Raw genomic sequence first — 56,986 nt, forward strand, 5'->3', positions numbered from 1 at the left:
CAGCGTCTCCAGGTCGCTCTGATAGACCGCATGCGTGAGGGCAATAACCAGATCCGCCCCGTCCTTACGCAAGGTCGCCGCGATTTCCTTCGCCGTCTCGGCAATCGGCGCGAAGCCGACATCCGGCCCGGAACTCGACAGGCTGGGCGTGTCGGTCGTGGTCAGGCCGAGCAAACCGATCTTGTACCCGCCAGAGGTGACCATGCGCGAACGCTGGGCGCCCGGGAAACCGGGCTTGCCCTTGTAGGAGACATTGCTGCCGAGAACGGGATATTTGGCTTCTTTCAGCCGCTGCATCAGGATTTCGGGGCCGAAATCAAACTCGTGATTGCCGAGCACGGCCGCATCAAAGCCGATCGCATTGGCCAGATCGACCATATGCGCGCCCTTGTCAAAACCGGAGAGCAGTGACGGTGACAGCATGTCGCCGCCAAAAGTCAGAAGCATCAGGCCGCCATCCGCTTCGGCCCGGTCCCGCTCATAGCGCACGATACTTGCGATCTTTGCGGCCCCGCCGGCCCCGTCCTTGTCATCGAGCCGGTCCCAGTCGTTCACATGGACAAGCGACAGACGTAGCGGTTCCGCACCGGCGGGAACCCCAAGGACCACAAGAATCGTGCACAAGAATACCGCGTGGAGCGTGGCGCGCATGGCTTCTCTCCGTAATCGAATCAGCCGAATACTAGCCTATTTCGAAAGGAAATTCACCCATACCGCGGGGTGCGCGTATCTATTCCGCTAGGCGGTACGGCGCATCTCGGCGCGACGGTTCCGCGGTGTATCCTCGTCAAAGAGGTTGGTCAGCTGGTCCATCATGGTGCCGCCGAGTTGCTCGGCGTCCACAATCGTTACCGCACGGCGGTAATAGCGCGTCACGTCATGCCCGATACCGATGGCGACAAGCTCGACCGGGGACTTTGTCTCGATATACTGGATCACTTCGCGCAGATGGCGCTCGAGATAATTCCCCGGATTGATGGAGAGCGTCGAATCGTCGACCGGCGCACCGTCGGAGATCACCATCAGAATGCGCCGCTCTTCCGGCCGGCTCAGCAACCGCTGATGGGCCCAGAGCAGGGCTTCGCCGTCGATATTTTCCTTCAGGATGCCTTCGCGCAGCATCAGGCCGAGGGATTTGCGCGCATGGCGCCACGGCGCATCCGCGGATTTGTAGACGATGTGACGAAGATCGTTGAGACGGCCCGGGTTGACCGGCTTGCCGCCCTGGATCCAGTTCTCCCGCGACATGCCGCCCTTCCATGCCTTGGTCGTGAAGCCGAGAACCTCCACCTTCACGCCGCAGCGCTCGAGCGTGCGGGCGAGAATGTCCGCGCTCATCGCCGCGATCGAGATCGGCCGGCCGCGCATGGAGCCGGAATTGTCGATCAGCAGGGTGACGACCGTGTCGCGGAAATCCGTATCCTTCTCCATCTTGTAGGAGAGCGAACTGTCCGGCTGCACCACCACGCGGGACAGCCGCGCGGCATCGAGAATGCCTTCGTCCAGATCGAACTGCCAGGACCGGTTCTGCTTTGCCATCAGCTTGCGCTGCATCCGGTTCGCCAGCCGTCCGATCATGCCCTGGAGATGGTTGAGCTGCTGGTCCAGCAGCGCCCGCAGGCGCGCCAGCTCTTCCGCGTCGCACAGCTCGTCAGCCCGGACGACCTCGTCATATTCGGTCGTGTAGGCGTGATAGCTCTTCCGCAACCGGTTGCCGTCATCCGCATTATGCATCTGCGGCGGCGTGCCGGGATTGGCCGGCTGCTCGTCACCCTCGCCGGGTTCGAACTCGCCGTCTTCGCTGTCTTCACCCTCGCCGGCCTCGTCGCCGGAATCCATGTCCGACGGGACCATTTCGGAGGAGGTGCTGTCTTCGGCGGTACCGCGGGTTCCGCTATCGTTCAGCTCCTCGCCCTCGCCGCCATCGTCTTCCGCCTCGGAGTCGGAATTCGACTCATCGGTCATCCCGTCGTCGCCGATTTCCAGATCCAGGTCGGTGATCAGCTGGCGGGACAGTTCCGCATAGGCTTCCTGGTCCTCGAGATGGCGGGAAAGCTCGGAGAGAGTGTCGCCGATCTTGGAGTTGACCCACGGACGCCAGAGATCAACTGCGCCCTGCGCGCATTCCGGCGGCGGCGCGCCGGTGATGGCTTCGCGGGCCATCAGCCGGACGACTTCGGAAAGGGCCACTTCGTCCTTGTCGGTGACGCCTTCCAGACCCTGCTTCTGGTAACGCTGCTCCATGGCCGCTTCGAGGTTCTGGGCAACGCCGGCCATGCGGATGGCTCCCAGCGCCTCGACCCGGGCCTGCTCGGCCGCATCGAAGATTTCCAGTGCCGCCTGCCCGGACGGCTGGCGGCGGGCATGGGTTGCGGCATCGTGAAAGCGGAGTTTCAGGGCAAGGCTGTCGGCTTCCCCACGGACCCGGGCGACATCTTCCGGCGGCAGGTTGCGCGGCGGGGACGGCAGCCGCACCCGGTCGCCCGAGACACTGGCCTGATCCGCGCCATAGGTGACCTCAAGCTCTCCCTCGTGCGCCATTGCCCGCACGCAGGATGCTGTCGCGCGCTTGAATTCCTCAAGCCGGTCGTCGTCCGCCATGGATGTCATCAGGTCCTGTCCGCGCCGCTTTCTCTATTCCGCCGCGCGGATGCTGGTCTCCGGCAGGTCCGCTCCGAAACAGCGCTGGTAGAATTCGGAAACCGTTCCCCGCTCTGCCTCGTCGCACTTGTTCAGGAAGGTCAGGCGGAACGCCATCGCGACATCCTGGAAGATATTGGCGTTCTCGGCCCAGGTGATCACGGTCCGGGGCGACATCACGGTGGAAATGTCCCCGGCGATGAAACCGGCCCGGGTAAGATCGGCCAGCGAGACCATGTTGGAGATCATCTCGCGGCCTTCCGGCGTATCGTAGCCCGGCAGTTTCGCCAGAACGATCTCCGCTTCGCGATCATGCGGCAGATAGTTCAGCGTGGTGACCACGTTCCAGCGGTCCATCTGACCCTGGTTGATCTGCTGCGTGCCGTGATAAAGGCCCGTGGTATCGCCGAGGCCGACCGTATTGGCGGTCGAGAACAGGCGGAAATACTTGTTCGGATGGATCACCTTGTTGGTGTCCAGCAGGGTCATCTTGCCGTCCGCTTCCAGCACACGCTGGATCACGAACATTACGTCCGCCCGGCCGGCATCGTATTCGTCGAACACCAGTGCCACCGAGTTCTGCAGCGCCCAGGGCAGGATACCTTCACGGAATTCCGTGACCTGCTTGCCGTCGCGCAACACGATGGCGTCCTTGCCGATCAGATCGATACGGCTGATGTGGCTGTCGAGATTCACCCGGACGCACGGCCAGTTGAGGCGTGCCGCAACCTGCTCGATATGGGTCGACTTACCCGTGCCGTGATAGCCCTGGATCATGACCCGGCGGTTATGGGCGAAGCCGGCCAGAATGGCGAGGGTGGTCTGCTTGTCGAACAGATAGGTCGGGTCCAGCGTCGGAACGTAATCGCTCGGCTCGCTGAAGGCCGGCACTTTCATATCGACGTCGATGCCAAAGGTCTCGCGAACCGAGACCTCGGTGTCCGGTGCTTCGATATGATGCGCAGGCTTGCGCTCGTAAACATGTGCTGCCGCCATGGCCTTTATTCCCAAATGATGTGGGTGACTATCCGGTTCGGGATCGTCCTTTTCAGGGTTCCCGTACCTTCAAGTTAGAAACTTTTTCAAAGTCGTATAGGCCTCGTTGATGATTTTCAACCGTTCTTCGGCCTCTTTGTCCCCGCCATTCGCGTCGGGATGATGTTTTTTCACAAGCTGCTTGTAACGCGCTTTCAGCTCCAGTTCGGTCATCGGCGGCGCCAACCCCATGATAGCGAAAGCTTTTCCCTCCGCCGTCTCGCTCCCGGGACGGGGCGGAGCGGTTCCGGAAGCGGCGTCCATATCGTCGTCACCATTGAGCGCACCGAACGGGTCTCTGTAATCACCGGCAACAAACTTGCGAAATGCCGCCGCCGCGCCGAGTGGCCAGGTCGGCCGGTCCCAGGTCGTGGACCGGCGAATCTCCTGTTCAAGGTCCTCGGCAGACGCACCCTCGTAATAGTTCCACCGCTTGTTGTATTCTCGGACATGGTCCAGACAGAACCAGTAATAGTCGGAGAGACGGCTGCGCGCCTTCGGAGCGCGGTGCTCGCCCACGAACGAACAGCCCGGCGCGTCGCAGCGCCGGAAACCGGGCTCGGTGCCGTACGTGTCGATCTTCAGAGATTCGCTCTGCGCCTTCCGCATACCGTGGGTTCCAAATTGTCTCTGGTCTAGTGCATGCCAGTCAGTCGAAAATAGGATGCTTGAGCCATTGTATAAACCGGATGTCCCTGCAGGGGGGACAGGGAGATTAAGGTAATGTCCGTGACGGAGACGATCAAAGCCAAATTAATGTCCGCATTCGCGCCGGAGCATTTGGCTGTCATCGACGATTCTCAAGCGCATCGCGGCCATGGGGGCTGGCGTGAGGGCGGCGAAACACATTTCAATGTAGAGATCATATCGGACGCCTTCGCCGGAAAGTCGCGTGTCGATCGCCAGCGCATGGTCCATGCAGTCCTCGCCGATGAGCTGGCAGACCGCGTCCATGCTTTGTCTATCAAGGCGAAAGCGACGGCGGATTAGTCGAAAGGGTGGGCAAACAATGCAATCAAAAGGAGACCCGAAAATAGTCCATCGTTTTTTAGTTGCATTAAATTTGCATGCACTGATACACCGGGCGTTGGTCTGCCAGAACCCGACGATAACAGAACGTTTGCGGAATCCATGGTGTCAACTCTCATAAGCAAGAATGTGCTGATCGACGGCCATCGCACCAGCATGCGGCTGGAGCCGGCCATGTGGGATGCGCTCGGCCAGATCGCTTCACGGGAAAAGCTCACTGTTCACCAGATTTGCAGTACCGTGAACCGGCATCGCGTCAGCACGTCGCTGACCTCGGCAACCCGGGTGTTTATCCTAGGTTATTTTCGAATCCTCGCCGACAGCCTGGAACAGGATGCCGGGCCGGAATCGAAACGGTCCATCATGAACCGGGTCTTTCGCCATACCGACGAATTCCGGAACACGCCCCAGAACGGCCGCTACGCCGGTTCCTTGTAGAATTCAGGCCAGATCCTCTTGACCACGGGGCTGCTTTCGCCGAAAGCGTGGCAGGAATTGAGCAGTGGCGGCGGGCCGTCCCGCTTCGGCTCTTCGGCGCCGCTTTCGCGCCTCTTGCGGGAGGATTCTCCGTAGAGGGTCTGGTATGCCGTGGTCGCCATCGGCCAGAGCAACTCGACCAGATGCGTGCAGCCTTCAGCGCCTCCGAGCGCCGACAGCACTTTCCGCCGCCAGCCGGGCCCGATTCTGATCCCCTTGAGACGCTGGAAATTCACGGTGATGTTCGGGCAGATCGAAAACGGCCCCGCATCCGTCACAGCCTCGACATTCAGGATCGTGAGCGCATCATCGACCGTCAGCCGGATCCACATGTCGTGGATCGGCTCTCCGGCCGGGATACCCCCCCTGAACTCGTTCGGGACGTCGTAGGTCTTTACGTCCGTGATGCGCCCTTCGATATCGAGATTGCCGTCATCACGGCGAAAGCCCTCGCAAGTGACGCGACGCGTATGAACCTTCCGGCGCGGCGCCGGGCTGGACAGGGGCATTGATCTCTCCGGAATCGTATTGCTTTGCAGCATAAATCATTCCGGAGCGCGCCGAAGTCAATTCCCGACCGTATCGGGCGTCAGGGAAGACCGGCCAATCCCGAGCCCGAAATGAAGGCCTCCCGCTCCAGAACCGCCTCTTCCAGATCCTCGCGGACTGCGGCGTAGATATCCCTGATCGACACCATACCGATGACCTTGCCATCCACTTCGACGGGCAGGTGACGGAAACCACCCTCCTGCATGCGCTGAAGCGCATCCATCACGGAGGCCTTGGGGCCGATCGTCTCGGGCTTCGGGGTCATGATCTCCCCGATCAGCGTGCCGTCCGGGGATTTTCCTTCCGCCACCAGACGGCCGGCAATATCCCTCTCCGAGAGAATGCCGACAAGCTCCTCTTCCTCCATGATGAGGAGCGCACCGATCTTGCGGCTTGTCATCAGCTTGGCTGCCTTGAGAACGGTATCCTTCGGCGTCAGAGACGACAGGTCCTGCTTGTTGACCACATCCGGCACGATATGTCTGGGCATGGCATTCTCCCTGATAGGTTTTTTATTTATCCCGGTGGATCATACCAAATCATGACACATCTGGGAGCCGCGACGTTTCAACTGTTTCATTTTCGGTCATTGTAGACGCTGCCCGGGAGACCCGCAGCAGGGTGATCTGGTTGCGGTGGCGGCGTAAAATCTTGAAACGGAACCCGTAAAAAACAAATTCCTGCGCCACGTTCGGGATGGTTCTGGCCTCGTGCAGAATAAGCCCGGCGATGGTCGAAGCCTCCCCGTCCGGAAGGCTCCAGTCGAACTCCCGGTTCAGGTCACGGATCGTCACTGTGCCGTCAATGACATAGGATCCGTCCGCCTGCGGCCGCACACCGGCAACCGCGACATCGTGCTCGTCGCTGATCTCCCCGACGATCTCTTCAATGATGTCTTCAAGAGTCACAATCCCCTGGAAGGCTCCGTATTCATCCACCACGAGGGCGAAATGTTCACGTCGGGCGCGGAAGGCCTGAAGCTGGTCGAGCAGGGTGGTGGTTGTCGGAATGAACCAGGGCTCCGAGGCGATTTCCCGCATATCGAGCTGTTCCAAAGGCTCACCGCTCAGCCCTTTGACGGCGCGCAGCACGGCCTTGGCATGAAGGACGCCGACGATCTCATCATGATCGCCCTTGAACAGCGGAAGCCGCGTGTACGGGCTCTTCATGATCTGGGAGATGATGGTTTCGACAGTGTCGTCCGCATCCAGCATTTCCACCCGGCGCCGATGCGTCATGATTTCCTCGACCCAGACCTCGCTCAAGTCGAGGATCGAGCGCAGCATGGCCCGCTCCTCGCGGACCTCCTCCTCATCGACTTCGACTTTATGGCCATGCAGTTCGATCAGGCCGCGCAATTCCTCTTCCTGCTCCGAATGGCCGAATTCTTCCGATATCCGGATCCCGAACGTCGACAGCATCAGCCGAACGATCCAGCGCACCGTATTTGCGATCGGGCTCAGGATAATGACAATGGCGTTGATCAGCGGCGCGACCGTAAGCGCCACCCGGTCGGAATTGTTCAGGGCATAGGTTTTTGGCAGCACTTCGGCAAAGATCACGACCACGATCGTCATCACCAGCGTCGCGTAAACCACGCCATGCTCGCCGAACAACCTCAGGAACACGGTCGTCGCCAGCACCGAGCCCAGGATGTTGGTGATGTTGTTGCCGATCAGGATCGCACCGATCATGGTCTCGCTGTGTTCGCGCAGCGCGAGCACTCGGGACGCCCGCTGGTCACCCTTGCGGTCCAGCTGATGCATCCGGGCAATAGAAGAGCCCGTGAGGCCCGTTTCCGATCCGGAGAAAAACGCCGAGAACACGATCAGCAGCAGAATGCCCCCGATCGTCAGCCAGAGCTCGGCGTCCATCAGATTCACGAATTCCTCATCCATCAGACGCTCGCCGCGGTCGAAAGGTCTTCTTGCAGCATCCCGCGCACGGTATCCGGTGCGACATCGTCGCTGGAAAAGGCATCGCCGATACCGCGCGCCAGAACGAACCGGATGCTCCCGTCCCGCGCTTTCTTGTCCCGGCGCATGGAGGCGAGCAGCGCCTCCGCTTTCCAGCGCGCGGAACCGGGAATATCCGCCACACGGACTTTCAGCCCCATGGCGGCAAGATGGCTCCGCGCCCGCTCCGTATCCTGGCCTGCGCAGTGGCCGAGGCGGCGCGAGAGCTCCAGCGCCTGGATCATGCCGACCGACACCGCCTCGCCGTGCAGCAGCGTGCCATCGAATCCTGCCGCCGCTTCAAGGGCATGGGCGAATGTGTGGCCGAAATTCAGCAATTCGCGCAGTCCGGCTTCCCGTTCGTCCGCGGTCACCACGGCAGCCTTTGCCTTGCAGCTGTCGACAACCGCGGAAATCCGCACGGCCTCGTCTCCGGCGATCAGGTCCGCGCCATTCTGCTCCAGCCATTCGAAGAATGCAGCGTCCCGGATCAGACCGTACTTGACGATTTCCGCATAGCCGGCCAGCACTTCGCGCTTCGGCAGTGTGGCGAGAGTCCCGGTGTCGGCCAGCACCAGCTTCGGCTGGTAGAAGGCACCGACCAGATTCTTGCCCTGCGGCGTGTTGATCCCGGTCTTGCCGCCGACCGAACTGTCGACCTGCGCCAGCAGTGTCGTCGGGATCTGGATGAAATCGAGGCCGCGCATCACGGATGCCGCGCAGTAGCCGGCAAGATCGCCGACCACTCCGCCGCCGAGCGCGATCACCGCGGAGCGGCGATCGGCGCCGTCTTCCAGCATACGGCAGCAGACATGCTCGAAATCGGCGAAGCTCTTGGAGGATTCGCCCGGCGGGACAACGATGGTCGTGACCGCGATCCCCGCCGCATCCAGCGACCGCGTCAGCGGGTCCAGCCAGTATCCGGAAACCGTGGAATCGGTGACGACGAAGGCTTTGCGCCCGCGGATCAGGGGCCTGATCTCATTCCCAGCCCCCGCGATCAGCCCGGGCCCGACACGAATATCGTAGCTGCGGTCTTCGAGGCCCACGCGAACCGTCTGGGTCGTCGTCATAATACTTCCTGTTTCAAAATACCGGCTCCGGGATGCTGCTCATTCGGCCGGAACGGCTTTGCGTGCATCCCCGAAATAATCCATCAGCACGTCATAGGCCCGATCGACCGTTGCCTCGAGCGGGCCCCGGCGCGATTCGATCCAGAGATCGGCTTTCTCATAGACGGGATAGCGCTCTTCCATCAGTTTCTGGAGCACTGCCTTCGGGTCCTTCTGCGCCAGCAGCGGCCGCCCCTGGCGACGGCTGACACGCTCGAAAAGCACGTCGATATCGGCCTTGAGCCAGAGCGATACCGCGTTTTCCGCGATGGCTGTTCGGGTCTCTTCCGCCATGAAGGCGCCGCCGCCGGTCGCCAGCACAACGGGCGGGCCGCTCAGGATGCGCTGAATCACCCTTTGCTCGCCGCGCCGGAACTCGTCCTCGCCGAAACGTTCGAAAAACTCAGTGATCGTGCAGCCGGCCGCGTCCTCGATTTCCCGGTCCGCGTCGACAAAATGCATGTCGAGCCGCTGCGCCAGACGGCGTCCGACACTGCTCTTGCCTGCCCCCATGAGGCCGACGAGAACGATGCTTTTCGGGAGGGACAGCGGTATGTCCTGCGGATCAGACTGGTTCACCATGGGAAGCAGGTTCTGGTTCCGGACGAGACGCGGCAAGCGTTTCCAGTCAAATCCGGTACCTCTCTTTCCTCTCCCTCGTTGAACTCACTGAATGCGGCCGGTATGCTTGCCGCAAACGTGTCATAATCCGTCGGTAGCATATCTTCCCCAGCATGGCGTTGTAAACGCATTGGGGACGTTGCGTGCATGTCGGCCGGACCGGTGTCGCGTGAAACCGTAATTCATGGGTCCGCAGCATGAAATTGACGCTCTGGGTCGTTGTCGTCTTAGCATTGTTGTTTGGCGGCGGCTTCGCATTCCTGTCCACATGGGACATTCCGGCGCCGACCAGCCAGATCGAACAGGTCCTGCCCAATGATCAATTCCCCCGCTAGCGTTCGGGCGTGGTCTCGGCGCGCCGGTTTATGTCTGCTGTTTCTGGCTCTGTCACTGGCTTTCGGAACGCGGGACGGGCTGGCGCAGGGTGCGCCGAAGCCCTTGCTCCCGTCGCTCGGCGCCCCGAAGCCGCTGCTCCCGCCGCCGTCCGGCGCCGACAGCACCTCCGGCGCGATTGAGCGCGCGCCCGAGCTGACCTCAACGGATAGCGACGCGACACCGGCCAAGGATGGTATCTCCGTCAATTCCCTCGACGCCGTCTCGGGCGAGACTGTCGGCACCATCGGCAGCGGCGATTCTGCCCTGCCGGCGACTATGTGGGACGGAACGCCGCGCAGCGCGATTCAGCGCATGCTGGCACTGGTCGGCGACACGCCGGCGACAGCCTCCCTGCGGCGCCTTCTGCTGCGCATTCTGTTGAGCCCGGCCACGGTTCCGCAAGCGACCGATGCAGCGGACCGGACCAGCCTGGTCAAGGCGCGCATTGACGCCCTGGAACGCCTGGGAGCCTGGCCCGACTATCTCCGGCTTCTCGACCTGGCGCCTGCCGGCGTCGATGACGAAACCGCACTGTCACCTGCGCTCCGCGCCCGCTTGAAGAGCGATGCCGGTTTTCTGATCGGCGATACCGGGACAAGCTGCGCCATTGCCCGCGACGCGATGCTTTCAAATCCCCAGGACATTTACTGGCAAAAGGCCGGAACATTTTGCCAGGCGCTCGCGGAGGAATGGGAAAGCGTCGAATTCAATCTGCGCCTGATGCTCGAACTCGGCGACCAGGATACCCGCTATATCGAGCTCATGCGCGCGGTCAGCGGCACCCTGTCCGAGCTGCCGCAGATGCCGCAGGCCGCGCAGCTCCGGCCACTGGACATCGCCATGATGCGGGTTGCCGGAATTGCTCCTGCCATGCCGGCCCCGGACGCCGTGCCTGCATCCCTGATCCCAATTCTGACATCCTTCAAGACATTGCGTTTCGAAGACCGTCTGCGTCTTGCCGAACGCGGCGAACGGCTCGGGCTTGTCGACAGGAGCGACCTGATCGCGCTTTACGAGCTGGTCGATATCGACCCGTCGCAGATGAAAAACGCGCTGTCCGCAGCGGCGGCCGACCCGAGCGCCAACGGTCGTGCCCTGCTCTACCGGGCCATCGCCAGCCAGACCCTGCCCCTGGCCCGGGCCCAGGCGATCCAGCAGGCTCTCAGCCTCGGCCGTCGTGATGGTCGCTACGGCGCCACGGCCCGTCTTTATGCCCCGCTGATCCAGGAAATCCCGACGACGTCTCCCTATGCCTGGTTCGCCGCCGACGCTGCATCGGCCTTCATCGCCTCCGGCATGAGCGACGCCGCCGCACCCTGGCTGGAAATGGCCTCCCGAGAAGCGCGTCTCGGCCCAGAACAGGCAACGGCCTGGCGCGATGCGGTCATCCTGTCCCGGCTCGCCGCCGGCGAGGATGTGCCGCTCGAGAGGAATTTCCTCCGGGAGTGGTGGCGCGGCGTCCGCAATGTCGCGCCGGAAGGGGCTCCCGAACGGGCCACATTGCTGTTCGGACTGCTGGAAGCCACCGGGGCCGAGACGCCCGGTACGGTCTGGCGCGGCCTGATCAGTCAGGCCACACCGAAAGAAACGATATCGCCACCCGCGGCCCTGCAGCGGGCCCGGCGGGATGCCGCCAGGAACGGCAGGCTCGGCGAAGGTGCCCTGCTGACCGTGCTCTCGCTGTCCGGCGCCGGGCTGCTGGACTATGACACCGTCGCCCTGACCGAAAGCGTCCGGGCGCTTTCCGAGCTCGGCTTGCGGAAGGACGCCTACCGGCTTGCGCTCGACATCTATCTGGCGGCCGGCAACACGCCGGTTTCGGCTCCCCCGGGCGAATGAACGGATGAGCCCGGACAGCGGGGCCATCGAGCGTTTTCTGGAGATGCTGCTTGCCGAACGGGGTGCGGCCGGCAACACGATCGATGCCTACCGGCGTGATCTGCGGGACTTCGCTGCCAGCCTTGCGAAGCGGCAGCAGACACTCGGCACCGCGTCGAGCGACGACATCCGGGCCTATCTGGAACAGCTCGAGGCCGCCGGCATGGCCCCGCGCACCGCAGCCCGCCGGCTCTCCGCGGTCCGGCAGTTCTACCGATTCCTTTACAGCGAGGGTGACCGGAGCGACGATCCGTCGACCGCCATTGACAGTCCGCGGCAGGGCCGGCCGCTGCCGAAGATCCTGAGCGAGAAGGACGTTGACCTGCTGCTGACTGCGGCCCGCAACAAGGATGGCGCGGAGGGGCTGCGCCTGACCTGCCTGCTGGAAATACTCTATGCCAGCGGTCTGCGTGTCTCGGAACTGGTGGCCCTGCCCATTGCCGCCGTCGCCCGGGACCCGCGCGTGCTGATCGTCCGCGGCAAGGGCGGCAAGGAACGCATGGTGCCCCTGACCGACGCGGCCCGCGAGGCAATCACGGCCTACAAGGAGGTCAGAAGCAGCTTTCTTCCCGAAGGCGCAACATCGCCCTTTCTCTTCCCCTCACGCGGCAGCGACGGCTATCTGTCGCGCCGCCGCATGGGGCAGCTTCTGAAAGAACTGGCCATCGCAAGCGGCCTGCGTCCGGCGGCGGTCTCGCCGCATGTCCTGAGGCACGCCTTCGCGACCCACCTTCTGGACCACGGGGCCGACCTGCGCAGCGTTCAGCAGATGCTGGGGCACGCGGATATTTCGACAACCCAGATCTATACCCACGTGCTCGCCGAACGCCTGAAAGCATTGGTGAGCGAGCATCACCCCCTGGCAAAGCCGGGCAGAAAGACCTGATCAAAACGGCAATCCAGACATTGTAACCCGAGGCCCGGACGAGTATGGTTCCGCGCTCCCCAACATAGTGATTCGACGGATATGCGCGTCTTTCTGGATTTTGAAAAGCCGATCGCCGATCTTGAAGGCAAGATCGAGGAACTGCGCCACCTTACCTCCGAGGGCGATATCAATATCGCCGACGAGGTCGGCAAGCTGCAGGCCAAGGTCGACCGCCAGCTGAGGCAGTCCTATCAGAAGCTGACACCCTGGCAGAAGGTCCAGGTCGCCCGGCATCCGGACCGCCCGCATTTCAAGCAGGTGCTGGCCCATCTGGTGGAAGATTTCACCCCGATGGCGGGAGACCGCGCCTTCGGCGAGGACAAGGCCATCATCGGCGGCATCGGCCGGTTCAGGGGCTTCTCCGCCGTTATCATCGGCAACGAGAAGGGCGGCACGACGGAAGAGCGGATCGCGCATAATTTCGGCATGGCGAAGCCCGAAGGCTATCGCAAGGCGCGCCGGCTGATGGAAATGGCCGACCGGTTCAAGCTGCCGGTGCTGACATTTGTCGACACGGCCGGTGCCTATCCCGGCGTCGGCGCCGAGGAACGCGGCCAGGCCGAGGCCATTGCCCGCTCGATCGACGCCTGCCTGTCCCTGCAGGTTCCGATCATCGCCTCCATCGTCGGCGAAGGCGGCTCCGGCGGCGCCGTTGCCCTGGCGGCGGCCAACCGGGTGCTGATGCTGCAACATGCGGTCTATTCCGTCATCTCTCCGGAAGGCTGCGCCTCGATCCTGTGGCGCGACGGCGACCATGCGCGGGATGCGGCCGAAGCCCTCAAACTGACGGCGGACGATCTGCTGAAACTCGGCGTGATCGACGAGATCGTCCCGGAACCGCTCGGCGCGGCGCACCGGGACCAGGCAACCGCCCTCAACAGTCTTGGCGATGCGGTGGAAGCAAATCTGCGCACACTCGTCGGCACGGAGGGCGGCAAGCTGAAGGCCGACCGCCGCCGCAAGTTCCTCGATATAGGCAAGAAGGGTCTCGCCTGACCGATTGGTTTCCGGTCCATCAGATGCCTTGAATTGATCTGGAACAAATCCCCTTTTTGCGCCGGATGCTATGTCCCCTACATTGACGCCGGGTGCCATCGGCAGCGATTGAGGGAACGGCGGGATGCTCGGTCACCGCACCATTCTGATAGGGCTGTTGCTCGCCGCAATCGCGGCTGGGTTGTACTGGTTCAGCGGACGCGAAGGCGACCTGCCGGAAGGCTTTGCCCGCGCCAACGGACGGCTTGAGGCCGAGCGGGTCGATATCGCCAGCAAATTCTCCGGCCGCATCAGCGATGTCCTGGTGACCGAAGGCGAAATGGTCACTGCAGGACAGCCCCTCGCCCATCTCGACTCGTCCGAAATCGAAGCCCAGCTCCGGGAAGCGGATGCTGCCGTGCTGCAGTCCCGGGAGGCGCTGAACGAAGCACGCGCCGTGCTGGCCCAGCGCCAGAGCGAGCTGGTGCTGGCGGATCAGGAAATGCACCGGTCCGAGACCCTTGGCGAGCGGGGCTTCGCCAGCGGCGAGACCGTGGACCGCCGGCGCAGCCAGCGCGCGACGGCCGCTGCGGCAGTCGCCTCCGCCGAAGCGGGCATCGCCCGGGCGAAAGCGACCATCGCGGCCCGCGAGGCGACGGTGGAACGCATTCGCGCCGATCTCAGGGAGTATGAAATTACCGTACCGGTCGCCGGTCGCATCCAGTACCGGCTGGCGGAACCTGGCGAGGTGATCGGGGCGGGCGGCAAGATCGCCACCATGCTCGACCTGAAGCGGGTCTATATGACGGTCTATCTGCCGACACGCGATGCCGGACGGCTCGCCTACGGGGCGGAAGCCCGGCTGATTTTCGATGCGGCGCCGGACTATGTCGTTCCGGCAACGGTCACCTTCGTCGCCTCTGAAGCGCAGTTCACCCCGCGCTACGTGGAAACCGAGAGCGAGCGGGACAAGCTGATGTTCCGGGTCAAGGTCACGATCCCGGCGGATATCCTCGAAGGGTACGAGCGTCTGGTGAAGACCGGCATTCCGGGTGTCGCCATCATCCGGACGGACCCCGACCTGCCCTGGCCGGAGGAATTTGCCGTCAGGCTGCCGCCGCGCAATGGCTGATACGGTCGTTCCCATAGGTGTTTCCGGGCTCTCCCACCGGTATGGACGAACCGCTGCCTTGCGGACCGTGGATCTGGAAATCACACCCGGATTGGCCGTCGGCGTGATCGGCCCGGACGGCGTCGGCAAATCCACGTTGCTTGCCTTGCTCTCGGGCACCAAGAAAATCCAGAATGGTACTGTGGAGCTGCTCGGTGGCGATCTCCGGCGCAGCGATCACAGGCGTCGGGTCTGCGGCCGGATCGCCTATATGCCGCAGGGCCTTGGCAAGAACCTCTACCCGACATTGTCGATCGCCGAAAATCTCGACTTCTTCGCCCGGCTTTACGATCAGCCCGAGACCGAGCGGCGGCAGCGGGCGGACGAGCTGCTGCGGGCCACCGGACTTTCCCCGTTCCGCGACCGGCCGGCGGAGAAGCTTTCCGGCGGCATGAAACAGAAACTGGCGCTCTGCTGCGCGCTGATACACGACCCGGACCTGCTGATCCTCGACGAGCCGACCACCGGCGTCGATCCCCTGTCCCGCCGTCAGTTCTGGGATCTGATCGCCCGGCTTCAGGCACGCCGTCCCTGGATGACGATTGTCACCGCCACCGCCTACATGTCGGAAGCCGAGCGCTTCGACCATCTGATCGCCATGCATGACGGCACCATCCTGGCCGAGGGGACCGCGGAAGAGCTGAAGAAACAGGCCGGCGCCGACAGTCTGGAAGACGCGTTCCTGGCCCTGCTTCCGCACCGGGGCGGCGCTATCGGTTTCGTCCCCCGCCCAAAACCGGAGCGCGCGACGCAGAGCGGTGAGCCGCCCGCCATCGAGGCATCCGGACTGGTCATGAAGTTTGGCGATTTCAGCGCCGTCGACCATGTCGATTTCCGCATTGAGCGTGGCGAGATCTTCGGCTTCCTCGGCTCGAACGGCTGCGGCAAGACGACGACCATGAAGATGCTGACGGGCCTGCTGACGCCGACCGAGGGCGAGGCCCGGATCTTCGGCAAGCTGATCGACGGCGGCGGCATGGAGATGCGCCGAAGAGTCGGCTACATGTCCCAGTCCTTCTCGCTCTATGGCGAATTGACCGTGCACCAGAACCTCGACCTGCATGCCGGCCTGTTCCGGATCGAGGGAAGCAGGAAGACGGAGCGGATTGCGGAGCTGGCCGACCGGTTTGACCTGGAGGCGGTCATGAACAAGCGGCCGAATGCCCTGCCGCTCGGTATCCGCCAGCGCCTGCAACTTGCCGTCGCCGTGTTGCACAAACCGGAAATGCTGATCCTGGACGAGCCGACAAGTGGCGTCGATCCGGTGGCCCGGGACGGGTTCTGGAACCTGCTCACCGAACTCTCCCGGGACGATGGCGTGACGATCTTCATCTCCACCCATTTCATGAACGAGGCCGAACGCTGCGACCGCATTTCGCTGATGCATGCGGGCCGGGTGCTGGCAATGGGACCGCCGGACGAACTGGTGGCGGAGTCCGGCCGGGCCACGCTGGAAGAAACCTTCATCGAGCATCTCGAACTGGCGGCGGAGGATGACGGGTCACCATTGCCGGAACCGGCCGTCGAGCTGGACTACAGCACCGCAGGAGACATGGCGCCACCGCTGTTCTCCCCGGCGCGGCTCTTGGCCATCGCCCGGCGCGAGACATTCGAGCTGGTCCGCGATCCGATCCGGCTTGCCTTCGCCATTCTTGGCCCGCTGATCCTGATGCTGGCGATGGGCTACGGAATATCCTTCGATGTCGAGGACATGCGCTATGCCGTCCTGGATCAGGACCGCAGCCGCGAGAGCCGCATGGTCCTGCGCCAGTTCGAAGGCTCGCGCTATTTCAGCGCGGCACCGGAGCTGAAGGATACACGGGACCTGGACCGGCGCATGCAGAGGGGAGAGATCAGCCTCGCCCTCGTCCTGCCTCCCGGTTTCGGGCGCGACCTTGTCGCCGGGCGCCAGCCGGAAGTCTCTGCCTGGCTGGACGGCGCCAATACCAGCCGCGCCGAGACCTCCCGCGGTCATGTGGAAGGCGCTTTCGGCTCCTTCCTGTCGGAGCTCGCGGCCCTGAACGGGACGGGTACGAGAACGCAACAGGCCGCCGATATCGCGGTCAGGTTCCGCTACAATCAGGGCTTCACCTCGCAGCAGGCAATTCCGCCGGGCGTGCTGATGATGCTCATGATGATGATCCCCTCCATGCTGACGGCGCTCGGCATCGTCCGGGAGAAGGAGCTTGGCTCCATCACAAACCTCTATGCCTCTCCGGCAAGCCGTTTCGAATTTCTGGTCGGCAAGCAGATCCCCTACATCGGCATCGCCCTGATCAGCTTCTGCACGATGATGCTGATGATGTTCCTGCTTTTCGACCTGGCGCCGAAATCGAGCGTGCTTGTCCTGCTCGGCGGCGCGGTGCTCTACGCCACCGCCGCCACCGGGTTCGGCCTGCTGGCCTCGACCGTGGCCACCTCGCAGGTCGCCGCCGTCTTCGGAACAGCGATCATCGTTCTGGTTCCGACCATCAACTTCTCCGGCATGCTGCACCCGGTCGCGACCCTGGACACTGCCGGCCGGATCATCGGCGAGGCCTTCCCGGCATCCTATTTCCAGAAAATCAGTTCCGGTGTCTTCAACAAGGGCCTGCCGGCCGCCGATCTGGCACCTAACCTCGCCATGCTCGCCATCTTCTGCCTGGCCTACTGGGCGATCTCCTCGGTCGCCCTGCCGAAACAGGATCGCTGATGCCATGCGCGCCCTGCTGATCATCCTCCGTCTCGGCATCAAGGAGATCTACAGCCTGGCCCGTGACCCGGTGCTGATGGGACTGATCATCTATACCTTCAGCGTCAGCGTCTACACGGTCGCGGACGGCGTGGAGACCGAGCTCCGGGATGCGGCAATCGCCATCGTCGACGAGGATGACAGTGTGCTTTCGCACCGGCTCAGGGGGGCTTTCCTGCCGCCCTATTTCAAGCCTCCGGCCATCATCGGCATCGCAGACGTGGACAAGGTGCTGGACAGCGGCAGCTACACGTTCGTGCTCGATATCCCGGCGAACTTCGAGATGGATGTTCAGCGGGGGCGCCTTCCGGCAGTCCAGCTCAATGTCGATGCGACCGCCATGACAATCGCGGGGAACGGCGCCGGTTACATCTCGTCGATTGTCAACCAGGAGGTCGCCCGCTTCATGAGCCGGGCGGAACCGGATGCAGGGGCGGCAGCGGCACTGCAGATCCGGGTCAAGTACAACCCGAACCTTGAAGCCGTCTGGTTCAATGCCGTGATGGAGGTGGTGAACAACATCATCGTCATGGCCGTCATCCTGTCCGGCGCCGCCGTGATCCGCGAACGGGAGCATGGCACGATCGAGCACCTGCTGGTCATGCCTGTGACGGCGGTCGAGATCATGATCTCGAAAATCTGGGCGAACGGTCTCGTCATAGTGACCGCCGCGCTGCTCTCGCTGGAGCTCGTCGTGCATCGGGGTCTTGGCGTGCCGCTGACGGGCTCAATCCCCCTGTTCGCTCTCGGCGCCTCGGTATTCCTGTTCTCGGTCACGGCACTGGGCGTCATGTTGTCGACCTTTACCCGGTCAATGCCCCAGTTTGCCTTGCTTTCAATCCCGGTGATTGTCGTGCTGCACCTGCTGTCGGGAAGCCAGACTCCGCTGGAGAGTATGCCGAAGACCCTGCAATGGATCATGCAGCTGTCCCCCGCGACGCATTTCGTGCGGTTCTCGCAGGCCGTGATCTACCGGGACGCGCCAATCACCGTGATCTGGCCGGAACTGGCCATCATGTTCGTGATCGGCTGTCTCTTTTTCATGATGGCCCTGTCGCGCTTCCGCATCGCGATGGGCACGCGCTAGGGCGGCTGCTTACTCTCCGGCCTGGCGCAGCGCCGCGTCATAGAGGTTCGGCCCCGCGAACTCGCGATCGTGGGTCAGGGACGGCACCTTGCCGCGCGCCTCGTCGACCTTGGCGAGATCGATCTCCGCCGTAATGATTCCCGGCGCCTCGCCGCCATCGGCCAGCACCTCGCCCCAGGGCGCGACGATGATCGAGTGGCCGTAGGTCTGGCGCCCCTTCGAGTGGGTGCCGCACTGGGCGGCGGAAATCACGAAGCACCCGTTCTCAATCGCCCGGGCCCGCTGCAGCACGTGCCAGTGCGCCTCGCCTGTCACCTTGGTGAAGGCGGCCGGGGCGAACAGCACCTTGGCGCCCGCCTGGGCGAGGGAGCGATAGAGATAGGGGAAGCGGATATCGTAGCAGATGGTCAGCCCGAACGTGCCCCAGGGCGTTTCGGCGAGCACGCCTTCCTCGCCCGGCTTGTAGGAGGCCGACTCCCGATAGGTCTGGCCGTCGCCGACCTGGACGTCGAACATGTGAATCTTGGTATAGCGCGCGGCAATGCTGCCATCCGGCGCGATCAGGAAGCTGCGGTTCGCCAGACGCTCGTCATCCGTCAGCTTGACCGAGAGCGAGCCCGCATGCAGCCAGACACCAAGTTCGGCGGCGAGCCCGCGGAAGGCGATGAGCACTTCATGCTCTTCCTCGACCTTCGCCTTGGCCCGCGCCGCCGGCTTGTCCGGCTCGAACATGCCGACGATTTCCGGCGTGGTGATGAAATCCGCCCCGGCGGCCTTCGCCTCCCGGATCATCGGCGAGACCTCGGCGATATTCACCGCCGGATCCGGCTTCGAGTTGGTCTGCACGCACGCTACGGTGAATTTCGACATGAGAGGTCCCCTGCACGGACGGTTAGGAGGCTTTCGCCTGCAACATTTCGTCGAGCTTACCACTCGCTTCCAGCGCCGCCAATTCGTCCGAGCCGCCGATCCCGATACCGTCGATGAAAATCTGCGGCACGGTATAGCGCCCGTCCGCCTTTTTGCTCATCTCGGCGCGTTTGGAACTGCTGGTGCTGACATCGATCTCCGTGAATGGCACGTCCTTCGATTCCAGCAATTTCTTGGCGCGGACGCAGAACGGGCAAAACATGGTCGTATAGATTTCGACCTCGGCCATCGGGCGGTCTCCTTCTGAAAGCTCACAGCATCGAGATAGCCGCGCTGCGCTTCTCAATCCAGCATTTCGCGCGAGCAGGCGCAAGCGGCAGCATGCAGTGCAACCTCACTTCGATTACAGCACACGTGCCAAGGTCAGGAAGCTGACGCGGGCCGCATCGGCCCTGTGCAAGGATCTGATACAGGCCTCCGCTGTGGCGCCGGACGTCCATACATCATCCACCAGAAGAACGCGTTGTCCCGCAATCCGCGCGCGCCGGTCGGGGCGGACCGCGAAGGCCCCGCGCACATTCAGCGCCCGCGCCGTCCTGCCGAGCCCGCCCTGGCTCTGCGTCCGCTTGACCCTGACGAGAGACAACGGATCGACCGGCAGTCCGGTCAGTCGCGCGATCTCCCCGGCGAGCAAGGCCGACTGGTTGAACCGCCGCCTGATCCTGCGCCAGGGATGCAGCGGAACGGGCATGAGCACGGCCGGCCCGGTGAAAAGATCTGCCCCGGCGAGCACCATCCAGCGGGCAAACAGGCGGGACAGGGTCTCGTCCCCGCCATGCTTGAACCGCAGGATCATCTCCCGGCTGGCATCGTCATAGGCCAGCGCCGCCCGGGCGGCGTCGAATAAAGGCGGCTCCGCCAGACATGCGCCGCACAGGACGTCCTCGCCGACATCGTAATCGAAGGGCCGCCCGCAACAGGCACACCAGGGCGGGCCGAGAAAGGTCAGGCCCGACCAGCAGTCCGCGCAGAGCCCGTCATCCTCGACCACCAGCGCGCCGCATTTCTTGCAGCGCGGCGGCAGCACCAGATCGAACAGCCTCTGCCCCAGTTGCAAGGCCGGCCTTCCGAGTTGTCCGATCATGCCACCGCCGCGCGCCTCCGCCTGTCCGGCCAGACTTTCGGGTCATGGGAGGGTCAGAAGCATTTCCCCGGCGCCCGCGATGGACTATATCGGCACCATGACCGATCAGATGCTCGTCTTCGACCGCCGGCAGGTCCGCCGCAACCGGAACCGCGCCGCCGCGGGCTTCGCCGCCCATGATTTCCTGAAGCGGGAGATTTCGGAGCGGGTGGCGGATCGCATGGGCGACATCCAGCGCCGGTTCCCGCGCCTGCTCGATCTCGGCTGCCACAGCGGTGTGCTGCGCGACAGCCTGGACCCGCGCCTCGGTGTCGAGTGGATCGTCGGGATGGATCCGTCGGAACGGTTCGCATCACAAGCGGCGGCGTACGGTCCCGCCCTCGCCGCCGAAGAAGAAGTCCTGCCCTTCGCGCCGGCCAGTTTCGATGCCGTTGTCAGCGCCCTGTCATTGCATTGGGTGAATGATCTGCCGGGCGCGCTGGTGCAGGCCCGGCTCTGCCTGAAGCCGGACGGGCTGTTTCTCGGCGCCATGCTCGGTGGCGAAACCCTGCATGAATTGCGCGCGGTATTGACGGAGGCCGAGAGCGAGGTGCTCGGCGGTGCCGGTCCCCGGGTCTCGCCCTTTGCCGAACTGCAGGATGCGGCGGGCCTGATGCAACGGGCGGGATTCGCGCTGCCCGTGGTCGACAGCGACCTGCTGACCGTGACCTACGAGAACGCTTTCCTGCTGATGCGGGAGTTGCGCGGCATGGGCGAGGGAAATGCGGTGGCGGGGCGGCGGAAGAGCGCCACCCCGAAGAGCGTTTTCCTGCGTGCCGCCGAGATCTACCAGCAGCGGCACGGCACGCCCGACGGCCGGATTGTCGCCAGTTTCCAGATCATCTACCTGACCGGCTGGGCGCCGCATGCCTCCCAGCAGAAGCCCCTCAGGCCCGGCAGCGCCGCGCACCGGCTGTCCGATGCGCTAGGGGCGACGGAGCTGCCAACCGGAGAAATCGCAGCTCCCGGACGCAAGACACCCTAGGCGTCGCGATCCGTTCCGCTCTGCGCCACCTTTCGGGAAATCAGCCCTTCGGGGCCGCTGACGGTACATTTCAGATCCCGGATCCGGCCATCGCCGAGACCGTAGGCCCAGCCGTGCAGATGCAACGGCGTGCCGGCTTCCCAGGTCGCCCCGACGATCGGCGTGCGCGCGAGTGTCTGCACTTGTGCCCTGACATTCAGCTCGCACAGCCTGTTGTGCCGGGCATCGTCTCCGGAGCAGCTGTGAAGCTCATCCTCGTAGCGCTCGGCAACGTCGCGGATCGGCTGCAGCCAGTGATCGACGATGCCATGCGCATTGCCGTCCACCGCCGCATGGACGCCGCCGCAGCCGTAATGGCCGCAGACGATGACATGCTTGACGTGCAGCACGCCAATGGCGAATTCCAGCACGGACAGGAGGTTCAGATCACCGGGATGCACCAGGTTCGCGACATTGCGGTGCACGAACACTTCGCCGGGAGCAAGCCCGGTGATGACATTCGCCGGCACCCGGCTGTCGGAACACCCGATCCAGAGATAGTCCGGCGTCTGCAAACCGGAAAGGCGCTCGAAATAATGCGGATCCTCGCGCAGTCTTTCTTCGGCCCACTCTACATTGTGCTGCAGCAGACTGGACAAATCCGGCATCGACATCCCCCCATCCCCTCGAAAGATACCTGCGATGGATATAGCCGCTGATGCCGGATTGCCAAAGGAAAAGCGCGCCGCTTAGCGCGCCAGGCCCGCCTTCACCAGATAATCCGCCGCCTCGAGGATGCGCGTGGTATCGCGCAGCTCAATGATCAGGCGCGGCTTCGAGGTCAGCGCCCCGAGCGCCCGGAAAACAGAGGCCCAGCGGATCGTTCCCTCGCCCATCACCCAGTGCCGGTCGGCATAACCGTCCGCATCCTGCAGATGCACATGCTCCAGCATGTTGCCGGCGGCAACGACGAAATAGTCAACGGGCGGCGCACCGGTCGAGCCGTGGGCATAATGCGCGTGCCCCGTATCGATGGAAACGCGGACCCGTTCACTGTCGAAGGATTCGGCCAGCCGCACACGCCAGCGCGGGTCGATATCCTCGATATTCTCGATCACCAGCGTCACCCCGATCGCCTCGGCCCGCTTCACCACTTCGTCAAGCGTGGCATGCACCCGCCCGATCGCGTCTTCCAGGCTGCCCGGCTTGTTATCGACATTATTGTGGCTCCAGGTGGTGAAAGGGCTGTGCACCACCATTTGCGTCGCGCCGATCTCCTCGCAGGCGTCGAGACCCTGCATCATCCGCTTTTTCACGACCTCCCGGATCTCCGGGTCCATCGAGTCGATGACAAAGCCCCAGAAAGGGCCGTGAATGCCGAGCCTGCCTTCATGGCCCGACAGCTGTTTCCTGATCTCCGCAGCCAGCGGCTTCCAGTCGCCGTTCAGGACCTCGGCAGTGTGAAAATCCTGAATCTCGAGGTCGCGCTGGCCGTCGATCAGCCAGTCACGGTAGCGCTCCAGCATACGGGCAGGCATGGCCGCGCCAAGGGTCGGCAGTGGTGCTGTGACAACATCGTTCATGGGCCGGAATTCCTGTATCGGTGATGACGTTCTGGCAGAGAGCGGAGTGTGCTGTCGGCGCGGCCTGCATGAAAAAGAAGTTTTCGCGACACCGGGGCACGGTGGATCCGGCTGACGGCTCTAGCCCGCCGCCGGCCGTCTCAAAAGGCGCTCGCGGACCGCGACGATTTCTTCGAGATGCGCCTTGAACAGATCGATCCCCTGTGGATCGAAGTGATGCCCCCGCTGTTCTTCCATGAAGACCAGGATCTGATCCAGCGACCATGCCTTCTTGTAGCAACGGTCACTGCCAAGGGCGTCGAAGACATCCGCGACGGCCGTCAGCCGGCCGTAGATATGAATATCATCGCCCTTCTTGCCATGCGGATAACCGGTTCCGTCCCATTTCTCGTGATGCTCCAGCGCGATGATGGACGCGGCCTTGAGAATCTTGCGATTGGAGCCGGCAAGCATGCGATGCCCCAGTTCGGTGTGGGATTTCATGATTTCCCACTCTTCCGGATCAAGCGTGCCCGGCTTGTTCAGAATCGCGTCCGGAATGCCGATCTTGCCGATATCGTGCAACGGCGAGGCAAGCCTGATCAATTCGACCTCGTCATCATCGAGCCCGTATGCGCCAGCAAGAATACGGCTGATTTCGGCAACCCGCTTCACATGGTTTCCGGTTTCCTCCGAGCGGGTTTCCACCGCGTCGCCGAGCATATAGACAATCTCGCGCTGGGTACTGGCGACATCCTCGTGCAGCTGTGCATTCTCGAAAGCGATGGACACGTTCTGTATGAACAATTCCAGCAAGCGCATATCGACCGGGTTGATCGCGCCGACACCGGTCATATAGGTCAGGTTTACCCCACCGGCCCTGTCCTCGAAAAAGCCGACAAAATCGTCATTCTCACAACTGCTTTGCCGCTGCTTCACGGCAGCGTCCAGCCGCCGGGCGATATCCGGCGGCAAGACTGTCTGCGCATCACGGCCAGTATAGCTGCTGAAGTCACCAGTGCCGGTGAGAATTGTCATCTTGTTGCCGGTATAGGTCGCAGCAAGACCGCCTTTGACGGCGCCATCCTTCTGCATGTAGACAGCGCTCGGATCGAGATGGAGCAGCGCGGTCAGCTGTTCGAGGGCGCCCTCGGCAAACCTGTTCATCGACTTCAGCTCGAACACGTTGGCCGATGCCGAGATCACCTGCTCCAGACCGTGCCTGTTCCGCTCGATGGTGACGATGTCCCGATAGGACCGGAGCGAACTGCACAGCAGGGTGAACAGCTTCGTCGCGGTCAGATCCGTTTTTTCCTTGTAGTCGTTGATGTCGTAATTCGCGATGACCTGCCGTTCCGGCGCCTGCCCGGGCTGGCCGGTCCGCAGGACGATGCGTGAGCGCCAGTTGTCGAGATCCTCACGGATATATCGCACGATCCGAAGCCCGGCATCCTCGGTCTCCATGACCACATCCAGCAGGATCAATGCCGCATCCTGATGATCCGCCAGAACGTCCCTGGCCTCGGCCCCGGAATAGCAACTGATGAAGCTCAGTCCGCGTCCGGCGAACTCGAAATCCGCCAAGGTCAGTTTGGTGACATCGTGCATGCCGGGATCGTCATCGATAATGATCACCTTCCATTTCGGCTGGAAGGCGAGATCCCGGGACGAACCGGGCGCTTCCGTCTCCTCGTCGGCAAAAACAAGTGCATCTTCGTCAGTCATCGACTGTCTCCGACGTAATCGGGAGCGTTATATCGAAGCGCGTTCCCTCACCGGGATTGCTGAAGCATCGGATGGTGCCGGAAAGTTTCGTCGTCACCAGATTATACACGATATGCAGGCCGAGTCCGCTGCCTCCGGCGCCGCGGCGGGTGGTGAAAAAGGGCTCGAAAATCCGCCCGCGGACAGCTTCCGTCATGCCCAGCCCATTATCCGCGAAACTGATTCTGACTTGATCGCCGAAGGTCAGCGTTCTGATCTCGATCTTGCCTTCGCCTTCTTGCCCGAACGCATGGGTGAGCGCATTCAGCAGCAAGTTCGAGAGAATTTGGGAGAAAGCACCCGGAAAGCTGTCAATAACAACATCGGCATCCGCATCGAGGACCAGTTCGATTTTCGGATAGGACCTGAGCTGCGGCGTCAGGCTTTCAATTGTCTCACGCAGATACGAGTCGACATTGAACGGTCTCCGCTGTTCGCTGGACTGATCGACTGCGACCTGTTTGAAACTGCGGATCAGGTGAGCTGCCCGGGTCAGGTTGACCTCGATGATCTTGCTGCCTTCATCCGCAGTCAAAAGGAAGTTCTCGAACTGCGAGCGCTTGATTTCGTTTTTCTTGAGCGCAGCAGTGACCTTCAGCGTTTCTTCACGGACATGAGTCGCCGCGGTCAGGGCCGTTCCCATCGGGGTATTGATCTCGTGCGCGACGCCGGCCACCAGGCTGCCGAGGGACGCCATTTTCTCGGAATGAACCAACTCGTCCTGGGCCAGTTCAAGATCCCACAGAGCCTGACGCAGACGCTCCTCCGCCTCCTTCAGTTCGGACACATCCATTGCAATTGTCACGGCGCCGCCGGCGCCGACAGGATGGCGCCGGACATTGAAGACCTTGCCGTCGAGTGAGGTATATTCCAAGGACCGCTCGGCCGGCGTTTTCAGTGCATCAAGAATCTCATCTACTGTACGGTCAGGATTGCGACCGTAATCTCCACGGTTTGCCAGAAACCGGATAACGTCGGCATAATTTCTCCCCGCAGCCATCATCTCTTCCGGCACCTTGATGATGTCCCGCAGCACGTCATTGGCGACGACGATATTCATCTCCTTGTCGGTCAGCAGGATCCCCGCCGGGGCGTTATTTATGGTCGAACGCAGCTGTTCTTCCGTGCGCGACAACTCGGCCTCGAAGTTCTTCCGGTTCGTGATGTCAAGATGCCAGACGATAGCCGCCGGCTGCCCGGCAAAAACAATCGGCCGCGAATTGTGCAGGCACCACCAGGTCGAACCGTCCGGGCGCTTTCTCCTGAGCTCGAGATTCGACAGCCCGCCATCCCGAAACACCTGCCTGAACATTAGCTCCGCGCCGGACGGATCGGCAAACGTCCATCTCGCCCCCCATTCATCCAGCGGGGTTTCCCGAGATATTCCGAACATTTCCGCCATGGCGGCATTTGCATAGAGCCGATCGTGCGTTTCTTCCGAAACGATGGTGATTCCGACAGGGCTCATGTCCAATAGTTGATTAAGATTTTTTTCGCTCTCGCGCAACCTGTCCGCGTTCTGCCGGGCCTCGTCTTCGGCATGCTTGCGCTCGGCGATTTCGTCCTGCAGTTCAGCTGTTCGAGTTTCAACCAGCCGTTCCTGATCGGCATTCAGCGCCTCGATTTCCCTAAGCCGTTCGACCCGGTCCGTTACATCCATCAAGGTGCCGAAAACCGCTGTCTTGATGCCGTCCTCGAACAGCGGCCCCAAACGCGCCTCGCCCCATATCACCGCTCCATCCGCTTTGAGGATCCGGCATTCGCAAGTCGTCTCCGTGTCATTTTTCCACGCCGTACGAAACCAGTCTTGAACAGCGTCGCGATCTTCGTGATGCACAAATTTCAGGAATTCAAACCATCCCGGAATGACTTCCCCGTTCTTTAGCCCAAGTATCCTGAATGCTTCGTCCGACCAGACAACCTCATCCGTCGCCAGGATCCAGTACCAGGACCCGATCCGTCCGATACGCTCCGCATGACGACGCGCGACCAGATCCGGTAATCTGAAACCGGAGCCGGCTTCGGCCAAAGCGGTCTTCTGGCCTGGTTTGTCCACCCAACGGCAGAAACCGGCCACCCCCGCGAGGACAGTCATAAGCGTCGCGCCCGCAGCCAGCCCGAAGCCCCAGTCTGCCGCGCCCGCTTCCCGGGCCCAAATCACCCAGAGAATGCCGGCCAGTACCAGCGAGAGAACGGCCACGGCACCGATCAGGTACGCCGATACAGTCCGGCCACGTCCAAAGCCTCTCGGCAAATTCATTTGTCTGCCAGTTCCTGGAAGAATTAGATCTACAGGGTATCGAGACTGCGGTTAACATCCAGTAAAAGTTAATTATCCCGCTTGGCGTAACAGGCCTTGGGACGCCTGACGGGCGGATGGCAGCACAGCGGGTATCCGATGTCCGCCCATGGCTCGGCTCGCGGCGCCGCACCGGTCTCCTTCCGGAGTGGACATTGTGCTTTTTGCCCGCGCCCATCAGAGTACTTCCCGAAGCGCTGTTTAACAAAGCCAGGCAGGGGGATGGGATGGGAGCTTTCGATCTGAGCGGCAAGGTCGCCGCGGTAACAGGCGGTAACGGCGGCATCGGTCTGGCGATGGCCGAAGGGCTTGCCAGGGCCGGTGCGTCAATCATGATCATCGGACGCAACCCCGAGAAAAACAACGTCGCCGAAGGGAAACTGACAAAGCTGGGCGTCAAGGCCAGTGCCTTTGCCGCCGACGTGACCAGCGAAGCGGACTGCGCCGCTGCCATGGCGGCGGCGAAAGAGCGGTTCGGTCGCCTCGACATCCTGATCAACAATGCCGGCACCAACATCCGCAACGTGCCGCACAAACTCTCTCTGCAGGACTGGCGGACGGTGATCGACACCAACCTGACCAGCGCTTTTATCTGCAGCAACGCGGCCTATCCGCTGCTGTCAGCCAAGGGCGGAAAGATCATCAATATCGGCTCCATGCTGTCGATTTTCGGCTCCAGCTACGGCGCCGCCTATGCCGCCAGCAAGGGCGGCATCGTGCAGCTCACCAAATCGCAGGCCGTGGCCTGGGCATCGGACAACATTCAGGTGAACGCCATCCTGCCCGGCTGGATCAATACCGATCTGACCCGGCAGGCCCGCATCGATGTCGACGGGCTGCACGATCGCATCCAGAACCGCACTCCGGCCGAGCGCTGGGGCGACCCCGAAGACCTGGCCGGCGTCGCGGTGTTCCTTTCCGCCGCCGCCTCCGATTTCGTCACCGGCACGGCCATTCCGGTCGATGGCGGCTTCTCCGTAAATATCTGATCCCCTTTCCCGAAACTTGAGGACACGACATGACCGGCAAACCCATCGATGAGGTTCTGAACTGGCTGGATGGCCAGCGCGACGCCATGACCGACCTGCTTGAAGAGCTGGTGAACACGGAATCCGGCAGCTACAACAAGGCTGGTGTCGATGCGGTCGGCGCGAAGATCGAAGCCCATCTGAATGCTGCCGGGATCAAGACGGAACGCACCGGCGCCGAGAGCTTCGGAGACTGCATCCGGGCCGAAATCTCCGCCGCTCCGGGCGGGGCCAACCGGCATATCGTGCTGATGGGCCACCGGGACACCGTCTTTCCGGACGGCACCGTTGCAGACCGCCCCTTCACCCGGGACGGCGATATCGCCTACGGCCCCGGCGTGATGGATATGAAATCCGGTCTGGTGATGAACACCTTCATCATGGAAGCCTTCCACAAGTTCGGCGGCGCCCCCTTCCCGCTGGTCGCCCTTTATACCGGCGACGAGGAAATCGGATCGCCGTCGGGCCGGCCGGTGATCGAGGCGACGGCACGCGGCGCCCGGGCCGTGTTCAACGCCGAACCCGGCCGCGAGTCCGGCAATGTGGTGACAGGACGCAAGGGGGCATCCTTCTTCAAGTTCGAGATTACCGGTGTCGCCGCCCATTCCGGCGGACAGCCGGAAAAAGGCGTCAGCGCGATCGAGGAAATGGCCCGCAAGATCCAGGCCCTGCACACGCTCACCAATTTCGAAACCGGCGTCACGGTCAATGTCGGCCTGCTTTCCGGCGGCAGTTCCGTCAACACCGTCGCCCCGCTCTGTTCCGCTGAGGTGGACGTCCGTTTCAAGACCATGGAGCAGCGCGAGCAGGTCTGGCGCGACATCCAGGCCATTCTCGACACCACCCATCTGCCCGGAACGGAAACCCGCGTCGTTCAGGAGCGCGGCTTTCTGCCGCTCACCATGTCCGGCGATAGCCAGAACGTTTTCGACATCTATGTCAGCGGCGCGTCCGAGCTTGGCATGACCATCGATGGCGAATATTCCGGCGGCAGCGCGGATAGCGGCTTCACCGCCCAGGTCGGCACCCCGACCCTGTGCTCCACAGGGCCGGTCGGCGGCGGCGCCCACTCGATCGACGAATATTGCAGGCTCGACACGATGGTCCCGCGAGCCAAGGCGGTCGCGCTTGCGATATCCCGGCTGAACGCCTGATTGCTGGCTTTCAGGCTGGCGGCTCCCGGACGTCTGGACATTCGGGCCGTACGGCCTCATGTCTGTTGAAGGATTGAGTCCGGGGGAGATTATGAAAAATGGCACGCATTCTGGTTCTCTTCGCCCATCCGAGAACCGACCGGTCCGTCGCGAACACGGCGCTGATGGCCGCGGCGCGTGCCATTGAAGGCGTGACCTTCGCTGATCTCTATGCAGAATATCCGGACTTCGACATCGATATCGACCGGGAGCAGCAGCGCCTGCAGGAGACGGACATCCTGATATTCCAGCATCCGGTCTACTGGTATTCCAGCCCCGCCCTGCTGAAGGAATGGCAGGACCTGGTGTTCGAGCACGGATTTGCCTATGGCTCGGACGGCACCGCGCTGGCCGGAAAATCATTGCTCCAGGTCGCCACCTGCGGCACGGCCCGCGAAGCCTACAGGAAACGGGGAAGGTACGAAAACGAACTGCGGACGATGTTCTCTCCCTTCGAGCAGACCGCGAAATTCTGCGGCATGCACTATCTCGCTCCGTTCGGGGTTTTCTCGGCCGAGGATGCCGCGGAGGAGAAGCGCCTCGATGATGTCGTCAGCGACTATCGCCGTCTTTTGACCGCACTGCGCGATGGCAGGCTGGATCTCAAGAAAGCCGCCGCGGTGCCGCTCCTGAATGATGTCCTCGACGAGATTATCGCATCAGAACCGGCTGGCGTCTGATGGGGTTCTTCCAGGACGCCTTCATCTACCTGCTCGCCGCCGTGATCGCAGTCACCGTGTCCCACCGGCTCGGCCTCGGCTCCGTGCTGGGATATCTCTTCGCCGGTATCGCCATCGGCCCGGTGCTCGGCATCGTCGCCGGTGCGGAAACCGAAACGGTGAAGCATTTCGCCGAGTTCGGCGTGGTCATCATGCTGTTCCTGATCGGCCTGGAGCTTGAACCACAGATGATCTGGCGGATGCGCTGGCAGCTGCTTGGTCTCGGCGGGCTCCAGGTGTTGCTGACCACGACCGCGCTGACGGCGGCCGCGATGGCCGCCGGGTTCGTCTGGCAGACGGCTCTGGTCATCGGCATGACCCTGGCGCTCTCCTCGACGGCCATCGTGCTGCAGACCCTGAACGAAAAGGGCTGGATGCGATCCCGGGGCGGGCAGTCATCCTTTTCCGTCCTGTTGTTTCAGGATATCGCGGTCATCCCCATGCTGGCCCTGCTGCCGCTGCTTGCCGTTGGCGATCCGGTCGCCTTGGTCCCGGCCAATGCCGCCGACCCGGCCGCCCATGGAAGTCTCATCGACGGCTATCCCGGCTGGTTCCAGACCCTCGTCATCGTTGCCACCATTGCCTTCATCATCCTGACCGGACGCTTTCTGGTCCGTCCGGCCTTCCGCCTGATCGCCGCCGCCCAGATGCGGGAACTCTTCACCGCAGCGGCTTTGCTGATCGTCGTCGCCACGTCTCTGCTGATGGATCTTGTCGGGGTTTCCGCCGCGCTCGGGGCCTTCCTTGCCGGCGTCGTTCTTTCCACAAGCGAATACCGGCATGCCATCGAAAGCGATATCGAACCGTTCAAGGGGCTGCTGCTCGGCCTTTTCTTCATCTCCGTCGGCGCGGGTATCGATTTCGGGCTGCTGTTCTCCGAGTTTTTCCTGATCATTGGCATCGCGCTCGGCATCATCCTGGTCAAGGCCCTGGTCCTGCTCGCACTGGCGGGCATATTCCGGCTGCCCTGGCAGGATACCTGGATGTTCGGTCTCGGGCTGGCGCAGGCGGGCGAATTCGCCTTCGTGCTGTTCGGATTCGCCGGATCGAGCGGGGCCCTCGCCGGCAGTCTGGTGGAGATCCTGATCCTCTCCGTTGCAGTCACCATGCTGCTGACACCGCTGATGTTCATCCTGTTCGAACGCTATGTCCTGCCGCGGACCGTCAGCTCGGTCAGCCGAGAGGCCGACGAGATCCCGGAGCCGGGCACAATCGTGATTGCCGGTGTCGGCCGCGTCGGCCAGATCATCGCCCGCCTGCTCATGGCCGAGGGCTACAAGATCGTCGTCCTCGACCACGACCCCAATCTGGTCGAGCGGATGCGGCAGACCGGCGTGCACAGTTATTACGGTGATGCGACCAGACCCGATCTGCTCGAGGCTGCCGGTCTGGCCGAGGCCGAGGTTCTGGTTGCGGCGCTCGACGATCAGGACCAGCAGACCGCGCTCGTCCGGCATGTCTCGGAACATTTCCCGAAATGCCGGATCGTCGCCCGCGCCTTCGACCGGCACCATCTCTACGAGCTGGAAAATGCCGGCGCCCATGTGATCGAGCGCGAAGTTTTCGAAGGCGCCCTCGCGCTCGGACGCCACACCCTGAAGGAACTCGGGTTGCATCCGTTCCGGGCCGAGCAGAAAGTCCGTGCTTTCCGCCGTCACGACATGCAGACGGTCGATATCCTGCGTGAACACTGGGCTGCCGGGATGGGGAAGAAATACATCACCGCTGTCCGGACCCGGCTCGACGAGCTGATGCAGGTCATGCGCTCGGACCGTCTCGCCGGCAAGAACCTGCCCGACCGGGAATGGACGCCGCCCCGCGGCGAGGATGCCGAGCGCTGAATTGCTGTGACGAATTTCCATCGCCAGGACTTTTCAGATTGCATCGATTGAAATAGAACCGATCTAGTCCCTATTCGATCCAACAAACTCTAAGGACCAATCGCGTGGAAGCTATCGATCTGCTCCTCACCCGCCGTTCCGTCGTCGTCAAGGACATGGTCGGGCCGGGCCCCGATGCGAGCGAGCTGGAGAAAATCCTCACCGCCGGCATCCGGGTTCCGGATCACGGCAAGATCGGCCCCTGGCGCATCCAGGTGCTGCACGAAACCGGTCAGGCCGCGCTCGGTGCCGTCTTCGCCAGCCGCTTTGCCGAGATCTGGGGTGCGGACGCCACCGAGAACATGATCGCCTTCGAGCGGGAGCGGCCAGGCCGGGCACCGGTTCTTCTGGTCGTCACCGCCAACCTGCATCCTGATCACAAGGTGCCGCTGATCGAGCAGCAGATGTCCGGTGGCGCGCTTTGCATGAACCTGCTGAACGCGGCCCATGCCCTTGGTTATGTCGCCCAGTGGCTGACCGAATGGCCGGCTTTCGACTCTGGCGTGAAGAAGGCCCTCGGCCATTCCGCCGAGACCGAGATCATCGGCTTCGTCTATATCGGCAGCGCCGCCAATCCACCGTCGGAACGTAAACGCCCGGATCTGGAGACCGTCGTCTCAGAATGGACGGGCGCGTGAGCGGACTGACCATACGGTCGGCAACACAGGCGGATATTCCCCGTGTCGCGGAGATTTACTGCGCGGCACGGCTGCTTGCCTATGACGGCCTGGTTCCGGAAGCGGACCTGGTCGCCAGCGCCGCGCCGGACCGTCCGAAATGGCGCGAGTTGCTGGAAGACGACGGCGTGACCTTTCTCATCGGCGAACGGGATGGCATCATCGTCGCGATGGCCATCCTGGAAGGCGCCAAGCTGGAATCCCTGCATGTCGACCCAAGCCTGCATGGCGGCGGCATCGGCAAGGCCCTCCTTGCCCATTGCCGCAGGCTGGCCGGCCCCGGCATGGAGCTTTATTGCCTGGCCGGGAATGACCGGGCGGTCGGCTTCTACGAGAAGGCCGGCATGCGCCGGACCGGCGCCGTGGACCAGACGATCTACGGCGCCCGCTACGACGCGCTGCGTTTCGCCTACGACGATTGATCCGTGCTTTTCAGCGCGCGGGCCATGACTTCGATATGGGCGGCACCGATTCCGCAGCAGCCGCCGATGATCGAGGCCCCCATGCCGCGCCATTTCAGGGCCCACGCCAGATAGGCCGGCGGATCGAGATCCTTGCGCATTTCGCTCAACCCGTCATTCGCGGCCAGTCCGCTTGCCGGTTTGCCGAAAGCGTTCGCATAGACGCCGGTCCGGATCGATAGCGGCAGGGCGGCGCGGGCTTCACGCAGGGCGCCATCCATCACTTCCGGCACACTGCAGTTGAACAGCACCGCCTCCGCACCGCAGCGCGCCGCCGCGGCCGCCGCATCGCGGACAGCCTCGCCGGAGCGCAGCCTCGGTGCATCTGACAGATCACCGTCATCATCCAGCGTATAGGCGACCCAGAGCGGTTTCGGCGCTGACGCCGTTGCCTCTGCCGCCGCCGCCATTTCGGCGATGCTGCTGGTCGTCTCGATCAGCCAGAGATCGACAAAAGAGGCGAGCCCGCCGACAAATTCCGCCAGCAGGGCCGGTGCCCGCTCCGCATCGAAATCCCCCGGCTGGTAGGAACCGAACAGCGGCGGGATGCAGCCGGCAACCCGCACGCCTGGATATTTATCCGCCGCTGAACGGGCCAGCGTCCCGGACAATTCGATCAGCCGCCTTCCGTCACTGGCGAAACGCTCTTCGCCGATATGGAACGGGACGACGGCATAGCTGTTCGTGGTGATCACCTCGGCTCCGGCCTTGATGAATTCGATATGCGCCTGCTCGACGATTTCCGGTGTTTCCATCAGGGCCAGCGCGGACCATTCAGGCTGCCGGAACGGCGCGCCGAGGCGTTCGAGCTCGCGGGAGAAACCGCCATCCAGAATAGTCAGGTCATACTGCATGCACTGGTCCTTCCCTCATTATGTCATGGCCGGGTATTCCACCATGATTTCGCAGAAATTCTGCGACACGGCTGTTATCTTCAGAAGCCCCTTGCCCGTCATTGACAAGATGCTTACCACTCGACCGCCATATGCTTTTCCACTGGGAGGAACAATGAAAAAGATCACAACATTGCTGCGTGCCGGCGTGCTTGGCGCAGCCCTGACAGCCCCGCTGCTTTTCACCGCCGATGCCGGTGCCGAAACCCGCGTGACCTACAAGTCCGCGAAATCAACCTCGTCCTACTACCAGATGGCCGTTCAGGTCGCCGAAGCGGTGAAGAAATCCACCGGCGGCGCCATGGTGCTGACCGTCGAGGAAAGCCAGGGCTCGGTCCAGAACGTCAAGGAAAGCGCCCGCCGTCCGGGCAATTATGTTTTCACCACGCCGCCGGTACTGGTGAAGCTGGCCATGGCCAACAAGGGCAAGTTCGAGGACGGCACGGATTACACATCCATCCGCGCCCTGTTCCCGATCCCGTCCCTGACCATGCATTACGTCGTTCGCGGCGATAGCGGCGTGGAGACGTTCGCCGATCTCGACGGCAAGAGCTTCATCATCGGCAAGGGAAGCTTCGGCGCCAGCGAGGCCGCCAAGAACTTTACGCTGTTCGGTCTCGACGGCAAGGTGAAGCTGGTCGATGCCGAGCTGAACGCTGCGGTTCCCGCCCTGAAGAACCGCCAGGTCGACGGCTTTGCCACCGCAGGCTCCTACCCGGCGCCGAACGTGATCGAGGCCGCCGCGGGCGCCGAGGTCCGGCTGCTCTCCATGTCCGACGAGCAGATCAAGGCAACCAAGCGCACCAAACTGGTGATCCCGGCCGGAACATATCCGGGCATCGATAAAGACGTGAACACCACCTCCCTGCCGGTCGTCGCCTACACCACGACGAAGATGAGCGACGATGACGCCTACACGCTGACCAAGGCCTATTGGGACGCCAAGGGGTCCATGGGAAAATCCGCCAAATGGTGGGACGGCGTGAAGCCGGAAATGCTGGCCAATGTGATCGGCAAGCTGCATCCGGGCGCGGCCCGCTACTATGCGGAAGCCGGCGTCGCCATTCCCGACGCCATCAAGTAAGCCACACCACACCCAGCGGGAGACGGATCGCCGTCTCCCGCGCCTGCCCCACCCCGATACGCGACCGAGAGTGCACCGATGCTCCCTTCCGCCAATGACCGGGCCGTGCCATTCACTGGCGCGGCAGCACTCGTCGCCCTGCTTGCCTTCGGGTCCGTCGCGTTCCATGTCACGCTGATCTTCACCGGCCTGCTGCCGAACCTGGTCGTGCGCCCGGTCCATCTGGCACTGGCCCTGCCCTGGATTTTCGTCATCGGAGCGGGCGGCTCTCTCGTCTCCAGGATTTCGGGCTGGCTGCTGGCGGTCGCCGGTATCGCCATCTGCCTCTATATCGCGTGGCAGGTCGATGCGCTCGGGGACCAGTACGGCTATACCGAAGGCTGGCTGCAGCGCGCCGGCGGCATCCTGATCCTCCTGATCGTGCTGGAGATGGCCCGCCGGGCCGTGAAGCTGGCCCTCCCGGCATTCGCCGTCATAGCCCTGCTATACGGTCTCTTCGGCGAGCATCTGCCGGGCGAGTTCGGCCATCCAGGCCTGCCGTTCGACAGCCTGCTCGGCACCCTGGTCATTGCCGAGGGCGGGATCTGGGGGCCGCTCACCGGTGTCTCCGTCAATGTCGTTGCCGTCTTCATCGTGCTCGGCGCCCTGGTCGGCGCGGGGCATGGCGGCACCGGTTTCATGAATGTCGCCACCCGGCTGGCCGGACGGCTGAAGGGCGGGGCCGCCAAGGTCTCCGTGCTCGCCTCGGCCCTGTTCGGCTCGATCAGCGGCTCGGCATCGGCCAATGTCGCCTCCACCGGCGCCTTCACCATTCCGACCATGCGCCGTCTCGGCTATCCGGCGCCGCTCGCCGCCGCCGTCGAGGCCGTCGCCTCCTCGGGCGGGCAGATCATGCCACCGCTGATGGGCGCGGGCGCCTTCGTCATGGTGGAGCTGCTGGCGACCACCTACGACACCATCGTCGCCGCCGCGATCCTGCCCGCCATCCTGTTCTTCGCCGCTGTCTGGTTCGGCATCGACTGGTTCGCCGCCCGCGACGGTCTGAGGGCGATGGATGCCTCCGAGATCCCGGACCGGCGCGCCGTGCTGCGCACACTGCCCTTCTTCGTCATCCCGTTCGGCGCCCTGCTGGCCGTTTTGTTCGGCACCGGCTACACGCCGCAATATGCCGCCGGTGTGGCGATCTTCGCCGCCGCGGCCATGCTGCCGCTGAACCCGGACGGTTTCGCCGGGTTGAAAGCCACCTGGGGCCGTCTCTCCAGCGCAGCAATCGACGCCGCCCGGCAGATCGCCATGATCGCCTCGATCATCCTCTGCGCCGGGATCATTGTCGGCGTGCTGAACATGACCGGGCTCGGCGTCAAGGTGACCTCGGCCATCCTGGCCTTCTCCGGTGGCCAGCTCTGGGCCGCCCTGCTGCTGACCGCGCTGGCCTGCCTGATCCTCGGCATGGAAGTGCCGACGACCGCCGCCTATGTAATCTGCATTTCCGTCGCGGGCCCGGCATTGCAGGAACTCGGCCTGCCGCCGCTGACGGCGCATCTCTTCGTCTTCTGGTACGCCCTGCTCTCGACCATCACACCGCCGGTCTGCGGCACGGTCTTTATCGCCGCCGGGATGGCCGACGCACCCTGGCTGAAGGTCGCGGGTAACGCCATGCGGCTTGGTATCGGCCTTTATATCGTGCCGCTGGGCATGGTGGCGAACCCGTCCCTGATCGCGCTCACCGACACGCCGCTTCTGGCGCTGGCTGCCTTCGTCAAGCTCGGCGCCGGGCTGGCCCTGACAAGCTGGAGCCTCGTCAATGCCGCATCCGGCCTGCGCGCCATCGCGGCCTTTGCTGCCGGGCTGGCACTGGTGTTCGTGCTCGGCTTCTGATGTAGTCTCGTCCCCGTACCCTCAAACGGAGTCTTTCCATGCCGTCCATCGTCGTCAAATCCAGCATCTACGGAGACATGTTCGGCACCACCGACATGCGCGGCCTGTTCGAGGACGACACCATGCTCGGGCTCTATCTCGACGTGGAAACGGCGCTGGCCCGGGCACAGGCGAAGCTTGGCCTGATTCCGGAAGAGGCGGCGAAGGCGATCACCGACGCCGCCGACATCGACAAGATCGACATGGACACGCTGTCCGCCCGCACCCAGATCGTGGGCTACCCGATCCTGCCGCTTGTCGAGCAGCTTTCGGGCTGGGCGCCGGACGGGCTCGGGCAATTCTGTCACTGGGGGGCGACCACCCAGGACATCATGGACACCGCCGACGTGCTGCAGATCCGCGCCGGTCTCGATATCGTCGAGGAATATCTGGAACGGATCGCCACCGCGCTGGCCAAGCTCGCTGAAGAACATGCCGACACCCCGATGGCGGGCCGCACCCACCTGCAGCACGCCCTGCCGGTCAGCTTTGGCTTCAAGGCCGCGACCTGGCTGTCCGCCATCGACCGGCACCGCACCCGCCTTGCCGAGCTGCGCGGCCGGGTCGAGGTCGTGCAGTTTTCCGGCGCCGCCGGCACCCTCGCCTCACTCTCAGGCAATGGCCTCGCGACGCAAGCGGCGCTGGCAGAGGAACTCGGCCTCGCCGTGCCGGACATCACCTGGCACACCATCCGCGACGGCTTCGCAGAGGTCACCGGCTTCCTCGCCCTCGTCTCCGCCAGCATCGGCAAAATCGGCTATGACATCATGCTGATGATGCAAACCGAAACCGGCGAAGTGCTGGAGCCCTACGTTGCCGGGCGCGGCGCCTCTTCGACCATGCCGCAGAAGCGCAACCCGATCTCGTCAGAGATGATGCTGGCTGCGGCCAAGATCGTACGCGAGCAGCACAGCGCCATGCTTGACGCGATGGTGCAGGATCATGAGCGCGCCACCGGCCAGTGGCATGTCGAATGGCACGCCCTGCCCACCGCCTTCATCGTCGCCTCCGGCGGCCTCGCGGCGGCGGCGGAAGTGCTCGAGGGGCTGGAAGTCCGGCCCGACGCCATGCGCCAGGTGCTCGACACCACAAAGGGCCTGATCGTCGCCGAGGCGGTGATGATGGGGCTGGCCCCGCATATCGGCCGGCAGGTGGCCCATGACGTGGTCTATGATTGCTGCCGCAAGGCGCTCTCCGGCGAGGCGACGTTCCTCGACGCGCTGATGGCCGAGCCGCAGATCTCCGGTGCCCTCGACCGGGACAGCGTCGAGGCCCTGACCAGGCCGGAGAATTATCTCGGCGAAGCGCCCGAGATGGTCCGCCGGCTCTTGCTGAAGCGGCGCACCTGACTCTCAGGCATTCTCGAACCGGTTCCGGCCGGTCCGGTCCTCGCCCCGCATCAGGAACACCTTCTGGCCCGACTGGTCGCGGATCTTCTGGCTCTCAGACTTGCGCTTTGCCAGCTCGCGGTCGAACAGGCTCGTCGTCGGCATGAAACGCATGGTCATGCCACGGCGCGGCTTGTCCGAATGGTTCGCTTCCGATCCATGCAGCAGATAGACGTCGTGCAGGGAGATCTGGCCGGGTTTCAGCACCAGATCGACCGCCGCACACTCGTCATAGGCAGAGGGATCGAGTTCCTGGTTCAGGGTCACATCCGTCGCCTCGGTGCGGTTGTGGGCCTTGAGACGCTGGTCCTTGTGTGAGCCGCGGATGAATTTCAGGCAGCCATTCTCCTTTGTCGCCTCGTCCACGGCGAGCCAGACGGTGCAGGTCGCGAGCGGCCGGATCGGCCAGTATTCGCCATCCTGGTGCCATGGCGTCCGTTTGCCCCCATGCGCCGGCTTGGCGAAGAAGCTCATGTTCCAGAGCGCGATATCCGGCCCGATGAGCTGGCCGACCATGTCGAGGATCTCGGGCCTCTCGGCGAATTTCCTGAAAGCCGGCTCATAATCAAGAAGAGCGGAGCAATAGTCCCCGAATTCCGGATGCCGCTGCAGCAAAGCCGCATGCAGCGCCCTGATCTCCTCCAGCGCCTCCGCACCGAGACGGAAATCCGGGATGACATAGCCGTCCTCGTGATACCGGGCGGCCTGATCGGAACTCAGCATTTCTTTCTCCCGTTCCGTTTTCCCGACAGCCTAGCGCCGCCCGTTCCCTTTGTCCCGCCGGGCCGCGATGCTCTTGTCCTGAAGGGCGGAATCGTGGAGACTCAGGCAAAACAAATGGGGAAACGGGGCATGTCGGAAAATCGGGCAGAAGCGCTGCGCGCGCGCCTTGAGGCGATCAAGGTGGTACCGGTGATCCGGACGCCGAGTGCAGACCTTGCGATCCGGGCCTGCGAGTGGCTGCTGGATGCGGGCATGCAGGCCCTTGAGCTGACCTTCACCACACCGGATGCGCACCGCGTCATCGAGACTTTTGCCCGGACAGCTCCCGACGCGCTGATCGGGGCCGGTACCGTGCGCACCCCGGCGCAGGCCATCGCGGCCGCCGGGGCCGGTGCCCGGTTCCTTGTCTCCCCCGGGGCGGCGCCCGGCGTCGCGGAAGCGGCGGCGGCGGCGGGTCTGCCCTACCTGCCCGGCGCGGCGACACCGAGCGAGGTTGAAGCGCGCTGGGCCGCCGGCGCGGCCATCGTGAAGATCTTCCCGGCCCGGGAATGCGGCGGCCCCGGCTTCCTGAAGGCCATCAAATCGGTCTATCCGGAGATCCCCCTGATGCCGACCGGCGGCGTTTCGCCGGAAACGGCGAAAGCCTATCTGGATGCCGGCGCCCTCTGCCTCGGCATGGGCGGCGAACTCGTCTCCGTCCCGGCCCTGAAGGCCAACGATCCGGGACCGGTCCGGGAAGCCGTGGCCCGGGCTTTCGCCGCGGTGAATTCATGACCGGTTTTCCGGACCTGCTCTGCCTCGGCGAGCCGATGCTGGAGTTCAACCAGCAGCCGGACGGGCGCTATCTCGCCGGGCATGGTGGCGACACCTCGAACGCCGCCGTCGCGGCGGCCCGGCAGGGCGCCTCGGTCGGCTACCTGACCCGGATCGGGCGGGACACGTTCGGCGACAGCTTCATGACGCTCTGGGCGGAAGAAGGCATCGACACGCGCGGCGTCGACGTCACGGATGACGGCCATACCGGCCTCTACTTCGTCAGCCACGGCCCGGACGGGCACCGGTTCAGCTATCACCGTGCCGGATCGGCAGCGAGCCGGATGACACCAGCCTTTCTCTCCGGCGACATGATCCGCGCCTCGAAGGTGCTGCATATTTCCGGCATCAGTCTGGCCATTTCCGAGAGCGCGGCGGACACCGCCTTCGCGGCCATCGCGGTTGCCCGGGAGGCTGGGGTGAAAATCTCCTTCGATCCGAATCTCCGGCTCAAGCTCTGGCCGCTGGACCGGGCCCGCGCCGTAATCCATGCCGCCATGGCGGCAACGGATATCGCCTTGCCCGGCCTGGACGATGCCGTGCTCCTGACCGGCAAGAGCGATCCCGACGCGATCGCCGACTTCTACCTCGCGCTTGGCGCGGATACCGTCGCGCTGACCCTCGGCGACGCGGGCTGTCTCGTCGCCACGCCCGCCGACCGGCGCCGGATCCCCGGGCATACCACGGAGGCCAGGGACGCGACCGGGGCCGGCGACACCTTCGACGGCAGCTTTCTCGCCGAATATCTCCGGAGCGGCGATCCTTTCGCGGCAGGGCGCTATGCGAACATGGCAGCCGCACTGTCGACCCGCGGCTTCGGCGCTGTCGGACCGATGCCGCGACGGACCGAGGTCGAGGCGGCGCTGAACAGCAATCCCTAGCCTGTCCGGCAGCGCGCACTTTTCCTCCCGCCCCGGCTGACTCATACTGCGGCAGCGGGACGAGACCGCTCCCTGCAAACAGGCACCGCCACGCGACCAGATTGACCGCATGCAACTTGATCATTCAATCCTTGATAGGGTCTTCGGGCGCGGCGCGACGGACAATGCTCCCGGCAGACCGGCGACATTGTCGCGCGGACAATGTCTGCTGGTACTGGTTCTTGCGGGTGCGGCCTTTCTGACCGGCTATTTCTTCGGCAGCCCCCAGGACGCCCTGCTTTCCGCCGTCGTCGCCCTGACCGGCGGCTATATGGCCCTCAATATCGGCGCCAACGACGTCGCCAACTCGGTTGCTCCGATCGTCGGCGCACGCGTCCTGCCCCTGGGCGCCGCCCTGCTGCTTGCCGCCGTGGCCGAGACAGCCGGGGCCCTGTTTGCCAGCGAGCATGTCGCCGGGCGGATCGCCTACAGGATCGTCGATCAGAACGCGGTGCAGGATCCTGTGCAATTCGTCCACGGCATGCTCGCGGCCCTCGCCGGCGCCGCCCTCTGGATCAATGCCGCGAATTTCGTCCGGGTCCCCATTTCAACCACCCACTCGATTGTCGGCGGCATCGTCGGCGTGGCTGTCTTCGCCATCGGTACCGGGCCCGTGATCTGGCCGGAAATATCCCTGATCACGCTCGGCTGGTTCCTCTCCCCGGTAATCAGTGCCGCCGCCGCCATCCTGATTCTCGCCTTCATCAAGGCCGAGCTGCTGGACGTGCAGGACAAGCTGCGGGCCGCGCGCACCTGGATCCCGCTCCTGATCGCGGCCATGGCGACGCTGTTCACGCTCTATCTGATCTCAAAAGGCCTTGCCAATGTCTGGGCGCCGCAGACGCCGGTTCTGGTCACCACAACACTCGCTGCATTCATCGCCGCGCTGGTCCTGTCGGGCCCCTATATCCGCCGCGCCTCGATCGGGCTGGCAAACAAGGGCCAGTCCGTTCGGTCCCTGTTCCGGCTGCCGTTGATCGCGGCCGGCGGATTTCTCGCCTTCTCGCACGGCGCCAACGACATCGCCAACATCGTCGGCCCGGTCACGGCGATCCTGCATGTGCAGGAGACGGCAGATCTCGACCTTTCTTTCACCATCCCGATCTGGATCCTTCTGCTTGGCGCGCTCGGATTGGCTTGCGGCGTGTTGTTTTTCAGCACCGGCATGGTGCGGGTCGTGGCCACGCGGATCACCAAGATCAATCCGATCCGGGCCTATGCGATCGCCATGGCCACGGCGTCGACGGTCTCCGCCGCCTCCTGGATCGGCCTGCCGGTCAGCACCACCCAGATTGCCGTCGGTGCCATCTTCGGGATCGGCATCTATCGCGAGTTCCGGACCCGCCGCGACCAGGAGAAACGGGTGATCGAGAGGGGTGCGAAACGGAAGAAGCAGCGGATGCTGATCCGGCGCGACGACGCCATCCGCATTCTCGCCGTCTGGGCCGTCACCTTTCCTGCCGCCGGTCTGATCTCCGCCACCCTGTTCTGGGTCTTTAATCGGTTTCTGTGACGGCTTCCGTGACGGCACGCAACTTGTCCGCCGGGCCGTTTCGCGGGACCATCGTGCCTGGCGACTTTCCGCCGCGCGTCCCGGAGTCCAAAACATGCTGCCCAAGATTCTGCTGATCGGCCATCTCTATCATCCGGACGGCGAGGCCCATCTGGCCGCCCGTTCCGATCTGACGATCCTTCCCGCTCCAAGCCGAGAGGAGCTTCTGGAAAGCGCCAGAACCGCGCAGGCGATCAGCCCGCGCTATCCGAACCTGGCCGACGCAGAGGTGATCGACGCAGCGGAGGATCTGGTGATCATCCACACCTCGGGACGCGGCACCGACGCGGTCGACGTTGAGGCCGCGACCCGGCGCGGCGTCATCGTCTGCAACAATCCCGGTTTTGGCCGGATTCCCGTTTCCGAGCACGCGCTGTTCATGCTGCTCGGTCTCTCCAGGCACGGCCGGGAGCATGACGCGATCATGCGCGCCGGACGCGGCTGGGAAGACCGGCTGCAGAAGCACAACATCATCCGCGACCTGCAGGACGGTGTGCTCGGCATCGTCGGGCTCGGTCAGATCGGCAGCGAGATGGCGCGGAAATGCAGTGCCGCCTTCAACATGACCGTGCTGGCCTACGATCCCCATGTCAGCCCGGAACATGCCGCGAGCGTCGGCGCCACGCTCTGCCCGACGCTGGAAGAGCTGCTGGGCAAGGCCGACTATGTCTCCGTGCATGCCGAGCTGAACGACGAGACCCGGCATATGTTCAACGAGCAGACGCTGCGGCAGATGCAGCCCCATGCCTGCCTGGTAAACACGGCGCGCGGCAAGATCGTCTCCCAGGATGCCCTGCACCGGGCACTGACGGAAGGCTGGATCCGTGCCGCCGCGCTCGATGTCTATGAGGTCGAGCCTGTCGGGCCGGACAATCCGCTGCTGGCGCTCGACAACCTGCTGCTGTCCCCGCATGTCGGCGGGCTGACGGAAAGCTTCATGTCGGGCAGCGCCATGGCGGTGGCGACGAAGATGCTGCAGGCGCTGTCCGGCGAGCCGCCCGAGGCCATTGTCAATCCCGAGGCCTGGGAGCCGGCGAAACAGCGCGCCATGCGGTTGCTCTCCGGCGGCTGACGCGGACAGCATCACTCGGCCGGCTGTTCCTCTGCCTCGGCGACGTCGGGAATGGCGCGGGCCTGGCCCAGTTCGTCCTCCAGCTTGCTGGCCGCATTGGCCCGGGCCGAGGACAGGCCGGCCAGCACCACATAGAGCACCGGCGTCAGATACAGGGTGAAGGCCGCCGCCAGGCCGAGGCCGCCGAACACGACCCAGCCGATGGCGCTGCGCGCCTCGGCGCCGGGACCGGTGCTGAGGATCAGCGGCAGGCCGCCGAGGATGGTCGATACCATGGTCATGGCGATCGGCCGCAGACGGACCTGCGCCGCCCGTTCCGCCGCCTGCCGCACGCCGAATCCGCGGTCGCGCAGCTGGTCGGCAAACTCGACCACGAGGATCCCGTTCTTCGCCATCAACCCGATCATCATGACCAACCCGATCTGGCTGTAGATATTCACCGAGGTGCCGGTCAGCAGCAGGGCATAGACCGCGGCGGCAATCCCGAAGGGCACCGTCAGCACGACGATGGCGGCGCTGGTCACGCTTTCGAACTGGGCGACCAGCACCAGGAAGACGACGACGATGGCGATGGCGTAGGTGATCGCGACCTCGTGCGAGGTCTCCTGCAGTGCCTCGGCCTCGCCGAGCAGGATCAGGGTGACATCGTCCGGCAGGATCTCGTCGGCCAGCGCCTGGATATCGGCGATGGCGTCGCCGAGCGGCATGCCCGGCTTCAGATCCGCGTCGATTTCCACCGCCCGGCGCTGCGCGTGCCGGTCGAGTTCCGCCGCAACCCCCTCTTCCTTGAGGGTGACCAGGCTCGACATCGGGATCAGCTGGCCGCTGGCGGTACGCACATAGAGGTTGGTCAGGTCTGTCGGATCGTCGATCGCCCCGCCGATGGCCTCCAGCCGGATCGGGATGGATTCGTCGCGGACATTGAGATCGGCGACCTTCAGCCCGTCGATATTGACCTGCAGCACGTCCGCCAGATCGTCCAGATCGACCCCGAGATCCGAGGCCCGCCGGCGGTCGATATTGACCGAGAGCTGCGGCTGGGTCGGCTGGTAGGAGATCCGGACGTCGGAGAGATCCGGCAGCCGGTCCTCGATCGCCCGCGCCATCTGCTTGGCGACCTCGTAGAGCCGGAGATAATCGTTGCCGACCAGCGCCACCTCGACGCCGCTGCCGGCGGAGCGCAGGTTGAGGCTGTTCGGACTGTAGACCCGCATGCGCATGCCCGGGATGGCGTTCAGCTTGCGCCGGATCTCCGCGATGATCTCCTGCTGGGACCGGGCCCGTTCACCCCAGGGCGCGAGCGGCGCGGAGATATAGACCCGGTTCAAATCCCAGCGTCCGACCACAGTGTAGATCGAGCTGATCTCGCCGCTTTCCTCGTAGGGCCGCAGCACCGCCTCCATCAGGTCGGCCTGCTTGTTGCTGTATTCCAGGCCGACGCCGTCCGGACCGGTACCCATGATGTAGATCCGGCCGCGATCCTCCGACGGCAGCAGTTCCTGGTCCAGCATGGTGAAGGTGACCCAGGCCCCCGCGCCGAGCGCAATCGAGGCGGCGATGACGACGATGGGCACCGCCAGCACGGCGCGCAGCGTGGCGCCGTAGAGATCGGCCAGCCGATTGCCGATCCGGCCCAGCACCGTGCGCAGGCCGAGACGATCCTCCCCCCGGTCCGCCAGCCGCGCCGACAGGGCCGGCACCAGGGTCAGGGCGACGAAGGAGGAGATCATCACCGCGATGGCCAGCACGAAGCCGAACTCGCGGAACAGCCGTCCCGCCGTGCTCGGCAGGAAGGAAATCGGCACGAAGACGGAGATCAGCGTGGCCGTGGTGGCGATGACCGCAAAGAAGACCTGGCGGGAGCCGAGCACGGCGGCGGCCCGTCCGCCCAGCCCCTGCGCGCGCCGGCGCTGGATGTTCTCCAGCACGACGATGCTGTCGTCGACGATCAGGCCGGTGGCCAGGACCAGCGCCAGCAGGGTCAGGATGTTGATGGAGAAGCCGAAGGCCCAGATCGCGGCGACCGAGCCGATCAGCGCGACGGGAATGGAGATGCAGGGGATCAGGGTGGCCGCCGGTGAGCCGAGGAAAACCCAGAGCGTGACGATGACGATCAGGACCGCCAGCAGCAGGCTGAACAGCACCTCGGAGACCGAGCCCTCGATGAACAGCGCGTCGTCGGAAGTGACCATCACCTCGATCCGCTCGAATCGCCGGTTCAGGCTGGACACCGCCTTGTGCACGTTCTCCGAAATCTCGATGGTATTGGACTGCGCCTGCCGGATGATGCCGAGGCCGATCACTTCCTCGCCATTGACCCGGACCAGGCTTTCCGGATCCTCGGGTCCGAAGAAGACCTGCGCCACGTCGCCGATCCGGACGGCGCCGCGGATGATGATGTCCTCGACTTCCTTGGCCGACTCCACCGTGGCGTTCGCCCGCACCAGCAGTTCCTGGTCCAGAGAGGCGAAACTGCCGGCAGGAATGTCGAACGGAGCGTTTTCCAGCGCACCGATGATATCGGCGACCGAAAACGCGAAGGCGCTGAGCCGCATCGGGTCGAGCACCACGCGCAGTTGCCGCGCCCGGTCGCCATAAAGCGTCACGTCGGCGACGCCCTCGATCGAGATCAGTTCCGGGATGATGTCGGTCTCGACGATATGGGTCAGGTCGTCCTCGGTCAGCCCGAGTCCGAACACGGCAAGCTGCATGATCGGACTGGCATCGGCATCGGCCTTGATCACCGTCAGCTGCTCGACATTTTCCGGCAGGTCCCGCTCGACCCGGCTGACCGCTTCGCGAATGTCCGCGGCGGCGATGTCCAGGTCAGCCGACGGGCTGAATTCCGCATGCAGCCGGAAATTGTTCTCCTCGCTGGAAGAGCGGATGCGCTGGACGCCGTTGACCCGCGCCACCGCGCCCTCGACCAGACCGGTGACCTCACTGTCCATGGTTTCCGGCGAAGCGCCGTCGAGAATGCCGCGGACAGACACGATGGGCCTGTCCACGTTCGGCAACTCGCGGACTTCCACCGCCATGATCGCGGCCACACCGGCAAGCGCGATCAGAAGATTGAGGACCAGCGCCAGCCAGGGACGGCGGACACTGAGGGACGGGAGATCGTTCTCCGAGGCACCGCCGCCGGTCGTCATGACGTGGTCGCGTCCTGCTGCGCCTTGATCGGCGCCGGCTCCAGGCCGCTGCCCTTTAGAATCTCGACCTTGGCGCCCTCGCGCAAGCGATGCAGCCCCTGGGTCACCACCTTGTCGTCCGCGGCGAGAGCCGCATCGACCAGGACCGTCGCCCCCTGCCGCTGCACGATGGAGACCGGCAGGCGTCGGGCAACACCGTCCGAAACGGCCCAGACGAAGGACCCGTCGCCGCCCCACTGGATGGCCACTTCGGGGACGCTGGCGCGGGTCTCGCCCTCGACGTCCAGCGTCACCCGGAAACTCATCCCGGGACGCAGCAGATCGTCCGGGTTGGGAATGCGCGCGCGCACGACAAAGGTTCGTGTCGCCTCGTCAACGCGGCTGCCGATATCGTAGATTTCACCGCCGCCGATCGGAGAGCGGTCACCGGTCCAGAGCGCCAGCGTGACCGCATCGCCGACCACGATCCGGCCGAGCAGTCCCTCGGGCACCTCGAAACGGACTAGCAGGCTGGAACGGTCGTCGAGGGTGGCGATCTCCGTGCCGGTATCGACCCGGTCCCCGATATCGACCTCGGTGATGCCGATGCGCCCGTCGAACGGCGCCAGCAAGAACCTGTCATCTAGGGCGACCTGCGCCCGTTCCAGTTCAATCTGGGCGGCATCGAGTGCCGTGACCGCGTCGTCCAAGGACGTCTGTGTCGATGCCCCGCTCCGGCGCAGTTTTTCCAACCGGTCGGCGGCCCGCCGGGCGGCCTCCAGCCGGACCCGGGCAAGATCAACCGCCAGAGTCTCGGCCTTGCGGTCGAGTTCGAGCAGGACCTGTCCCTTCGCTGCCTTCGCATCTGCAGCAAGCGTCGTGGCGATAACCCGGCCGTCGGCACTCGGATGCAGCCGGGCCGACTGGTAGGCCCGGGCGGTGCCGACCGCCTCGGTCCGGAGCCGTTCCCTGACGAAGGCCACATCGGCGACGACGACGGATGTGTCGCGGGCCTTGCCCCTCCCTGCCTGGCCGCCGGCCTCTTCCTTGATGCCGAGGCGCGGCCCGAAATAGGTCCAGCCGCCCACCATCAGAGCCGCAATAAAGAACACCACAAGCAGCTGTCGGGTCACACTCATCGGGAACGTCCAAAACTGTGCTCCGGAGCATCCGGTCCGGCATTAAGGAAGTGTAGTGCAGTGCGGCAAAATGTCTATCGTATACAATATCGGAACGCAGCCGTTTCCGCCGCCAAACCCGAGCGCTTTCGGCCCGCCTGCCGGCTCCCGGTGCGGCGGCAGGCACGCCGAAGAAAGTCTCCTATTCCGGCCGCGGCTGAAGCGGCGGCTGCACGTCGTCGGGGATCGGGCACCGGTACGGCGTCTTTGCCGTGCGGGCGGCGTGATCGGCCTTCGCGGCCGCCAGCAAATCCGCGTCCCGCACCAGATCGACCGCGGTTCCCGCCATCGCCTTGGCCGCATAGATCATGCCCTTGTGCGCGGCCGGCGCCTTGCCCTGCGCCGTGACCTGCCAGGAATGGCCCGGCGTGCCGATGGCGTGGGTGGCGACCCGGGCCTCGATGGTCGGCACCGCCCAGCTGACGTCGGACACGTCCGTCGATCCGGGCATCGAGACGCCCTGGGCGTCGAACGGCACGATGAAGTCGCACAGCGGCGTGTTCTCCCGCGCCTCGACACCGGCCTTGCGATATTCGCTGCCGATATCTTCGGGCGTCAGGGTCGCCTGGATTTCGGCGGCATATTTCCGGTCATCGGCATCGAAGGGAACCGGGCCGAGGCGCTGCATGTTCTCGTACATGGTCCGGCGCATCGGCTCGTTGTCCAGCATGTTCGACACGGCGCTGACGATCTGGGCGGTCACCTTCGTTTCCGTCATCAGGGCGGCGCCCTCGGCGATCTTCTTCACCCGCTCGACAAGCGGCAGCATGGTGGCAAGATCTCCGGCCCGCACGGCATGGCGCACCTTGGCAAAGCCCTGCACCACGTTCGGCGCCACGCCACCGGCATCCAGCATGGCGTAATGGATACGGGCATCCGGCGGCATGTGCTCGCGCATGTAGTTGACGCCCACATTCATGAGCTCGACGGCATCCAGCGCACTGCGGCCGAGATGCGGCGCCGAGCTGGCATGGCTGCTGCGTCCGGTGAAGGAGAAATCGATCCGGGTATTGGCAAGAGAATTCGCCTTCTGCACCTTGGTCACCCCGGCCGGATGCCAGGTCACGGCGGCATCGACATCGTCAAAGGCACCGGCCCGGACCATGAAGGCCTTCGCGGCGCCGCCCTCTTCGGCGGGGCAGCCGTAATAGCGGACCCGGCCCGGCGTGCCGGTCTTCTCCAGCCAGTCCTTCAGGCCGGCGGCGGCCAGCATGGCGGCGGAACCGAGCAGATTGTGCCCGCATCCGTGGCCATGCCCGCCGGGTTCGACTTCCTGCGGCTCGGCGATATTGGCGACCTGGCTGAGACCCGGAAGCGCATCGTACTCGCCCATGATGGCAATCACCGGACCGCCCTCACCGGCCTCGCCCATCACGGCGGTCGGAATGCCGGCAACATTCTCGGTCACCCGGAAGCCCTGCTGTTCCAGCATCTTCCGGTGCTCCTCGACCGAGCGGTATTCGGTGTAGCAGATCTCGGGCATGCCCCAGATCCGGTCCGCAAGATTGATAAATTCCGCACGGTGGCCGTCGATCAGATCCCAGATCAGTTCGGCATTCGACATGGCGTTCTCTCCTGGACGCGTGTTCTCGACCGAATGCAGGCCCGGAAAGGCAGGAAGTCTCAGAGACAGGCGGTGCAATGGGTCACTTGGAAGGACCGAAACGATGCGCTCCGACCGCAGGCGGGTCAAGTGCGGGACACGAACCGCAGCCTGTCTCAAAGGGACATTTTTGTTCTTTATTTGTTCTCATTATGGTAATGACAATCAGCACCAGACGGGGACAAGAAATGCCTGACCATGCCGAGAAATTCGAAGCCTTCAGAGCACTGCATTTCGGGGACCGGGCTTTCGTCATGCCGAACCCGTGGGATGCCGGCTCGGCGCGTATCCTCACCCATCTCGGGTTCAGCGCGCTGGTGACCACCAGCGCGGGATATGCCTTTTCCGTCGGCAAGCGGGATTCCTTTGCCGGATTGAGCCGGGAGGAAATCCTGGCCAACGCAGCAGCCATCATAGCGGCGACGGATCTGCCGGTTTCAGCCGATCTCGAGGACGGCTTCGGCGCCGATCCGGACTCCTGCGCGGAAACCATCAGGCTGGCGTCGGATATCGGACTGGTCGGCGGGTCGATCGAGGATGCGACCGGCAATCCGGAGGCGCCGATCTACGACATTCAGGAGGCAGTGGACCGGGTCCGGGCGGTGGCGGAGGCCGCCAAGGGACGATCGTTTCTCCTGACCGCACGGGCCGAGAATTACCTCTGGGGCAAGCCGAACCTGGCGGACACCATCGCCCGGCTGCAGGCCTTTTCGGAAGCCGGCGCCGACGTACTCTACGCGCCCGGCCTGCCCGATATCGAGGCCATCCGGACGGTCTGCCGCGCGGTCGACAAGCCGGTGAATGTGGTCATGGGTCTGAAGGGCCGGGCTTTTTCCGTCGCGGAGCTTTCGGATGCCGGTGTGCGGCGGATCAGCGTCGGCGGCTCCTTCGCCCGCGCCGCCCTCGGCGCCCTGAAGCGGGCGGCGGAGGAAGTCCTCACCGATGGAACCTTTACCTATGCGGAAGACGCCATGCCGGATGCGGAGGCTGCCAGCCTGATGTCACCGGAGAAGCGTCAGTCCGAACGGTAAAGGAGGCGGCCTCAGAAGTCCGGAAAGGCCTCGGAGAGCAGACCGCCCAGCCGTATCGGGGCGACACGGGTGGCGAGACCGGTCGCATCGTCGCTTTCGATCAGCAGGCCGGAAATGGTTGCCGGCCCATCGGCAGTTTCAAGCCGGGGCCGGGCCGACTTGGACAGGAAGCGCTCGATCGGCGCCTCTTTCTGCATGCCGATGACGCCTTCATAGGAGCCGCACATGCCGGCATCGGTCATATAGGCCGTGCCGCCCTCAAGGATCATGTGATCGGCCGTCGGGATATGGGTATGGGTGCCGACGATGGCGCTGATCCGGCCATCGAGGAAATGGCCGAGTGCGAGCTTTTCGGACGTCGCCTCGCCATGCATGTCGATGAAGATGAAATCGGCGCCGTAGCCGAGCGGGCATTCCTCGACAATGCGCTCGGCGGCGGTAAACGGATCGTCGCTGGTATCCATGAACAGCCGCAGAATGACATTGGCGACCAGCACGTGCCGCCCGTCCGCCGTCGGGAACAGGCCGCTGCCCTTGCCCGGCGTATCGGCGGGATAGTTGGCCGGACGCAGCAACCGGGACTCGGAATCGAAATAGGTCAGGATCTCACGCTTGTCGAACGCGTGGTTGCCGGTGGTGATGACATCCGCGCCGGCATCGAACAAAGCCTCGGCGATGTCCGGCGTGATGCCGAAGCCGCCGGCGGAATTCTCGCCATTGACGATGGCGAAATCGACCGCGAGCTGCTCGCGCAGATCTGCCAGGTGATTCTGCACCGCCTCGCGACCGGACCGGCCGACCACGTCGCCGAGAAACAGCACCCTCATGCGGAAATTCCTTCGAAGTCGGTGATGCCCGCCTCGGTCAGCAGGGCGTCAAGGCGCTCGTCCGTGATCTCGCGCGGCACCGCCGGGACCCGTTGCGCCTCATAGGCAAGGCCGACAGCCCGGACAGTTTTCACGCCACGCAACTGTTCCAGCGTACGGTCATAGAAACCGCCGCCATAGCCAAGCCGGAATCCGGCATCGTCGAATGCCAGCATGGGCACGAGCAGAAGGTCCGGCTCGAGTTCCGGCGCCCCGATATCCGGCACCAGGCCGCCAAGCCCTGCCTTCACCAGGGTCGCGCCCGGGCCCCAGAGACGGAATGTCAGCGGCGCGGCCTTGCGGTCCGCGACCGGCAGCACGACACGATGGCCGAGTGCGTGCAGGGCCAGCATCAGCGGGCGCGGATCGATTTCAGTGCGGAAGGGCCAATAGCCGGCAATGACAGCGGATGTGGCGGGCGGAGCGGCGGCGAGAAAGTGATCCCGGATCGCGGTCCCGGCAATGTCCTGCAATGCCGTGTGCGCGCTGCCGCGCTTTGCCTCGATCTCCCTGCGCAGGGCCGCTTTGTCGGCGGCGAGCATGTCATTGAGGGGCGCGGATGCAGGCACGTGCAGCTTTCATCTCGGAAGGAATGCGGACGGCGCCACCTCGACCGTTGGTCGTTGTAACCCTCTGTGGCCTGCAAAGCAGGTGGGCGCCGCGTAACGAGACCAGGGCCTCGACAGAGACAGCTCCCGAAGGATCGTTTATAGCCCCAGGGATTGTGTGACCTGACAAATCGCGCAGTCACCGTCCAGGGACATATCTAGGCGCGTTCCAGCTGGTCTGCAATGCTCTCGATCCGGCCGGCCATCGCATTCAGGGCCGAGACGATCTTTTCCTCGCCGTCACCGGGGGCCGATGCGCCGCCCTCCGAGGAGACTTCACGCTCGATCTCGCGCAGATCCACAAGCTCGTCCGCGATCAGCAGGGAAGCCATGACCAGCAGGCGGGTATCGCCGATCTGGCCGATCTGCTCGACCAGATCCTTCACATGGGAATCGACCATGGAAGCGAGGCTGGCGATGCGGCTTTCCTGGCCGTCTTCGCAGGCGATCCTGTAATTCTTGCTGTTGATGGTGATTTCGACCTGGGCCAATGAACTATCCTTCCAGCACGAATTTCAGGCGGCCGATGGTCTTGTCCAGCTTCTCGCTGACCTCGTCGGTGACCTTGGACAGTTCGGCATATTCCTTTTTCGCCGCATCGAGTTCCGCCTGCAGCTCGGCTGACCGGGAACTCAGTTCGACCGCATGGTGGGCGGCCGTATCCAGCCGCTCGATGGCGGCTTCCAGGCGGGCGGCGGCATCGTCGAGTCGGGACATCCAGTCCGATCCTTCCAACACTTTGATTTCGGGCGCTCTGCGCCCGGCCGCCGCAGCATACAAAGCCGGATAACACGGCGTCAACGCGTGCCGGATTCGGCCCCCTTGCCGAACCGGGGAAACCCGCATGAACTAGGGAGTTGACGCGCGCGAGGCGGGACGGCATTTTCACGGCGCCTTTAAGGGGCTGAGACGGTGTTCCTGCGCCCGCCCCGCTCATCAGTTGCGGCCTCCCGTCCGGCCCTGTTCCGGAGAAGGGCGCCGCCGAACCCGATTGACGCCCATGAACACGACATCTCCTGCTGAAAGCGACGGTACCGGAAGCGCCGTTTCGCCCGACATGCTCGCGAACGCGATCCGCGCGCTTTCGATGGATGCGGTGGAAAAGGCCAAGTCCGGCCATCCCGGCATGCCGATGGGCATGGCCGACGTGGCCACCGTGCTGTTTTCCGAGTTCCTGAATTACGACCCGAAGGCGCCGCACTGGCCGGACCGGGACCGGTTCATCCTGTCGACCGGCCACGGCTCGATGCTGATCTATGCGCTGCTGCATCTGACCGGCTACAAAGATGTCACGCTGGACGAGATCAAGAACTTCCGCCAGCTCGGCTCGAAGACACCGGGCCACCCGGAATACGGCCATACGACCGGCGTCGAGACCACCACCGGCCCGCTCGGCCAGGGTCTCGGCAACGCCGTCGGCATGGCGCTTGCCGAGCGCATGACCAATGCCCGCTTCGGCGACGAGCTGGTCGATCACTACACCTATTGCATCGTCGGCGACGGCTGCCTGATGGAAGGCATCAGCCACGAGGCCGCCTCCATGGCCGGCCACCTGAAGCTCGGCAAGCTGATCGTGCTGTTCGACGATAACGGCATCTCCATCGACGGCTCCACCGACCTGTCGGTCTCCGACGACCAGCTGATGCGCTTCGAGGCCTATGGCTGGGATACCAGCCGGGTCGACGGCCATGACGCCGAGGCGGTGTCCGCCGCCATCGAGGCCGCCCGGGGCGACGACCGCCCGTCCCTGATCGCCTGCCGCACCAGGATCGGCTACGGCGCGCCGACCAAGGAAGGCAAGTCCTCCTCCCACGGTGCCCCGCTCGGTGCCGAGGAAATCGCCGGTGCCCGGGAAAATCTCGGCTGGAGCGCCGGGCCGTTCGAGATCCCGGCCGACGTGCTGCAGGCCTGGCGTGCCATCGGCGCCGCCCGCGCCGACGCGCATATCGCCTGGACCCAGCGCTACGACACGGCCGATGCCGCAACCCGGAAGGCTTTCGACGCGGCTCTGTCCGGCAAACTGCCGGCCGGTGCCGAAACCGCCATCAAGGACCTGATCGCCAGACATGGCGAGGAGAAGCCGAAGCTGGCCACCCGCGTCGCCTCCCAGAAGACGCTGGAAGTGCTGCAGCCGGAGATCCCGGCTCTGGTCGGCGGCTCGGCCGACCTGACCGGCTCCAACAACACCAAGGTCGGCGGCCAGGATGCGGTCAGCGCCGACAATTACGGCGGCCATTACATCTATTACGGCGTGCGCGAGCATGCCATGGCCGCCGCCATGAACGGCATGGCCCTGCATGGCGGCCTGATCCCCTATGGCGGCACCTTCCTGGTCTTCACCGACTATTGCCGCCCGTCGATCCGGCTTTCCGCCCTGATGGGGCTGCGGGTGATCTATGTGATGACCCATGATTCCATCGGTCTTGGCGAGGACGGCCCGACCCACCAGCCGGTCGAGCACATGGCCGCGCTCCGGACCATCCCGAACCTGAACGTATTCCGACCGGCGGATGCGATCGAGACTGCGGAATGCTGGCTCGCCGCCCTGCAGGACGAAAATCGCCCGTCCATCCTCGCCCTGACCCGCCAGGGCCTGCCGACGGTGCGCAGCGGCGACACGTCCGAGAACCTGTCGGCCAAGGGCGGATATGTTCTTTCGGACGCGTCCGGCGCGCGCAAGGTGACGATCCTCGCCACCGGCTCCGAGATCGAGATCGCCATGCAGGCGCAGAAGGTTCTGGAAGCCGACGGCGTCGCCACCGCCGTGGTCTCCATGCCCTCCATCGAGCGCTTCACGGCGCAGGATGCGGCCTATCGCAAATCCGTGCTCGGCAGCGGCTCCGTCATGGTCGCGGTCGAGGCCGGCATCCGGCAGAGCTGGGACGGCCTGATCGGCCTCGACGGCATCTTCGTCGGCATGAGTTCTTTCGGCGCTTCCGCGCCATATGGCGACCTCTACACGCATTTCGGCATCACCAGCGATGCCATCGTGTCCGAGGTCAAAAAACGTCTGGGATAATCCCATCTGCGCCGCCCCACCGGGGCGGCGTTCTTGTTCGAGAGTAGAAATCTGGAGGAAATCTGATGAGCGTCAATGTTGCCATCAACGGGTTCGGGCGGATCGGCCGTCTGGTTCTGAGGGCACTCGCGGAAAGCGGACGGGACGACATCAAGGTCGTCGCCATCAACGATCTGGGTCCGGTGAAGACCAACGCGCATCTTCTGAAATGGGACAGCAACCACGGCCGCTTCCCGTTCGATGTCACCGTCGTCGATGACACCATCGATTACGGCAAGGGCCCGATCAAGGTGACCGCCGAGCGCGACCCTGCGAACCTGCCGCACAAGGAGCTCGGCGTCGATATCGTGCTGGAATGCACCGGTCTCTTCACCAAGCGCGAAGACGCGGCCAAGCACATCGCGGCCGGCGCCAAGCGCGTCATCATCTCCGCCCCGGGCACCGGTGTGGATCTCACCGTCGTCTACGGCGTGAACCACGACCAGATCACGGCCGAGCACACGGTGATCTCGAACGCGTCCTGCACCACCAACTGCCTTGCCCCGGTCGCCTATGTGCTGAACGAAGCCATCGGCATCGAGCGCGGCTACATGACCACGATCCATGCCTATACCGGCGACCAGCCGACGCTGGACACCATGCACAAGGATCTCTATCGCGGCCGCGCCGCAGCCAGCTCGATGATCCCGACCACCACCGGCGCCGCCAAGGCCGTCGGCCTGGTGCTGCCGGAACTGGCGGGCAAGCTGGACGGCACCTCTGTCCGCGTGCCGATGGCCAATGTCAGCCTGGTCGACCTGAAGTTCGTGCCGAAGCGCGACACGTCGGTCGAGGAAGTCAACGCCGCCATCGTCAAGGCAGCGGGCGGCAAGCTGAAGGGCATCCTCGGCACCAATGACGAGCCGCTGGTCTCCATCGACTTCAACCACAACCCGAACAGCTCCACCTTCGATCTGAGCCAGACCCAGGTGGTCGAGGGCAAGCTGGTCCGCGTGATGAGCTGGTACGACAATGAATGGGGCTTCTCCAACCGCATGCTGGACACCACCGCAGCGGTTGCGGCGACCCTCTAGAAACTTGAGAGAGAAGGACCGAAGGCGATGAAAATCACCCAACGCGTCAAGCGTATCCTCGACAATTACGAAAGCGATTGTCCGGGCACGAAAGCCAACCTCGCCCGCATCCTGATGCAGGGCAAGCTCGGCGGCACCGGCAAGCTCGTCATCCTGCCGGTCGACCAGGGCTTCGAGCACGGCCCGGCCCGCAGCTTCGCGCCGAACCCGGATGCCTATGATCCGCACTACCATTTCAAGCTGGCGATCGATGCCGGCCTGTCCGCCTATGCCGCTCCGCTCGGCATGATCGAGGCCGGTGCCGACAGTTTCGCGGGCCAGATCCCGACGATCATGAAGGTGAACAGCTCCAACAGCCTCGCCCGCGACAAGGACGGACCGAGCCAGGCCATCACCGGCTCCGTGCAGGAAGCCGTGCGTCTCGGTTGCTCCGCCATCGGCTTCACCATCTATCCGGGCTCCGACAATGCCTTCGAGATGATGGGGCAGATCCGGGAAATGGCGGAAGAAGCCAAGGCATACGGCCTCGCGGTCGTGGTCTGGTCCTATCCGCGCGGCGGCGATCTCACCAAGAAGGGCGAAACGGCGGTCGATATCTGCGCCTATGCCGCCCACATGGCCGCCCTGCTCGGCGCCCACATCATCAAGGTGAAGCCGCCGACCGAGCATCTTGAGCTGGACGCCGCCAAGAAGTCCTACGAAGCCAACAAGATCGCCATCGGCACCATGGCCGAGCGCATCGAACATGTTGTGCAGTCCTGCTTCAACGGCCGCCGCATCGTCGTCTTCTCCGGCGGCGAAGCGAAGGATCTGGACGGTCTCTACAACGAGATCCGCGGTCTGCGCGATGGCGGGGCCAACGGCTCCATCATCGGCCGCAACACCTTCCAGCGTCCGCGCGAGGAAGCCATGGCGATGCTGAACACCATCATCGACATCTACAAGGGCAAGG

Annotated in this window: 52 protein-coding genes and 1 other RNA gene (2 of these 53 only partly in view); 27 read left to right on the forward strand and 26 right to left on the reverse strand. The window is 64.0% G+C overall.

Annotation, left to right across the window (positions count from 1 at the left end):
* The 4 genes from RH950_RS03100 to RH950_RS03115 all read right to left on the reverse strand — a co-directional run.
* On the reverse strand, positions 1 to 651 hold the 5' end (the start) of the coding sequence (locus tag RH950_RS03100; RefSeq protein ID WP_350053595.1) for a bifunctional metallophosphatase/5'-nucleotidase. It extends 870 nt beyond the left edge of the window; the window shows 651 of its 1,521 coding nt (coding positions 1–651); it begins with the start codon at positions 649 to 651; its stop codon lies off the left edge, out of view.
* Between the two features lie 87 nt (positions 652 to 738).
* Positions 739 to 2,610 (reverse strand): cobaltochelatase subunit CobT, encoded by a 1,872-nt coding sequence (gene cobT / locus RH950_RS03105; RefSeq protein WP_350053597.1) that lies wholly within the window; start codon positions 2,608 to 2,610, stop codon positions 739 to 741.
* A gap of 24 nt (positions 2,611 to 2,634) precedes the next feature.
* Entirely contained in the window at positions 2,635 to 3,636 is a 1,002-nt protein-coding gene (gene cobS, locus RH950_RS03110) for a cobaltochelatase subunit CobS (RefSeq protein ID WP_350053599.1), read from the reverse strand.
* 69 nt (positions 3,637 to 3,705) lie between these two features.
* A complete protein-coding gene (locus tag RH950_RS03115; protein WP_350053601.1) occupies positions 3,706 to 4,284 on the reverse strand; it encodes a J domain-containing protein in 579 nt (192 codons plus the stop codon).
* A 114-nt stretch (positions 4,285 to 4,398) separates the two neighbouring features.
* Between RH950_RS03115 and RH950_RS03120 the strand changes: the two genes are divergently transcribed.
* Together RH950_RS03120 and RH950_RS03125 are read left to right on the forward strand one after the other, a co-directional pair.
* A complete protein-coding gene (locus tag RH950_RS03120) occupies positions 4,399 to 4,665 on the forward strand; it encodes a BolA family protein (protein WP_350053603.1) in 267 nt (88 codons plus the stop codon).
* Between the two features lie 144 nt (positions 4,666 to 4,809).
* On the forward strand, positions 4,810 to 5,142 hold the full coding sequence (locus tag RH950_RS03125) for a ribbon-helix-helix domain-containing protein (protein ID WP_350053605.1): 333 nt from the start codon (positions 4,810 to 4,812) through the stop codon (positions 5,140 to 5,142).
* Here RH950_RS03125 and RH950_RS03130 read toward each other — a convergent pair.
* From RH950_RS03130 to RH950_RS03150, 5 genes are all read right to left on the reverse strand, one after another.
* Entirely contained in the window at positions 5,124 to 5,690 is a 567-nt protein-coding gene (locus RH950_RS03130; protein WP_350053607.1) for a DUF2889 domain-containing protein, read from the reverse strand. The genes RH950_RS03125 and RH950_RS03130 overlap by 19 nt on opposite strands.
* 80 nt (positions 5,691 to 5,770) lie before the next feature.
* Entirely contained in the window at positions 5,771 to 6,220 is a 450-nt protein-coding gene (locus RH950_RS03135) for a CBS domain-containing protein (protein WP_350053609.1), read from the reverse strand.
* Between the two features lie 49 nt (positions 6,221 to 6,269).
* Positions 6,270 to 7,628 carry an HlyC/CorC family transporter gene (locus RH950_RS03140; RefSeq protein ID WP_350053611.1) on the reverse strand — a complete coding sequence of 453 codons (1,359 nt, stop codon included), beginning with the start codon at positions 7,626 to 7,628 and terminating at the stop codon, positions 6,270 to 6,272.
* Positions 7,628 to 8,758, reverse strand: a complete 1,131-nt coding sequence (aroB, locus tag RH950_RS03145; protein ID WP_350053613.1) for a 3-dehydroquinate synthase — start codon at positions 8,756 to 8,758, stop codon at positions 7,628 to 7,630. The genes RH950_RS03140 and aroB overlap by 1 nt, the downstream gene beginning before the upstream one ends.
* Positions 8,759 to 8,797: 39 nt before the next feature.
* The gene (locus RH950_RS03150) at positions 8,798 to 9,415 is read right to left on the reverse strand and encodes a shikimate kinase (RefSeq protein WP_350053615.1); all 618 of its coding nucleotides are present in this window, start codon (positions 9,413 to 9,415) and stop codon (positions 8,798 to 8,800) included.
* Positions 9,416 to 9,615: 200 nt separating this feature from the next.
* Between RH950_RS03150 and RH950_RS03155 the strand changes: the two genes are divergently transcribed.
* The 7 genes from RH950_RS03155 (at position 9,616) to RH950_RS03185 (ending at position 18,563) form a co-directional block, all read left to right on the forward strand.
* Complete coding sequence (locus RH950_RS03155; RefSeq protein WP_350053617.1) at positions 9,616 to 9,753, forward strand: hypothetical protein; 138 nt, start codon at positions 9,616 to 9,618, stop codon at positions 9,751 to 9,753.
* Between the two features lie 103 nt (positions 9,754 to 9,856).
* A complete protein-coding gene (locus tag RH950_RS03160; RefSeq protein WP_350053619.1) occupies positions 9,857 to 11,632 on the forward strand; it encodes a hypothetical protein in 1,776 nt (591 codons plus the stop codon).
* Between the two features lie 4 nt (positions 11,633 to 11,636).
* Positions 11,637 to 12,557, forward strand: a complete 921-nt coding sequence (gene xerD / locus RH950_RS03165) for a site-specific tyrosine recombinase XerD (RefSeq protein WP_350053621.1) — start codon at positions 11,637 to 11,639, stop codon at positions 12,555 to 12,557.
* A gap of 81 nt (positions 12,558 to 12,638) precedes the next feature.
* Entirely contained in the window at positions 12,639 to 13,595 is a 957-nt protein-coding gene (locus RH950_RS03170; RefSeq protein ID WP_350053623.1) for an acetyl-CoA carboxylase carboxyltransferase subunit alpha, read from the forward strand.
* 124 nt (positions 13,596 to 13,719) lie between these two features.
* The gene (locus RH950_RS03175; RefSeq protein ID WP_350053625.1) at positions 13,720 to 14,706 is read left to right on the forward strand and encodes an HlyD family secretion protein; all 987 of its coding nucleotides are present in this window, start codon (positions 13,720 to 13,722) and stop codon (positions 14,704 to 14,706) included.
* Positions 14,699 to 17,437 (forward strand): ribosome-associated ATPase/putative transporter RbbA, encoded by a 2,739-nt coding sequence (gene rbbA / locus RH950_RS03180; RefSeq protein ID WP_350053627.1) that lies wholly within the window; start codon positions 14,699 to 14,701, stop codon positions 17,435 to 17,437. Before RH950_RS03175 ends, rbbA begins: the two co-directional genes overlap by 8 nt.
* Positions 17,438 to 17,441: 4 nt before the next feature.
* The gene (locus RH950_RS03185; RefSeq protein WP_350053629.1) at positions 17,442 to 18,563 is read left to right on the forward strand and encodes an ABC transporter permease; all 1,122 of its coding nucleotides are present in this window, start codon (positions 17,442 to 17,444) and stop codon (positions 18,561 to 18,563) included.
* Positions 18,564 to 18,572: 9 nt separating this feature from the next.
* On the opposite strand, the gene RH950_RS03190 is transcribed toward RH950_RS03185, so the two are convergent.
* The 3 genes from RH950_RS03190 to RH950_RS03200 all read right to left on the reverse strand — a co-directional run bounded on the left by RH950_RS03190 (position 18,573) and on the right by RH950_RS03200 (position 20,550).
* Entirely contained in the window at positions 18,573 to 19,433 is an 861-nt protein-coding gene (locus RH950_RS03190; RefSeq protein ID WP_350053631.1) for a carbon-nitrogen hydrolase family protein, read from the reverse strand.
* Between the two features lie 22 nt (positions 19,434 to 19,455).
* Positions 19,456 to 19,722: a glutaredoxin 3 gene (gene grxC, locus RH950_RS03195; protein ID WP_350053633.1), complete on the reverse strand. Its 267-nt coding sequence runs from the start codon at positions 19,720 to 19,722 to the stop codon at positions 19,456 to 19,458.
* A gap of 114 nt (positions 19,723 to 19,836) precedes the next feature.
* Complete coding sequence (locus RH950_RS03200) at positions 19,837 to 20,550, reverse strand: ComF family protein (protein ID WP_350053635.1); 714 nt, start codon at positions 20,548 to 20,550, stop codon at positions 19,837 to 19,839.
* A gap of 106 nt (positions 20,551 to 20,656) precedes the next feature.
* Between RH950_RS03200 and RH950_RS03205 the strand changes: the two genes are divergently transcribed.
* On the forward strand, positions 20,657 to 21,601 hold the full coding sequence (locus RH950_RS03205; protein ID WP_350053637.1) for a methyltransferase domain-containing protein: 945 nt from the start codon (positions 20,657 to 20,659) through the stop codon (positions 21,599 to 21,601).
* On the opposite strand, the gene RH950_RS03210 is transcribed toward RH950_RS03205, so the two are convergent.
* From RH950_RS03210 to RH950_RS03225, 4 genes are all read right to left on the reverse strand, one after another.
* A complete protein-coding gene (locus RH950_RS03210) occupies positions 21,598 to 22,254 on the reverse strand; it encodes a carbonic anhydrase (protein WP_350053639.1) in 657 nt (218 codons plus the stop codon). The genes RH950_RS03205 and RH950_RS03210 overlap by 4 nt on opposite strands.
* Before the next feature lie 75 nt (positions 22,255 to 22,329).
* The gene (locus RH950_RS03215) at positions 22,330 to 23,163 is read right to left on the reverse strand and encodes a sugar phosphate isomerase/epimerase family protein (protein ID WP_350053641.1); all 834 of its coding nucleotides are present in this window, start codon (positions 23,161 to 23,163) and stop codon (positions 22,330 to 22,332) included.
* A gap of 120 nt (positions 23,164 to 23,283) precedes the next feature.
* Positions 23,284 to 24,867 carry a DUF3369 domain-containing protein gene (locus tag RH950_RS03220; RefSeq protein ID WP_350053642.1) on the reverse strand — a complete coding sequence of 528 codons (1,584 nt, stop codon included), beginning with the start codon at positions 24,865 to 24,867 and terminating at the stop codon, positions 23,284 to 23,286.
* Positions 24,860 to 27,166, reverse strand: a complete 2,307-nt coding sequence (locus RH950_RS03225; RefSeq protein WP_350053643.1) for a PAS domain-containing sensor histidine kinase — start codon at positions 27,164 to 27,166, stop codon at positions 24,860 to 24,862. The genes RH950_RS03220 and RH950_RS03225 overlap by 8 nt, the downstream gene beginning before the upstream one ends.
* A gap of 266 nt (positions 27,167 to 27,432) precedes the next feature.
* Between RH950_RS03225 and RH950_RS03230 the strand changes: the two genes are divergently transcribed.
* The 6 genes from RH950_RS03230 to RH950_RS03255 all read left to right on the forward strand — a co-directional run bounded on the left by RH950_RS03230 (position 27,433) and on the right by RH950_RS03255 (position 33,124).
* Positions 27,433 to 28,194, forward strand: a complete 762-nt coding sequence (locus RH950_RS03230) for an SDR family NAD(P)-dependent oxidoreductase (RefSeq protein ID WP_350053645.1) — start codon at positions 27,433 to 27,435, stop codon at positions 28,192 to 28,194.
* Positions 28,195 to 28,223: 29 nt separating this feature from the next.
* Positions 28,224 to 29,387 carry a M20 family metallopeptidase gene (locus RH950_RS03235; RefSeq protein ID WP_350053647.1) on the forward strand — a complete coding sequence of 388 codons (1,164 nt, stop codon included), beginning with the start codon at positions 28,224 to 28,226 and terminating at the stop codon, positions 29,385 to 29,387.
* 98 nt (positions 29,388 to 29,485) lie between these two features.
* Positions 29,486 to 30,106 carry an NAD(P)H-dependent oxidoreductase gene (locus RH950_RS03240; protein WP_350053649.1) on the forward strand — a complete coding sequence of 207 codons (621 nt, stop codon included), beginning with the start codon at positions 29,486 to 29,488 and terminating at the stop codon, positions 30,104 to 30,106.
* Positions 30,106 to 31,986, forward strand: a complete 1,881-nt coding sequence (locus RH950_RS03245) for a monovalent cation:proton antiporter-2 (CPA2) family protein (protein ID WP_350053651.1) — start codon at positions 30,106 to 30,108, stop codon at positions 31,984 to 31,986. The genes RH950_RS03240 and RH950_RS03245 overlap by 1 nt, the downstream gene beginning before the upstream one ends.
* Before the next feature lie 104 nt (positions 31,987 to 32,090).
* Positions 32,091 to 32,663 (forward strand): nitroreductase family protein, encoded by a 573-nt coding sequence (locus RH950_RS03250; protein WP_350053653.1) that lies wholly within the window; start codon positions 32,091 to 32,093, stop codon positions 32,661 to 32,663.
* A complete protein-coding gene (locus tag RH950_RS03255) occupies positions 32,660 to 33,124 on the forward strand; it encodes a GNAT family N-acetyltransferase (RefSeq protein WP_350053655.1) in 465 nt (154 codons plus the stop codon). Before RH950_RS03250 ends, RH950_RS03255 begins: the two co-directional genes overlap by 4 nt.
* Here the strand turns inward: RH950_RS03255 and RH950_RS03260 are convergent.
* Entirely contained in the window at positions 33,112 to 34,017 is a 906-nt protein-coding gene (locus RH950_RS03260) for a homocysteine S-methyltransferase family protein (protein ID WP_350053657.1), read from the reverse strand. The two genes, RH950_RS03255 and RH950_RS03260, sit on opposite strands and share 13 nt — an antisense overlap.
* A gap of 154 nt (positions 34,018 to 34,171) precedes the next feature.
* Between RH950_RS03260 and RH950_RS03265 the strand changes: the two genes are divergently transcribed.
* From RH950_RS03265 to RH950_RS03275, 3 genes are all read left to right on the forward strand, one after another.
* Positions 34,172 to 35,140 (forward strand): TAXI family TRAP transporter solute-binding subunit, encoded by a 969-nt coding sequence (locus RH950_RS03265; protein WP_350053659.1) that lies wholly within the window; start codon positions 34,172 to 34,174, stop codon positions 35,138 to 35,140.
* A 78-nt stretch (positions 35,141 to 35,218) separates the two neighbouring features.
* Positions 35,219 to 37,018: a TRAP transporter permease gene (locus tag RH950_RS03270; protein WP_350053661.1), complete on the forward strand. Its 1,800-nt coding sequence runs from the start codon at positions 35,219 to 35,221 to the stop codon at positions 37,016 to 37,018.
* A 38-nt stretch (positions 37,019 to 37,056) separates the two neighbouring features.
* Entirely contained in the window at positions 37,057 to 38,406 is a 1,350-nt protein-coding gene (locus RH950_RS03275) for a class-II fumarase/aspartase family protein (RefSeq protein WP_350053663.1), read from the forward strand.
* Positions 38,407 to 38,409: 3 nt separating this feature from the next.
* Here the strand turns inward: RH950_RS03275 and RH950_RS03280 are convergent, their stop codons facing one another.
* Complete coding sequence (locus tag RH950_RS03280; RefSeq protein ID WP_350053665.1) at positions 38,410 to 39,168, reverse strand: phytanoyl-CoA dioxygenase family protein; 759 nt, start codon at positions 39,166 to 39,168, stop codon at positions 38,410 to 38,412.
* Positions 39,169 to 39,297: 129 nt separating this feature from the next.
* Here RH950_RS03280 and RH950_RS03285 point away from each other — a divergent pair, with 129 nt between their 5' ends.
* The 4 genes from RH950_RS03285 (at position 39,298) to RH950_RS03300 (ending at position 43,525) form a co-directional block, all read left to right on the forward strand.
* Positions 39,298 to 39,942, forward strand: a complete 645-nt coding sequence (locus tag RH950_RS03285) for a bifunctional 4-hydroxy-2-oxoglutarate aldolase/2-dehydro-3-deoxy-phosphogluconate aldolase (RefSeq protein WP_350053667.1) — start codon at positions 39,298 to 39,300, stop codon at positions 39,940 to 39,942.
* On the forward strand, positions 39,939 to 40,862 hold the full coding sequence (locus RH950_RS03290) for a sugar kinase (protein WP_350053669.1): 924 nt from the start codon (positions 39,939 to 39,941) through the stop codon (positions 40,860 to 40,862). Before RH950_RS03285 ends, RH950_RS03290 begins: the two co-directional genes overlap by 4 nt.
* Positions 40,863 to 40,971: 109 nt before the next feature.
* Positions 40,972 to 42,414 carry an inorganic phosphate transporter gene (locus RH950_RS03295; protein WP_350053671.1) on the forward strand — a complete coding sequence of 481 codons (1,443 nt, stop codon included), beginning with the start codon at positions 40,972 to 40,974 and terminating at the stop codon, positions 42,412 to 42,414.
* Between the two features lie 94 nt (positions 42,415 to 42,508).
* The gene (locus RH950_RS03300; protein ID WP_350053673.1) at positions 42,509 to 43,525 is read left to right on the forward strand and encodes an NAD(P)-dependent oxidoreductase; all 1,017 of its coding nucleotides are present in this window, start codon (positions 42,509 to 42,511) and stop codon (positions 43,523 to 43,525) included.
* Between the two features lie 11 nt (positions 43,526 to 43,536).
* Here the strand turns inward: RH950_RS03300 and RH950_RS03305 are convergent, their stop codons facing one another.
* From RH950_RS03305 to RH950_RS03315, 3 genes are all read right to left on the reverse strand, one after another.
* Positions 43,537 to 46,677: an efflux RND transporter permease subunit gene (locus RH950_RS03305; protein ID WP_350053675.1), complete on the reverse strand. Its 3,141-nt coding sequence runs from the start codon at positions 46,675 to 46,677 to the stop codon at positions 43,537 to 43,539.
* A complete protein-coding gene (locus tag RH950_RS03310) occupies positions 46,674 to 47,795 on the reverse strand; it encodes an efflux RND transporter periplasmic adaptor subunit (protein ID WP_350053677.1) in 1,122 nt (373 codons plus the stop codon). Before RH950_RS03310 ends, RH950_RS03305 begins: the two co-directional genes overlap by 4 nt.
* Before the next feature lie 181 nt (positions 47,796 to 47,976).
* Positions 47,977 to 49,398 (reverse strand): M20 family metallopeptidase, encoded by a 1,422-nt coding sequence (locus RH950_RS03315; protein WP_350053679.1) that lies wholly within the window; start codon positions 49,396 to 49,398, stop codon positions 47,977 to 47,979.
* A gap of 227 nt (positions 49,399 to 49,625) precedes the next feature.
* Here RH950_RS03315 and RH950_RS03320 point away from each other — a divergent pair, with 227 nt between their 5' ends.
* Complete coding sequence (locus RH950_RS03320) at positions 49,626 to 50,468, forward strand: isocitrate lyase/PEP mutase family protein (RefSeq protein WP_350053681.1); 843 nt, start codon at positions 49,626 to 49,628, stop codon at positions 50,466 to 50,468.
* Positions 50,469 to 50,479: 11 nt separating this feature from the next.
* On the opposite strand, the gene RH950_RS03325 is transcribed toward RH950_RS03320, so the two are convergent.
* From RH950_RS03325 to RH950_RS03340, 5 genes are all read right to left on the reverse strand, one after another.
* Positions 50,480 to 51,295 carry a TIGR00282 family metallophosphoesterase gene (locus tag RH950_RS03325; RefSeq protein WP_350053683.1) on the reverse strand — a complete coding sequence of 272 codons (816 nt, stop codon included), beginning with the start codon at positions 51,293 to 51,295 and terminating at the stop codon, positions 50,480 to 50,482.
* Positions 51,292 to 51,903 carry a 5-formyltetrahydrofolate cyclo-ligase gene (locus tag RH950_RS03330; protein ID WP_350053685.1) on the reverse strand — a complete coding sequence of 204 codons (612 nt, stop codon included), beginning with the start codon at positions 51,901 to 51,903 and terminating at the stop codon, positions 51,292 to 51,294. Before RH950_RS03330 ends, RH950_RS03325 begins: the two co-directional genes overlap by 4 nt.
* Positions 51,904 to 51,932: 29 nt before the next feature.
* Positions 51,933 to 52,087: non-coding RNA, 6S RNA (gene ssrS / locus RH950_RS20995), on the reverse strand.
* A gap of 13 nt (positions 52,088 to 52,100) precedes the next feature.
* Entirely contained in the window at positions 52,101 to 52,433 is a 333-nt protein-coding gene (locus tag RH950_RS03335; protein ID WP_350053687.1) for a cell division protein ZapA, read from the reverse strand.
* Between the two features lie 4 nt (positions 52,434 to 52,437).
* Positions 52,438 to 52,659, reverse strand: a complete 222-nt coding sequence (locus RH950_RS03340) for a hypothetical protein (protein ID WP_350053689.1) — start codon at positions 52,657 to 52,659, stop codon at positions 52,438 to 52,440.
* Positions 52,660 to 52,942: 283 nt separating this feature from the next.
* Here RH950_RS03340 and tkt point away from each other — a divergent pair, with 283 nt between their 5' ends.
* From tkt to RH950_RS03355, 3 genes are all read left to right on the forward strand, one after another.
* Positions 52,943 to 54,961, forward strand: coding sequence for a transketolase (tkt, locus tag RH950_RS03345; RefSeq protein ID WP_350053691.1), 2,019 nt, complete (start codon positions 52,943 to 52,945; stop codon positions 54,959 to 54,961).
* A 65-nt stretch (positions 54,962 to 55,026) separates the two neighbouring features.
* Positions 55,027 to 56,034, forward strand: coding sequence for a type I glyceraldehyde-3-phosphate dehydrogenase (gap, locus tag RH950_RS03350; protein ID WP_350053693.1), 1,008 nt, complete (start codon positions 55,027 to 55,029; stop codon positions 56,032 to 56,034).
* A gap of 27 nt (positions 56,035 to 56,061) precedes the next feature.
* Positions 56,062 to 56,986: the 5' portion of a class I fructose-bisphosphate aldolase gene (locus RH950_RS03355; protein ID WP_350053695.1), read on the forward strand. Its footprint extends 5 nt past the window's final position; only the first 925 of its 930 coding nucleotides appear in the window; its start codon is at positions 56,062 to 56,064; the stop codon falls past the right edge of the window.

Origin of the sequence: Nisaea sp. (genome assembly GCF_040217065.1) — a bacterium.
Classification (GTDB): Bacteria; Pseudomonadota; Alphaproteobacteria; order Thalassobaculales; family Thalassobaculaceae; genus Nisaea.

Excerpts from the sequence above, each read along its gene's own strand:
- RH950_RS03220 (WP_350053642.1), bottom strand. The coding sequence starts at position 24,867 with ATGACTGACGAAGATGCACTTGTTTTTGCCGACGAGGAGACGGAAGCG.
- RH950_RS03140 (WP_350053611.1), bottom strand. The coding sequence starts at position 7,628 with ATGGATGAGGAATTCGTGAATCTGATGGACGCCGAGCTCTGGCTGACG.
- tkt (WP_350053691.1), top strand. The coding sequence starts at position 52,943 with ATGAACACGACATCTCCTGCTGAAAGCGACGGTACCGGAAGCGCCGTT.
- RH950_RS03205 (WP_350053637.1), top strand. The coding sequence starts at position 20,657 with ATGGACTATATCGGCACCATGACCGATCAGATGCTCGTCTTCGACCGC.
- RH950_RS03185 (WP_350053629.1), top strand. The coding sequence starts at position 17,442 with ATGCGCGCCCTGCTGATCATCCTCCGTCTCGGCATCAAGGAGATCTAC.
- cobS (WP_350053599.1), bottom strand. The coding sequence starts at position 3,636 with ATGGCGGCAGCACATGTTTACGAGCGCAAGCCTGCGCATCATATCGAA.
- rbbA (WP_350053627.1), top strand. The coding sequence starts at position 14,699 with ATGGCTGATACGGTCGTTCCCATAGGTGTTTCCGGGCTCTCCCACCGG.
- RH950_RS03275 (WP_350053663.1), top strand. The coding sequence starts at position 37,057 with ATGCCGTCCATCGTCGTCAAATCCAGCATCTACGGAGACATGTTCGGC.
- RH950_RS03215 (WP_350053641.1), bottom strand. The coding sequence starts at position 23,163 with ATGAACGATGTTGTCACAGCACCACTGCCGACCCTTGGCGCGGCCATG.
- RH950_RS03210 (WP_350053639.1), bottom strand. The coding sequence starts at position 22,254 with ATGTCGATGCCGGATTTGTCCAGTCTGCTGCAGCACAATGTAGAGTGG.
- aroB (WP_350053613.1), bottom strand. The coding sequence starts at position 8,758 with ATGACGACGACCCAGACGGTTCGCGTGGGCCTCGAAGACCGCAGCTAC.
- grxC (WP_350053633.1), bottom strand. The coding sequence starts at position 19,722 with ATGGCCGAGGTCGAAATCTATACGACCATGTTTTGCCCGTTCTGCGTC.
- RH950_RS03300 (WP_350053673.1), top strand. The coding sequence starts at position 42,509 with ATGCTGCCCAAGATTCTGCTGATCGGCCATCTCTATCATCCGGACGGC.
- RH950_RS03240 (WP_350053649.1), top strand. The coding sequence starts at position 29,486 with ATGGCACGCATTCTGGTTCTCTTCGCCCATCCGAGAACCGACCGGTCC.
- RH950_RS03310 (WP_350053677.1), bottom strand. The coding sequence starts at position 47,795 with ATGAGTGTGACCCGACAGCTGCTTGTGGTGTTCTTTATTGCGGCTCTG.
- RH950_RS03135 (WP_350053609.1), bottom strand. The coding sequence starts at position 6,220 with ATGCCCAGACATATCGTGCCGGATGTGGTCAACAAGCAGGACCTGTCG.
- RH950_RS03280 (WP_350053665.1), bottom strand. The coding sequence starts at position 39,168 with ATGCTGAGTTCCGATCAGGCCGCCCGGTATCACGAGGACGGCTATGTC.
- RH950_RS03270 (WP_350053661.1), top strand. The coding sequence starts at position 35,219 with ATGCTCCCTTCCGCCAATGACCGGGCCGTGCCATTCACTGGCGCGGCA.
- RH950_RS03230 (WP_350053645.1), top strand. The coding sequence starts at position 27,433 with ATGGGAGCTTTCGATCTGAGCGGCAAGGTCGCCGCGGTAACAGGCGGT.
- RH950_RS03325 (WP_350053683.1), bottom strand. The coding sequence starts at position 51,295 with ATGAGGGTGCTGTTTCTCGGCGACGTGGTCGGCCGGTCCGGTCGCGAG.
- RH950_RS03120 (WP_350053603.1), top strand. The coding sequence starts at position 4,399 with ATGTCCGTGACGGAGACGATCAAAGCCAAATTAATGTCCGCATTCGCG.
- RH950_RS03320 (WP_350053681.1), top strand. The coding sequence starts at position 49,626 with ATGCCTGACCATGCCGAGAAATTCGAAGCCTTCAGAGCACTGCATTTC.
- RH950_RS03315 (WP_350053679.1), bottom strand. The coding sequence starts at position 49,398 with ATGTCGAATGCCGAACTGATCTGGGATCTGATCGACGGCCACCGTGCG.
- RH950_RS03305 (WP_350053675.1), bottom strand. The coding sequence starts at position 46,677 with ATGACGACCGGCGGCGGTGCCTCGGAGAACGATCTCCCGTCCCTCAGT.
- RH950_RS03175 (WP_350053625.1), top strand. The coding sequence starts at position 13,720 with ATGCTCGGTCACCGCACCATTCTGATAGGGCTGTTGCTCGCCGCAATC.
- RH950_RS03260 (WP_350053657.1), bottom strand. The coding sequence starts at position 34,017 with ATGCAGTATGACCTGACTATTCTGGATGGCGGTTTCTCCCGCGAGCTC.
- RH950_RS03285 (WP_350053667.1), top strand. The coding sequence starts at position 39,298 with ATGTCGGAAAATCGGGCAGAAGCGCTGCGCGCGCGCCTTGAGGCGATC.
- RH950_RS03155 (WP_350053617.1), top strand. The coding sequence starts at position 9,616 with ATGAAATTGACGCTCTGGGTCGTTGTCGTCTTAGCATTGTTGTTTGGC.
- RH950_RS03295 (WP_350053671.1), top strand. The coding sequence starts at position 40,972 with ATGCAACTTGATCATTCAATCCTTGATAGGGTCTTCGGGCGCGGCGCG.
- RH950_RS03340 (WP_350053689.1), bottom strand. The coding sequence starts at position 52,659 with ATGTCCCGACTCGACGATGCCGCCGCCCGCCTGGAAGCCGCCATCGAG.
- RH950_RS03190 (WP_350053631.1), bottom strand. The coding sequence starts at position 19,433 with ATGTCGAAATTCACCGTAGCGTGCGTGCAGACCAACTCGAAGCCGGAT.
- RH950_RS03170 (WP_350053623.1), top strand. The coding sequence starts at position 12,639 with ATGCGCGTCTTTCTGGATTTTGAAAAGCCGATCGCCGATCTTGAAGGC.
- RH950_RS03245 (WP_350053651.1), top strand. The coding sequence starts at position 30,106 with ATGGGGTTCTTCCAGGACGCCTTCATCTACCTGCTCGCCGCCGTGATC.
- RH950_RS03130 (WP_350053607.1), bottom strand. The coding sequence starts at position 5,690 with ATGCCCCTGTCCAGCCCGGCGCCGCGCCGGAAGGTTCATACGCGTCGC.
- RH950_RS03225 (WP_350053643.1), bottom strand. The coding sequence starts at position 27,166 with ATGAATTTGCCGAGAGGCTTTGGACGTGGCCGGACTGTATCGGCGTAC.
- xerD (WP_350053621.1), top strand. The coding sequence starts at position 11,637 with ATGAGCCCGGACAGCGGGGCCATCGAGCGTTTTCTGGAGATGCTGCTT.
- cobT (WP_350053597.1), bottom strand. The coding sequence starts at position 2,610 with ATGACATCCATGGCGGACGACGACCGGCTTGAGGAATTCAAGCGCGCG.
- RH950_RS03115 (WP_350053601.1), bottom strand. The coding sequence starts at position 4,284 with ATGCGGAAGGCGCAGAGCGAATCTCTGAAGATCGACACGTACGGCACC.
- RH950_RS03235 (WP_350053647.1), top strand. The coding sequence starts at position 28,224 with ATGACCGGCAAACCCATCGATGAGGTTCTGAACTGGCTGGATGGCCAG.
- RH950_RS03265 (WP_350053659.1), top strand. The coding sequence starts at position 34,172 with ATGAAAAAGATCACAACATTGCTGCGTGCCGGCGTGCTTGGCGCAGCC.
- RH950_RS03290 (WP_350053669.1), top strand. The coding sequence starts at position 39,939 with ATGACCGGTTTTCCGGACCTGCTCTGCCTCGGCGAGCCGATGCTGGAG.
- gap (WP_350053693.1), top strand. The coding sequence starts at position 55,027 with ATGAGCGTCAATGTTGCCATCAACGGGTTCGGGCGGATCGGCCGTCTG.